36 protein-coding genes (2 of these 36 cut by a window edge) are annotated in these 57671 nt (G+C 71.9%); 18 read left to right on the plus strand and 18 right to left on the minus strand.

Annotated elements, in window-relative coordinates; translation table 11 throughout:
- From AB0K14_RS34155 to AB0K14_RS34165, 3 genes are all read right to left on the minus strand, one after another.
- On the minus strand, positions 1-458 hold the start of the coding sequence (locus AB0K14_RS34155) for a GAF domain-containing protein (protein WP_360457648.1). Its footprint begins 1336 nt before the window's first position; 458 of the gene's 1794 nt are visible here — the first part of the coding sequence; it begins with the start codon at positions 456-458; the stop codon falls past the left edge of the window.
- A 10-nt stretch (positions 459-468) separates the two neighbouring features.
- Entirely contained in the window at positions 469-2358 is a 1890-nt protein-coding gene (locus AB0K14_RS34160) for a GAF domain-containing protein (protein WP_360457651.1), read from the minus strand.
- Between the two features lie 303 nt (positions 2359-2661).
- Complete coding sequence (locus AB0K14_RS34165; RefSeq protein WP_360457654.1) at positions 2662-3648, minus strand: 3-hydroxyacyl-CoA dehydrogenase family protein; 987 nt, start codon at positions 3646-3648, stop codon at positions 2662-2664.
- Positions 3649-3977: 329 nt separating this feature from the next.
- Between AB0K14_RS34165 and AB0K14_RS34170 the strand changes: the two genes are divergently transcribed.
- Positions 3978-4595 (plus strand): hypothetical protein, encoded by a 618-nt coding sequence (locus tag AB0K14_RS34170; protein ID WP_360457657.1) that lies wholly within the window; start codon positions 3978-3980, stop codon positions 4593-4595.
- A 121-nt stretch (positions 4596-4716) separates the two neighbouring features.
- Here AB0K14_RS34170 and AB0K14_RS34175 read toward each other — a convergent pair whose 3' ends face one another.
- The 8 genes from AB0K14_RS34175 to AB0K14_RS34210 all read right to left on the minus strand — a co-directional run bounded on the left by AB0K14_RS34175 (position 4717) and on the right by AB0K14_RS34210 (position 20990).
- On the minus strand, positions 4717-7407 hold the full coding sequence (locus tag AB0K14_RS34175; protein ID WP_360457660.1) for a ricin-type beta-trefoil lectin domain protein: 2691 nt from the start codon (positions 7405-7407) through the stop codon (positions 4717-4719).
- A gap of 926 nt (positions 7408-8333) precedes the next feature.
- A complete protein-coding gene (locus tag AB0K14_RS34180) occupies positions 8334-9341 on the minus strand; it encodes a sugar phosphate isomerase/epimerase family protein (RefSeq protein ID WP_360457663.1) in 1008 nt (335 codons plus the stop codon).
- 13 nt (positions 9342-9354) lie between these two features.
- Positions 9355-10494, minus strand: a complete 1140-nt coding sequence (locus AB0K14_RS34185; protein WP_360457752.1) for a Gfo/Idh/MocA family oxidoreductase — start codon at positions 10492-10494, stop codon at positions 9355-9357.
- A 39-nt stretch (positions 10495-10533) separates the two neighbouring features.
- Positions 10534-11568: a substrate-binding domain-containing protein gene (locus AB0K14_RS34190; RefSeq protein ID WP_360457666.1), complete on the minus strand. Its 1035-nt coding sequence runs from the start codon at positions 11566-11568 to the stop codon at positions 10534-10536.
- A 38-nt stretch (positions 11569-11606) separates the two neighbouring features.
- The gene (locus tag AB0K14_RS34195; RefSeq protein ID WP_360457669.1) at positions 11607-12635 is read right to left on the minus strand and encodes an ABC transporter permease; all 1029 of its coding nucleotides are present in this window, start codon (positions 12633-12635) and stop codon (positions 11607-11609) included.
- A gap of 73 nt (positions 12636-12708) precedes the next feature.
- A complete protein-coding gene (locus AB0K14_RS34200; protein WP_360457672.1) occupies positions 12709-14223 on the minus strand; it encodes a sugar ABC transporter ATP-binding protein in 1515 nt (504 codons plus the stop codon).
- The gene (locus AB0K14_RS34205; protein ID WP_360457675.1) at positions 14220-15506 is read right to left on the minus strand and encodes an ROK family transcriptional regulator; all 1287 of its coding nucleotides are present in this window, start codon (positions 15504-15506) and stop codon (positions 14220-14222) included. Before AB0K14_RS34205 ends, AB0K14_RS34200 begins: the two co-directional genes overlap by 4 nt.
- Before the next feature lie 99 nt (positions 15507-15605).
- Positions 15606-20990 (minus strand): ThuA domain-containing protein, encoded by a 5385-nt coding sequence (locus AB0K14_RS34210; RefSeq protein ID WP_360457678.1) that lies wholly within the window; start codon positions 20988-20990, stop codon positions 15606-15608.
- A gap of 820 nt (positions 20991-21810) precedes the next feature.
- Between AB0K14_RS34210 and AB0K14_RS34215 the strand changes: the two genes are divergently transcribed.
- Positions 21811-22125, plus strand: a complete 315-nt coding sequence (locus tag AB0K14_RS34215; RefSeq protein WP_360457681.1) for a helix-turn-helix transcriptional regulator — start codon at positions 21811-21813, stop codon at positions 22123-22125.
- A gap of 115 nt (positions 22126-22240) precedes the next feature.
- The gene (locus AB0K14_RS34220; RefSeq protein WP_360457684.1) at positions 22241-23593 is read left to right on the plus strand and encodes a PHB depolymerase family esterase; all 1353 of its coding nucleotides are present in this window, start codon (positions 22241-22243) and stop codon (positions 23591-23593) included.
- Between the two features lie 81 nt (positions 23594-23674).
- On the opposite strand, the gene AB0K14_RS34225 is transcribed toward AB0K14_RS34220, so the two are convergent.
- Positions 23675-24592: a TauD/TfdA family dioxygenase gene (locus AB0K14_RS34225; RefSeq protein WP_360457687.1), complete on the minus strand. Its 918-nt coding sequence runs from the start codon at positions 24590-24592 to the stop codon at positions 23675-23677.
- A 266-nt stretch (positions 24593-24858) separates the two neighbouring features.
- Between AB0K14_RS34225 and AB0K14_RS34230 the strand changes: the two genes are divergently transcribed.
- The 8 genes from AB0K14_RS34230 (at position 24859) to AB0K14_RS34265 (ending at position 32201) form a co-directional block, all read left to right on the plus strand.
- On the plus strand, positions 24859-24942 hold the full coding sequence (locus AB0K14_RS34230; protein ID WP_360457754.1) for a putative leader peptide: 84 nt from the start codon (positions 24859-24861) through the stop codon (positions 24940-24942).
- An 82-nt stretch (positions 24943-25024) separates the two neighbouring features.
- Entirely contained in the window at positions 25025-26032 is a 1008-nt protein-coding gene (locus tag AB0K14_RS34235; protein ID WP_360457690.1) for an ABC transporter substrate-binding protein, read from the plus strand.
- Positions 26029-26862, plus strand: coding sequence for an ABC transporter ATP-binding protein (locus AB0K14_RS34240; protein WP_360457692.1), 834 nt, complete (start codon positions 26029-26031; stop codon positions 26860-26862). Before AB0K14_RS34235 ends, AB0K14_RS34240 begins: the two co-directional genes overlap by 4 nt.
- Positions 26859-27716 (plus strand): ABC transporter permease, encoded by an 858-nt coding sequence (locus AB0K14_RS34245; protein ID WP_360457695.1) that lies wholly within the window; start codon positions 26859-26861, stop codon positions 27714-27716. Before AB0K14_RS34240 ends, AB0K14_RS34245 begins: the two co-directional genes overlap by 4 nt.
- Positions 27717-27743: 27 nt before the next feature.
- Positions 27744-29333, plus strand: a complete 1590-nt coding sequence (locus AB0K14_RS34250; protein ID WP_360457697.1) for an FAD-binding protein — start codon at positions 27744-27746, stop codon at positions 29331-29333.
- Positions 29330-29683, plus strand: a complete 354-nt coding sequence (locus tag AB0K14_RS34255) for a 4Fe-4S dicluster domain-containing protein (protein ID WP_360457700.1) — start codon at positions 29330-29332, stop codon at positions 29681-29683. The genes AB0K14_RS34250 and AB0K14_RS34255 overlap by 4 nt, the downstream gene beginning before the upstream one ends.
- Positions 29680-30867, plus strand: coding sequence for an ROK family protein (locus AB0K14_RS34260; protein WP_360457703.1), 1188 nt, complete (start codon positions 29680-29682; stop codon positions 30865-30867). Before AB0K14_RS34255 ends, AB0K14_RS34260 begins: the two co-directional genes overlap by 4 nt.
- 2 nt (positions 30868-30869) lie before the next feature.
- Positions 30870-32201, plus strand: a complete 1332-nt coding sequence (locus AB0K14_RS34265) for an LLM class flavin-dependent oxidoreductase (RefSeq protein ID WP_360457706.1) — start codon at positions 30870-30872, stop codon at positions 32199-32201.
- A 334-nt stretch (positions 32202-32535) separates the two neighbouring features.
- Here AB0K14_RS34265 and AB0K14_RS34270 read toward each other — a convergent pair whose 3' ends face one another.
- From AB0K14_RS34270 to sfnG, 5 genes are all read right to left on the minus strand, one after another.
- Positions 32536-33684: an LLM class flavin-dependent oxidoreductase gene (locus AB0K14_RS34270; protein ID WP_360457710.1), complete on the minus strand. Its 1149-nt coding sequence runs from the start codon at positions 33682-33684 to the stop codon at positions 32536-32538.
- 103 nt (positions 33685-33787) lie between these two features.
- Complete coding sequence (ssuE, locus tag AB0K14_RS34275) at positions 33788-34339, minus strand: NADPH-dependent FMN reductase (protein WP_360457713.1); 552 nt, start codon at positions 34337-34339, stop codon at positions 33788-33790.
- A 12-nt stretch (positions 34340-34351) separates the two neighbouring features.
- Positions 34352-35533 carry an SfnB family sulfur acquisition oxidoreductase gene (locus AB0K14_RS34280; RefSeq protein WP_360457716.1) on the minus strand — a complete coding sequence of 394 codons (1182 nt, stop codon included), beginning with the start codon at positions 35531-35533 and terminating at the stop codon, positions 34352-34354.
- Positions 35521-36738 carry an acyl-CoA dehydrogenase family protein gene (locus AB0K14_RS34285; RefSeq protein ID WP_360457719.1) on the minus strand — a complete coding sequence of 406 codons (1218 nt, stop codon included), beginning with the start codon at positions 36736-36738 and terminating at the stop codon, positions 35521-35523. Before AB0K14_RS34285 ends, AB0K14_RS34280 begins: the two co-directional genes overlap by 13 nt.
- A complete protein-coding gene (gene sfnG, locus AB0K14_RS34290; RefSeq protein WP_360457722.1) occupies positions 36735-37871 on the minus strand; it encodes a dimethylsulfone monooxygenase SfnG in 1137 nt (378 codons plus the stop codon). Before sfnG ends, AB0K14_RS34285 begins: the two co-directional genes overlap by 4 nt.
- Before the next feature lie 371 nt (positions 37872-38242).
- Between sfnG and AB0K14_RS34295 the strand changes: the two genes are divergently transcribed.
- The 7 genes from AB0K14_RS34295 to AB0K14_RS34325 all read left to right on the plus strand — a co-directional run bounded on the left by AB0K14_RS34295 (position 38243) and on the right by AB0K14_RS34325 (position 55174).
- Complete coding sequence (locus tag AB0K14_RS34295; RefSeq protein ID WP_360457725.1) at positions 38243-39076, plus strand: alpha/beta fold hydrolase; 834 nt, start codon at positions 38243-38245, stop codon at positions 39074-39076.
- Between the two features lie 797 nt (positions 39077-39873).
- Positions 39874-41184: an RICIN domain-containing protein gene (locus tag AB0K14_RS34300; protein ID WP_360457728.1), complete on the plus strand. Its 1311-nt coding sequence runs from the start codon at positions 39874-39876 to the stop codon at positions 41182-41184.
- Between the two features lie 54 nt (positions 41185-41238).
- Positions 41239-42747, plus strand: a complete 1509-nt coding sequence (locus AB0K14_RS34305) for an RICIN domain-containing protein (protein ID WP_360457731.1) — start codon at positions 41239-41241, stop codon at positions 42745-42747.
- Between the two features lie 249 nt (positions 42748-42996).
- Complete coding sequence (locus AB0K14_RS34310) at positions 42997-44400, plus strand: hypothetical protein (protein ID WP_360457734.1); 1404 nt, start codon at positions 42997-42999, stop codon at positions 44398-44400.
- Positions 44397-45533: a hypothetical protein gene (locus AB0K14_RS34315; protein WP_360457737.1), complete on the plus strand. Its 1137-nt coding sequence runs from the start codon at positions 44397-44399 to the stop codon at positions 45531-45533. The genes AB0K14_RS34310 and AB0K14_RS34315 overlap by 4 nt, the downstream gene beginning before the upstream one ends.
- A gap of 193 nt (positions 45534-45726) precedes the next feature.
- Entirely contained in the window at positions 45727-54693 is an 8967-nt protein-coding gene (locus AB0K14_RS34320) for a SpvB/TcaC N-terminal domain-containing protein (RefSeq protein ID WP_360457740.1), read from the plus strand.
- A gap of 10 nt (positions 54694-54703) precedes the next feature.
- Positions 54704-55174 (plus strand): DUF4265 domain-containing protein, encoded by a 471-nt coding sequence (locus tag AB0K14_RS34325; protein WP_360457743.1) that lies wholly within the window; start codon positions 54704-54706, stop codon positions 55172-55174.
- 8 nt (positions 55175-55182) lie between these two features.
- Here the strand turns inward: AB0K14_RS34325 and AB0K14_RS34330 are convergent, their stop codons facing one another.
- Positions 55183-57671, minus strand: partial view of a tetratricopeptide repeat protein gene (locus AB0K14_RS34330; protein ID WP_360457746.1) — the 3' portion only. Its footprint extends 94 nt past the window's final position; 2489 of the gene's 2583 nt are visible here — the last part of the coding sequence; its start codon lies beyond the right edge, outside the window; it ends in the stop codon at positions 55183-55185.

Raw genomic sequence — 57671 nt, forward strand, 5'->3', positions numbered from 1 at the left:
GCGGTGTGCCGGAACCGCTCGTCGGTGAAGTAGTCGGCGGTGGCGTAGGGGCGGCCGGTCTGGGCGACCAGCCCGCCCAGGCCCACCCCCATCCTCATCCGGACCCGGGGGAACAGCTCGGACACCGAGCCGTCGGCGACCCGCATGCAGGTGGTCTCGGTGGCCGGGTCGTTGAACGTGAGGTAGGACAGGTCGACGCCCAGGAGCCTGCGCGCCCGGTGCACGATGGACCGCAGCACCTCGTCGGGGTCGCGCAACCGGGCCAGGTCGCCGGCGGTGTCGAACAGGGCGCCGAGCTCGGCCTCCCGCCGCCGGTGGCCGCGCAGGGTGGCGTTGACGCGCAGCGCCAGCTCGACCGCCGGACCGGCCCGGGGTTCGTCCACGGCGACCAGCGCCAGCTCATCGCCGCGGGCGTCCCCGGCGAGCAGCGTCAGCAGGTGGAAGGCGACGTCGTCCACGTGCCGGTCCTCATCGCAGCAGCTCCGGCCGGCTGATCCGGAGCAGCCGCAACGCGATCTGGACCTCCAGCAGCCGGTCGGGCTCGCGCCAGGACTCGCCCATCAGGTGCCCGATCCGGCTCAGCCGCTGGGCGACGGTGTTGGCGTGCAGGTGCAGTTCCTGGGCCGTGTTGGAGATGCTCTGGCCGGTCGCGCAGAAGGCGCCGAGCGTGCGCACCAGGTCCGCGCCGCGCTCCTGGTCGTAGTCGAGCAGGCGGCCGAGCACGGCGTCGATGAACGAACCGAGGTCGCGCTTGCTGCCGAACAGCACACCCACCGCGCCCAGCTCGGCGGCGTCGGCGCCTTCGCCGGCGCGGCCCAGCGCGAGCATGGCCTGCGCGCAGTCCGACGCCTCCCGGTAGGCCTCGGCGACGCGGTCGAAGCCCTCCGTCGACGCCGCGCCCGCGGTGATCGGTCGTGCCGCGGTCGACAGGTCGCGGACCACCGCCCGCGCCCGCCGCCCGGGATCGGTGCCCGGCAGCAGGAACACGACCTCGTCCTTGCGCCACGTCGCCAGACCACCGCAACGGCGGGCCAGCGCCGCAGCGGCGGCGTGGTGGTGGTCGCGTCCCTGGCCGTCGGCCCGGGCCACCACGACGACGTGCCGGGTGTCGAGGTCGACGCCCAGCAGCGAGGCGCGGTGGCGCAGCAGGTCCTCCCGGGGCGGCGAGGGGGAGAGCAGGTCTTCGAGCAGTTCGCCGCGCACCTGGGCCTCGGTCTCGGCCATGCGTTGCCGCGTCACCAGCACCAGGGAGGCCACCAGCGCCGTCGCTTCCAGGGTGCGCCGGTCGATGTCGCCGATCGCGGTGGCGCCGACGAGGATCATGGTGCCCAGGTGGTCCGACTCGGTGATCATCGGCACCGCGCAGGTGGTGCCGCGGACGACCGTGTGCCCGGCGTCGCGCGCGGCACGGGCGACCTCGGCGAGGTCGCGGCCCGCCACGGCGGTGCGGTCACCCGCGCACGTCACCACGGCGCCGTCCCGGTTCACCAGCGCCACCCCGCCTCCGCCGACCGACTGCGCGGCCGCCTCGACCACGTCCTCGACGCCCTTCCCGTCCAGGACCAGGCGGGTGAGGCGTTCGTGCACCGCCGCACTGCGTTCCAGGTCGTCGGCGTGCGAGCGGATGGTCGCGTTGGCCACGCGCAGGTCGTCGGCCGCCGCGCGCGCCTCGCCCAGCAGTCGGCTGTTGTCGATCGCCACCGCCGCGTGCGCGGCCAGCATCGACAGGGCGTTGACGTCCCGCCCGCTGAACGTGCGCTGTTCGCGGTGCGCGGCCAGGAGCACGCCGATCACGTGCCGGCCGAGCACGACCGGCACCCCCAGCAGCGAGCACATCTTCTCAGCGGACACGGTCCGGTCGATCTCCGCGGTGTGGATGATCGACTTGTCCTCGTGGTAGGACAGCACGCTGTAGGGCGCGCCGGTGCGGGCCACCATGCCGCCGACCCCGGCACCGCCGGGCAGCCGCAGCTCCCGCAGCTGCCCGGAGATGTTGCCGGACGCGGCCTTGATGTAGCTGTCGCCGCGGTCCCGGTCGCTGAGGCTGATGTAGGCCAGGTCGCAGTCCACCAGGCGGCGGGCCCGGTCGGAGATGGCCTGCAGGATCGCGTCCAGGTCGTGCAGCGCCGCCAGGTCGTGGGCCGTGTCGTTGAGCAGCTGCAACTCGGCCTGGTGGCGCCGGTGCCCGATGAGGATCTCGCGGACCCGCAACGCCAGCGCGCGTTCCCGTTCCAGCTCCGCCAACCGGTCCGGTGGCGCGCCTTCCGCACGTGCCCGGACCAGCGGGTCGTCGAAGTCGCCGACACCGGTCTCCGAGGCCAGCAGCAGTTCCAGGTAGGACGCGGTCGCCACCGTCACGGTCTTCCTCCCCCAGTCGACGCCGTCGTCGAGTCGGGCTCGGCCGGCGCGGTGCCCAACCGAGTCACGGCGGCTCACGGTAGGCACCTCCCACCCGCACCGTCCATGTGCGCGGACCCGCGGCATCCCGGCCCCGCATGTGCCCCGGCCACACAGTCCCCGGCCACACAGTGCATGGCCACCCGGTCGCCGCCGCAACCCGGAACGCCTGTGACGACCCGCCGCTGTGGGACCGGGACACCGCCGACCGCCCGGGTGCGATCCCGACCGCCCGCCGCGTGTCGTGCGCGTCGCACCCGCCGCCTAGCACCCGGCCCCGGCGTCGCCGGTGGTGTCCGCCGTCCAGCCAGGGCGGCTAATCGCCACCGGCTCCCCGTCCGTCGCGCCGGCCAGGTTGCGCCGGATGCCCGAGTCCAGCCGGCGCGCCACCTCCTCGGCCCGGCCCGGCGGCCACGCCAGCAGCCCGCCGCCGGCCACCTTCCCGCCCCTGCCGCCGGCCAGCAGGTCGTCCAGGACCGGGAACGAGTCCGTGGCCGCCGACAGGTGCGGCGACAGGCTGCGCAGGATCGAGCGGGTCAGGTCCAGCCCGATGTAGTCGGCGTTCTCCATCGGCCCGACCGCCGCCAGGCGCAGGCCGAAGCCCGACCGCACCACCACGTCGATCGTGGCCGGGTCGCACACCCCCGCGTCCAGCAGGTGCAACGCCTCCCGCACCATCGCGAACTGCAACCGGTTGCCGATGAACCCGGGCACGTCCTGGCGCAACCGCACCGTCGTCTTGCCCAGCGCCGTCAACAGCTCGTCGGCCGCCCGGACGTACCCCTCGTCCGTCCGGGCGCCGGGGGCGACCTCGACCAGCGGCACCACGTACGGCGGGTTCCACCAGTGCACACCGACCAGCCGCCCCGGCCGGATCATCGACCCGGCCACCTCGGTGACGGACAGCACGGACGTGTTGGACCAGATCGCGACGTCCGGCGCGGCCACGGCCTCCACGGCGGCCAGCACCGCGTGCTTGACCTCCATCCGCTCCGGCACCGCCTCCACCACGACGTCCGCCTCGCCCACGGCGGTCGCCACGTCGAACACCGCCGTGATCCGCGACCTGACGGCGGCGATCTCCGCACCGGTCAGCCCGCAGACCGACAACGCCTCCGCCACGCGCGCGGCGAACGACGCCATGACCCGGTCGTCGGCGTCGTGGACGTCCACCCGGTGGCCGCCCCGCGCCAAGTCGACCGCGATCCCGTGCCCCATGAGACCCGCACCGACGATTCCGAACCGCGTCATCGAACCGTTCTCCGATCACCAATGGCCGTGATTTCCGACATCGACGGCCCTCGTCCCCCGCACCCCGCCCGGGTAGGCCGGCACCGGGCGGGGCACGGTGGGAAGAACGGTAGGGAGCACCTTTCCGCAGGTCCATGTGTCCCGACCACACACGCTCCCGGTGCGGAACAGGTGCCGTGAACAGCGTCGAACAGCCGATTCGCGCCTGGTTCCACCAGCCCCCGGGTGGAATTCGTCCACTACCGGTCCGTCATGTACCGGTCCGTCATGTACCGGTCCGTCATGTGGGATCGGCCGGCACCGCACGGGCCCCGAACGTCCTGTAGGGCATGACCGACGAACGCGCCGCGTCGAGCGCACGGCACATCGACGTGACAGACCTGCCCGAGGACGTCGTCGCGCTCGTCGACGCCCTCGGCCCCGGCGAGATCGTGTTCATCACGAGGGACGGCGCCCCGATCGCGGCGGTCGCCGGCATCGGCGGCGGAACCGGCGCACGGCACGTGGACGCCGAGCAGGAACCGTCGGTGCACGACGTGACCGTGGTCGCCACCGCGATGAAGCTGTCGGGTTCGGCCCGGGCGTCGCTGTCCGCCGCGCTCGGCGGGGACTACATCGTGCTCGACATGCACTCCGCACCGACCACGGCCGACGTGCTGCTGGTGCCGCCGAGCAGCCCGCAGCTGATCGGGAGCCTCCGGTCGATGTTCCCGAGGGCCCGCGTCATCGTCACCGACGTCGAGGACGACGGCCTCGGTGTCAGCTACCACGGTCCGGTCCGGCGCATGCTCGACGCCGGGGCCGACAGCTACCTCACCTCGACCACCATCCCGCGCCTGGCGCGGCAGCTCGACCACGTCGTCACCCGGCACCGGCAACTCGACGCCGGCACCACCACGAGGGTGGAGATCGAGTCGTCCACCGAAGTGCCCGATCCTCCGCTGTGACCACCGTCGAACCTCGGGGAGCTCTTCCGCGATCGTGCAACGCCGATGCGTCGCGTGGAGGCCCCGACCCGGCTCGTTCGCCGGACCGGGGCCTCCGCACGGCCCCGACCACCGGGTCGGTTCAGCCGCGCAGGCTCCACTGCTGGTTGGCGCCGCTGCCGCAGGACCACAGGATGAGCCTGGTCCCGTTGGCCGTGCCGGCGCCGTAGGCGTCCAGGCACAACCCGGACTGCACGCCGGTGATGGTGCCGTTGGCGTTGATGTTCCACTGCTGGTTGGTGCCGCCGTTGCAGTCCCAGGTCACCACGGCGGTGCCGTTGGTGGTGCCCCGGTTGTAGGCGTCCAGGCACTTGGTGCCGGACACCTGCAGCTGCTTGCCCGCCGTGTGGGTGAAGCGCTGGTTGGTGCCGCCGTGGCAGTCCCACAGCTGGGCTTGGGAACCGTTCGCCGGTGTCGTCCCGGCGATGTCGACGCACCGGCCGGACTGGGCGCCGACGATCGTGCCGTTCTGCTGACCGCCGCCCTGTCGCCGCACGAGCGACTTCGACTCGGCCGACCGGTTCCCCTGCGCGTCCACGACGTAGAGCCGGTAGTCACCGGACGAGGTCGGCACGTCGATGGTCACCGCGGTGCCGCCCGCCCTGGTCATCGTGGGGCCGGCGACGAAATTGGTCGTGCCCGGCGGGGCCAACCAGACCGTCCTGGTCGCATCGCCGGTGCTCCGGATCGGGATGGAGGTGGACCCCGCGGCGAGGAAGGTGCTGGCCGGCAGGGCGTAATCCGGCAGGGAGAGGTTGGCCTGCGGCACGATGTCGCGGTACGCGTCCTCCAGCCCGGAGTTCACGGCGACGCCGTAGGCGGGTGCCGGCCAGACGTAGTCCGGGTAGGCGAGGATGTCCTGGATGGTGCTGTTCGGCAGGTTCTTGTTGGAGACCTTGTTGACCGGTCCGTAGGTCTGCGTGATGCTCAGGTCGTGCTTGCGCCCGAAGTCGTCCGAGTTGATGAGCCAGGTGATGTTCGGGTCCACGCTCAGGACGTTGTCGCGGAAGGTGATGAACGCCGAGCCCTCGTCCGGGTGCAGCCCGTACTTGTGACCGGACGGGACGCCCTGGAGGTAGTTGTTGGTGATCGTGGTTCCCGGCTGGCTGCCCAGCGTGTAGATGGGGGCCGTGTCGCTGAGGCGCTGCACCGTGTCGATGATGTGGTTGTGGCTGATGGTGTTGTTCTTCGCCGTGGTGGTCGGCCGGTTGGGCGCGATCGAGCCTGACGACCCGTCGAAGTTCCACCAGCCCCAGCCGAGCGTGATGCCCGACCACGGGCTCTTCTCGATCCGGTTGCGCTGGATCGTGAGGGTGTCGGCGAAGTACGCCGAGATGGGGCTGTGGCCGTTGAACAGCACGGCGCTGTCGTAGAGGTAGTTGTTCTTGATCTCGATGTTCTTGGGCAGGCCCTCGACCTGGGCGGAGTACTTCTCGCGGTTGGTCGCCGTGTGGTCTCCGACGTAGACGTGCTGGGGGTGGCCCACCGTGATGGCGGAGCCCGCGATGTCGTTGGTGTGGTTCCCGGTCAACTGCGTGCCCTGCACGTCGTTGACCATGTTGATCCCGTCGGCACCGGTGTGCTGGACCCGGTTGCGCTGCAGGACGATCCCGTCGGCGTTCTGGATGTGGATGATGCCGGGGGTCACGTCGACGTTGCGGTAGTAGTAGACGTGGAAGTTGCCCCGCGCGTACGCGGTGTTGCCGAGGTTGCCCTGCTGCGCCTGCTTGAGCACGGAACCGGCCACGGTGAACAGGTTCCAGTCGGAGTGCTGGACCGTGAGCCCGGTGAAGGTGATGTTGCGCGCGTGGCTGGTGGTGGACGTGCCCGCGACCCGCAGCACGGTGGACACGTTGTTCGGCGCGAACACCGACGCGGTCGCCATGTTCTCGGAGGCGGCCTTGTAGTAGTAGACGGTCCGGCTGGTCTTGTCGAAGTAGAACTCGCCCGGCGCGTCCAGGAACTCGTAGGCGTTCATGAACTTCTGGCTGCCGCCGACCTGGGCGTTGCCGTTGAAGGCGCCCTGGGCGATGGCCGCGCCCGGCTGCTGGAACAGCGCCACCCGGCTCGCGCCGTCGGAACTCGTGGTGACCTGGCGGACTCCCACGATGGCCGTGGTCCAGGTCGTCCCGGTCTCGATCTCGATGTCGTCGTGGTTGCCGGCGATCGCGGGCAGGTCGGCCGTGTTGTACCGGGCCCCGTCGCACTGCGAGCCCGATTCCCACGCCCAGGGCGCCTGCCCGGCGGTGATGTTGTACGTGCCGTAGCACCCCTGCGAGCTGATGGTCTTGGACGCCATGAGCGCGCGCTTGTCGTTCACGTACAGCGCCCGCAGCTTGTTGGCGCGATCGAGCGGCGCCTTCCAGATGTTGCCGCTGTGCGGCGTCCAGCCGGTCACCTGGACGCCGCCGTTCAGCACCGGCGTCTCGTTCTGGTACGCGGCGTACACGACGCGGTGGCCGTTCGTGCCCGAGTCGGCCGGCGCGAACTCCACGGTGCTGGTCACCGGGTAGTTCCCGCCGCGCAGGTACACGTAGATGTCGCCGGACATGTTCGCGTTCACCGTGCGGACGACGTCCCGCGCGCGCTGCACCGTCTTGAACGGCGCCGTGATCGTCCCGGCGTTGGCGTCGTTGCCGTCGGGGGCCACGTAGTAGGTTGCCTGGGTGGCGGCCGAGGCCCGACCGAGGTCCGCGAAGGTCGGCAGCAGCGCAGCGGACACGAACACCGCGAGGGCCACCGACAATCTCGCGGCGGTAGTGGCTGGTTTCACCTTCTTTTCCCTTTCGCTTGGTTCCGGGTGGGCGCGTTCACCGCGCACGCCGTCGCGGCGTGGCAGGTGGACGCCCGACCGTGCGGTCGGCGGCGGCTCGTGGTGGTGATCGGTCCGGTCGCGGCGGGGACGCGCACTGCGCGGTCGGCGCGTACGGCGTGGTCGGGCCGCGGCGTGCGGCAACGCCCTCGTCGGGCGGCAGGCCGAAGGCGGCAGGCGGAGGGCGGCAGGCGGAGGGCGGCCGAGACCGGCGGTGCGGAACCGGGTGCCGGCGAACGCGCCGTCGTCGGTCTGCCAGGACGGATCCGGGTGCCGGCGGACGCGCCGTCGATCTGCCGGGACGGGTCCGGATGCCGACGCACGCGCCGCCGGTCTGCCAGAACGGTCCGGGTGCTGGCGGACGCGCCGTCGTCGGCCTGCCAGGACGGTCCAGGTACCGACGCACGCGCCGTCGGTCTGCCAGGACGGGTCCGGGTGCCGGCGGCGTGGCTGACGTCGCGGTCGGTGGCCGTCCTCGTTACCCACCCGCCGACGGGCCCGGCGATCCGGCCCCGCCGGCGGGCCTGGGCACGCGCTCTCCACGATCCCGGCGCAGCGCCGTCCTGCCGAACGCGCGGATCCAGCCCTTCATGAGCACTCCACTTCGCTGTGGCACCTGCGCGGCACCTGCCGGTCGAGCCGGGCAGATGAACCTCTGAAGGATGTGTACTACTCATCGAGCTGGCCGGCCCGCACGCACGTCGAGGTGACCTGGCGTGCGGGCGTCGCTGTTTGCCTTGGTACAGACGGAATCTCGACGACCGACCCGGTAGTCAATAAGAGCAGCAGGGTCACTCGACGTCAAGGATAAGCGGGCTTATTCTTGCGATCGACTGCCAGGTTGGTGAGCGAAAGTGTTTCGTTGGTGCCGATCCGGTGCGGCGGGCTCACCCGCCCGTCGAGAACGCGGCGTCGAACGAGGCCGTCGGCGGGTCGAACGCGTTGCGGCGCACGAACTCCAGGGCCTCGGGCGCGCCGACGAGGCGATCCATCCCGGCGTCCTCCCACTCGACGCTGATCGGGCCGTCGTAGCCGATGCTGTTGAGCATCCGGAAGGAGCGCTCCCACGGCACGTCACCGCGGCCGGTGGAGACGAAGTCCCAGCCACGCCGGGGGTCGGACCACGGCAGGTGCGAGCCGAGCCGGCCGTTGCGCCCGTCCCCGACCTGGCGCCGGGCGTCCTTGCAGTCGACGTGGTAGATCCGGTCGCGGAAGTCCCACAGGAAGCCGACCGGGTCGAGGTCCTGCCACACGAAGTGCGACGGGTCCCAGTTGAGGCCGAACGCGGGACGGCGCCCGATCGCCTCCAGCGTCCGCACGGTGGTCCAGTAGTCGTAGGCGATCTCGGACGGGTGCACCTCGTGCGCGAACCGGACGCCGACCTCGTCGAACACGTCGAGGATCGGGTTCCAGCGGTCGGCGAAGTCGGCGTACCCGGCGTCGATCATCGACGGCGGCACGGGCGGGAACATCGCGACGGTCTTCCAGATCGAGGAACCGGTGAACCCCACCACGGTCGACGCGCCGAGCTTCGCGGCGGCCCTCGCGGTCACCTTCATCTCCTCGGCCGCACGGCGCCGCACGCCTTCGGGGTCGCCGTCACCCCAGATGCGGGAGGACAGGATCCCCTTGTGCCGCTCGTCGATCGGGTCGTCGCACACGGCCTGACCGGTGAGGTGGTTGGAGATCGTCCACACCTTCAGGTCGTGCTTGGCCAGCACGTCGAGCCGATCGCGCACGTAGTCGTCGTCCTCGGCCGCGCGCCAGGGGTCGAGGTGGTCGCCCCAGCAGGCGATCTCCAGGCCGTCGTAGCCCCACTCGGCGGCCAGCCGGGCGACCTCCTCGAACGGCAGGTCGGCCCACTGGCCGGTGAACAACGTGATCGGACGCGCCATTCTCGTTCTCCTCTCAGACGTGTCGCCAGGAGCGGGACGCCGCGCTGGCCTCGACGGCGGCCAGGACGCGCTGCACCTGGAGCCCGTCGGCGAACGACGGGGCGGGGTCGGTGCCGGCGGCCACGGCGCGGACGAAGTCGACGGCCTGGTGCGTGAACGCGTGCTCGTAGCCCAGGCCGTGGCCGGCGGGCCACCAGGCGTCGACGTAGGGGTGCTGCGGCTCGGTGACGACGATGCGGCGGAAACCGGCGACCGCGGCGTCCTCCGCGCCGTCGTAGTAGTGCAGGACGTTCATGTCCTCGAAGTCGAACGCCAGGCTGCCCGCGGAGCCGTTGATCTCGATGCGGATGGCGTTCTTGCGGCCGTTGGCGAACCGGGTGGCCTCGAACGTGCCGAGCGCGCCGCCGGCGAACCGGGCCAGGAACAGCGCGGCGTCGTCCACCGTGACCGGCCCGGTCCGGTCCGCGACGGCGGTGCCGGACAGCCCGGAGTGGTCGGACGCCAGGGGGCGCTCGGACACGAACGTCTCCAGCATCCCGGACACCTCGCTGATGGTGTCGCCGAGGATGAACTGGGTGGCGTCGACGATGTGCGCGCCGATGTCGCCCAGCGCGCCCGATCCGGCCTTCTCCTTCTGCAACCGCCACGACAGCGGTGCGGCCGGGTCGACGATCCAGTCCTGGAGGTACTGGGCGCGCACGTGGTGGACGCGCCCCAGCCGGCCCTGCGCCACGAGGTCGCGGGCGAGGGAGAGCGCGGGCACGCGCCGGTAGGTGAACCCGACCATGGCGCGCACCCCCTCCGCGACGGCACGGGCCGCCGCAGCCGTCATCGCCTCGGCTTCGGCGACGGTGTTGGCCAGCGGCTTCTCGCACAGCACGTGCTTGCCCGCGGCCAGGGCCGCGACGGCGATCTCGGCGTGCGTGTCACCGGGCGTGCAGATGTCGACCACCTGCACGTCGTCCCGGTCCAGCACGGCCTTCCAGTCGGTCTCGACCTCCGCCCAGCCCAATCGCGCGGCGGCGGCCTCGGTGCGGGCCCGGTCCCGGCCGCACACCACGGCCATGACCGGGCGCACCGGCAGGTCGAAGAAGCGCGGCGCGACGCGCCACGCCTGGGAGTGCGCGGCTCCCATGAAGGCGTGGCCGATCATCGCGATACCCAGCGTCGCTGTCGTCAAGGCGGTGATCTCCTAGGACTCGAAGGCGGTGGGCAGGTAGCGGTCGACGTTGTCCTTGGTGACGACCGGGGCGAACAGCTCGATCTGGCGCGGCACCTCGACCTCGACCAGGTCGCCCAGGCTCTTGTTCTGCACGGCCAGCCGCGCCAGGCGGATGCCGTCCGCGCCCTGGGTGGAGGGGTAGACCACGGTCGCCTTGTGCAGGCCGTTGCCGGCCTTGATCTCCCGCATGACGTTGGCCGAGCCCGCACCGCCGACCATGAAGAAGTCGCTGCGGCCGGAGTTCTTGATCGCCGCGGTGACGCCGACGCCCTGGTCGTCGTCGTGGTTCCACAGCGCGTCGATGCGCGGCGCGGCCTGGAGCAGGTTCGCGGCGGCCCGCTCGCCGCTCTCCACGGTGAACTCGGCGGCGACGCGGTTGTTCACCTTCAACCCGCAGTCGCCGAGGGCGTCGGCGAAGCCCTTGCTGCGGTCCTGCGTCAGGGGCAGGGAGTCGATGCCGGCGATCTCGGCCACGACCGCACCGGACTTGCCGGCGAGCTCCTCGCAGATGTAGGTGCCGGCGGACACGCCCATGCCGTAGTTGTCGCCCAGCACGGTCGAGCGCGCGGCGAACGGGCTGCCGAACTCGCGGTCGACGTTGATCACCGTGATGCCGGCCTTCATCGCCTTGAGCGCCACCGGGGTCAGCGCCGCGCCGTCGAACGGCAGCAGCACGATCGCGTCCACCTTGTCGTTGATGAACGTCTCGACCTGGCTGATCTGGAGGTTGACGTCGTTGGTGCCCTCCACCACCTTCAGCTCCACGTCGGAGTACTTCTCCGCCTCCGCCTTGGCGGCGTTGGTGATCGCGGCCATCCAGCCGTGGTCGGCGGCGGGCGCGGAGAAGCCGATGACGACCTTGTCGCCGGGCTCGTCGTTGGCGACCCGGGCGCCGCCCTGGTCGCCGCTGCCGGCCGGGGGCGCCGGGGTGTTGCCCGTGCAGGCGGTGAGGGCGAGGCCGACCGAGAGGGCGGCGACGAGACGGGTTGTTGCCTTGCGTGACATGGGATTGCTCCTCGGGATGGCGGCGTGTGTGTCGGGGTTCAAGCACCGCTGCGGCGGGCCAACCGCTGCTGGAGCAGCACGGCGACCACGATGATCGCGCCCTTCGCGACGGCCTGGGCGGAGATGGAGAGGTTGTTGAGGGTGAACACGTTCGACAGCGTCGTGAAGATCAGGACGCCGAACACGGTGCCCGCGATCGTGCCGCGACCGCCGGACAGCAGGGTGCCGCCGATCACCACCGCCGCGATGGCGTCGAGCTCGTACAGCCCACCGTGGGTGGAGCTGCCGGTGGTGGTGCGGGCGACGAGCATGATCGCGGCGATCCCGCAGCACACGCCGAGCAGCGTGTACAGCAGCACGGTGTGCCGCCGCACGTCGATGCCGGCCAGCCGGGCGGCCTCGGGGTTGCCGCCCACGGCGAAGGTCCGCCGTCCGAACGTGGTGCGGTTGAGCACCACCCACCCCACGACCGCGACCAACGCGAAGATCACCACCAGCACCGGCACGCCGAGCACCGACGCGTCGAAGAACGCGGTGAAGCCCGGCACGTTCACGATCTGGGTCTTGCGGTTGGAGATGATCTCGGCCAGGCCGCGGGCGGCGGCGAGCATCGCCAGCGTCGCGATGAACGCCACGATCCGCCCGTAGGCGATGAGCAGGCCGTTGACCACGCCGCAGCCTGCGCCCACGGCGAGCGCGGCGAACACGATGACGAGCCAGTGGGCGTCGTTGGCCATGGCCTGCGTGGCCAGGGTCGTGGCCCAGACCGAGGACAGCGCGACGATCGCGCCGACGGACAGGTCGATGCCGCCGCCGGTGATCACGAACGTCATGCCGACGCTGACCACGCCGATCACCGACGCCAGGCGCAGGATGGTGAGCACGTTGTCGACGTCGGCGAACCGGTCGCCCGCGGTGGCCACACCGACCACGCACAGCAGCACCAGGGCGACGACGAGACCGGTGTTGCGGCCCGCCGCGGACCCGAGCAGCGCGCTCACGCCGCGATTCGCGCGGTTCACCGTCGGTGGGCCGGCCGTGGTGGTCGCGGCGGTCTTCTCGCTCATGAGCACACCTCGCCGGCGCTCGGCGTGGCAAGGGCACGAAGCAGTGTGTCGGACGTTTCACGCGCGAGCTCGCTCATGCGGCGGTTCCTTCCATGACCAGGTCGAGGACCCGGTGCTCGTCCAGTTCTTGGGCCGGTCCCTCGTGGACGACCCGGCCTTCGCGCACCACCAGCACCCGGTCGGCCAGGCCGAGGACCTCCTCCACCTCGCTGGACACGACCACCACCGCCACGCCCCGGGCGGACAGGTCGCGGATCAGCTCGTAGATCTCGCTGCGCGCACCGACGTCCACGCCCCGGGTCGGCTCGTCGAGCAGCAGCACCCGGCACTCGCGCAGCAGCCACCGCGCCAGCACGACCTTCTGCTGGTTGCCGCCCGACAGGGTGCGCACGGCCCGGTCCACGCCCGTCGGGCGGACGTCCAGCGCCGTGGTCAACTCCCGCGAACGCGCGCGCTCCGCGCCGTTGTCGAGGAAACCGAAGCGGGAGAACGCGGACAGCGTGGACACCGTGATGTTGCGGTACACGGACTGGTCCAGCAGCAGCCCCTGGCTCTTGCGCTCCTCCGGGCACAACCCGACACCCGCCCGCACGGCCGCGCCGACGCTCCCCCGCCGCAGCCGCCTGCCGTCCACCTCGACGGTGCCCGCCGTGGGCTTGCGCGCGCCGTAGACGGCTTCCAGGATCTCCGACCGCCCCGACCCGACGAGACCGGCGAGCCCGACCACCTCGCCCGCGCGGACGGTGAGGTCGACACCGGAGAACCGGCCGCCCGCGGCCAGTCCGCGCACCACAAGCACCTCGGGCGCGGTCGGGTCGAACGGCTCGCGGGGCGGGAAGTCGTACGCCACGTCGCGCCCGGTCATGAGCCTGATCAGGTCGGCGGTGCGGGTCTCGCGGGCGGGCAGGCCGGTGGCCACCGTGCGGCCGTCCTTCAGCACGGTCACCCGGTCGCCGATCTCGCGGATCTCCTCCATCCGATGCGAGATGTAGACGATCGCCACGCCCTGGGCGGTCAGCTCCCGGATGACCCGGAACAGCGTCCGCACCTCGTCCTGGTCCAGCACCGCCGACGGCTCGTCCATGATCAGCAGCCGCCCGTCGCGGGACAGGGCGCGCGCCATGCTCACGATCTGCTGGTTCGCCGCGGACAGCCGGCCGACGTCGCGGTCCGGCGGGATGTCCGGGTGGCCGAGCCGGTCGAGCAGTGCCCTGGTGCGGCGGTGGACCTCGGCGCGGCGGGTGAAGCCGGCCGTGGACAGCTCGTGGCCGAGGAAGACGTTGTCGGCCACGGACAGCCCGGCCACCAGGTCGAGTTCCTGGTAGATGGCGGCCACACCGCTGCGCATCGCGGCGGTCGGGTTGTCGAACGACACCACCTCGCCCTGCCACCGGATCTCGCCGTCGTCCGGGCGGTGCGCCCCGGACAGCACCTTGATCAACGTCGACTTGCCCGCGCCGTTCTGGCCGAGCAGGCAGTGCACCTCGCCGGCGCGCACGTCGAAGTCGACCCCGCCCAGGGCCGTCACGCCGGGGAAGCGCTTCACCACACCCCGGACGGACAGCAGTGGCGCTGTCGTGGTCGTCATACGGTTTCCTCCTGTGCGAGGGGCTTGTCGACCGGCTCGACGAGCACGGGGTCCCGGAAGACGCGGTCGAGGATCTGCGACGCCCCGCCGCGCACGGAGCCGGAGAAGCCGAGGGCCGAGAACGCGACGCGCGTGCTGCCGACGTCCCCGGCGAAGACGTGGCCGCGCAGATCCTGGCGCAGGGAACCGGCGATCCACGGTCGCAACGCGGCGAAGTAGCCGCCGAGGACCAGCAGGTGCGGGTTGAAGACGTTGACCAGGATGCCCGCGCCGACGGTGAGCCACCGGTCGATCTCGGCGATGGCGGCCAGCACCCGGGCGTCGCCCGCCGCGGCCCGGTCGCCGATCCCGGCCAGCCTGCGCTCCAGGTCGGGCAACGGGTCCTGCTCCGGGTCGTGCACCGACGCGCCCGCCGGCTCGGGCTCCGGGGCGGCGGCGAGCAGCGCGTTGAGGCCGACGGCGGCCTCCCAGCAGCCCGTGCGGCCGCACGCGCACGGCGGTCCGTCGTCGCGGACGCGCATGTGCCCGACCTCGCCCGCGAACCCCTGCGCGCCGCGCAGCAGGCGCCCGCCCACCACGATGCCGCTGCCGACGCCGGCCGCGCCGGTGAGCAGGATGAGGTCGCCGCCCCGGTCCAGGCCCTGCGCCTCGACCTCGGCCAGCGCGGCCAGGTTGGCCTCGTTGTCCAGCAGCACCGGGTACGGCGGCTCGCCGAGCAACCTGCTGATCTCGGCGACCACCGGGATGTCGGTCCACCCCAGGTTGGGCGCCTCGCGCACCACCCCGGTGTCGGCCTCGACCAGGCCGGGCACGGCGATGGCGACGCCGACCGGGCGGACCGCGACACCGACCAGCGCCGAGTCCAGCAGCCGCCCCAGCCGGGCCAGCACCAGCGCCGGCTCCATCGCCGCGGTGTCCAGCGCGATCCGCTGCCGGGCCACGACCTGACCGCGCAGGTTGAGCACGAGCACCGACAGGTAGCCGACGTTCACCTCGGCCCCGACCGCGACGACGTGCTCACCGTCGAGCCGGATGATCTGGCCGGGCCGCCCGACGGTGGCCCGCTCGGTCTCCCCCTCCCCCACCAGGCCGCGGTCGACGAGCTCGGCGACCAGGCTGGAGACGGTGGCCTTGTTCAGCCCCGTCTCCCCGGCGAGCCGCGCCCGTGACCGCGGCCCGTGGTCGCGCAGGTGGGACAGCACGACGGAGAGGTTGTGCCGGCGGACCGTGGCCTGGTCCGCGGTCGATCCGCCCGTGCGCGGGCGAGTCGGCCTGTACCTCATGGCACTCCTCGGTTTCGGGCGTGTGGACGTGGGCTGCGACCCCCGGCGGCGGGGTCGGTCGAGCGGGTGGGACCCGGGCGGGCCCCACCCGCTCGACCGTCAGACGTGCTGCCGGCAGCCGTCGTCGCGCCCCGGCTTGGGCGTGTACCGGCCGATGGCCTCGACGTTGCCCGCCACGTCGATCGACCGGTACTCCAGGTACTGCCTGCCGTCGGGCCGGATCCGGATCTCCTCGCCCCGGTGGACCTGCCACTTGCCACCGGAGATGCGGTACTCCGTGCGGGCCACGCCCGAGGTGGCGTCGGTGGCGGTGAGCTCGACCCGGGACGCGGACCTGCCGCGCTTGGCCTTCGTGACCGGCGGTGCGGTGTCCACCTTCACCGTGATCGACTGCTCGGCGGAGGTGTTGCCCGCCGCGTCCGTCGCCCGCACCCCCACCCGGTGGGTGCCGTCGCCCACGGACACCACGCCGGTGTAGGGCCGCCACGGGCCGCCGTCGAGCCGGTGCTCCAGCACCGCGCCGCCGGACGTCTCGTCGGTGGCCGTCGCCGAGACCAGCGCCCGCCGCGTCCACCAACCCTCCGGACCCGGGGCGTTGTCCGTCTTCACGGTGAGCCGCGGTGCGGTGCGGTCGACCTTGACGGTCACCGACTTCTCCTCGGAGACGTTGCCCGCGGCGTCGGTCGCGCGGAACGCGACCACCCGCTCACCGTCGTCGGCGAACGACAGCGGTGTCGTGTACTCCGCCCACTCGCCCGTGCCGATCCGGTACTCGACGCGCACCGGCCCGGTGCCGTCGTCGGTCGCGGACGCGGTGAGGGTCACCGGAGCCGTCCACCACCCGCCCGCACCCGGCGACGCGGGGTCGGCGACCACCGACACCACCGGGGCCGTGCGGTCGGTGACCAGCCGGAAGTGGTTGAACTTGGCGGGCTTCGACGCGGTCTGACCGCCGCCGATGGCGAACAGGCCGATCCGCGCCCCGGCCAGGTTCTCGTTGACCACCGGTTCCAACGACGTCCAGTCCTGCCCGTCCGCGCTGTAGGAGCCGGTGTAGGTCGAGCCGGACTTGGCCAGCCGCAGGTGCCACACGCCCCCGGTGAGGCCGTTGACGCCGGGCTGCGGTTGGCCCACCACGTCGCCGCTCTCGGTCCGCAGCTCCACGCCGCGTTGGACGGGCGTGCCCGCCTCGTTGGTGGCGATGTGGTCGAACTTCACGTAGTTCGCGTCGTCCGCGTAGGCGATCAGCCCGGCCTGCTGGTAGCGCTCGTCGAACGCCGACGCGTCGACCTCCGTCTCGATCACCCAGTCCCCTTCGGGGGCGCGCTGGAGGATGAAGTTGGCCGGGTCGTCGGCCGAGCCGCCGTAGATGTCACCGTCGCTGGTGTCGATGCGCAGGCTGCCGTCGGACACGCCGTAGCGGGTCGGGTCGGGTCGGACCACGGCGTTCCAGCGGCACCCGTCCAGCGCGGTGCCGGCGAAGTCGTCGTCCGGCGCCACCGTCGCCGTGTCGTCCGGGGTGAGGGTGAACCAGTCGAACTCGGCGTCCACCACCGGGCGGTCGCCGCCACCGCCGACGAGCGAGAGCAGGCCGATCTTCGGGTTCACCATGCCCGCCAGCGCCTTGGTCTGCGGCATGTCGGTGAACGCCTGCCCGTCCGCGCTGTAGGACGCGGTCAGGTTCTGCCCGTCGCTGGTGAACCGGACCCACACGGTGTCGGGGTACCCGGCGCCCAGCGGCGCGGTGTTCGACTCGCCGACCTCGTTGGGCTGGCCGGCCTCCTCGCGGATGAACTGGAAGATCCGGTTCGCCGCGTCGTCGGTGTCCGACCGGCCTTGGAGCACCATCTTGGCGTAGTTGTCGTCGTCGCCGTAGATCACCAGACCGGCCTGCTGGTAGGCGCGCCGCACGGGCACGCGCACCTTGGCCGTGGCCTGGAACGGCCCGGACGGCAGGTCTTGGAGCACGATGTTGGGCGTGGTGTTGGTGGTGCCGTAGATGTCGGACGGCGCGGTCGGGAGCACCACGTGGCCGTCGCGCACCGCGAGGTCCTGGTTCTCCCTCACCACGGTGGTCCACCGGCCGCGGTCGAGCGTGGTGCCCAGGAAGTCGTCCGAGCGGCCGGAGAAGCAGGTCACGTCGGGTGCGCGGACGGTGATCGGGATGGTCTTCGTCCCGCTCGCGCCGCGCGCGTCGGTCGCGGTGACCTTGGCGTTGAAGGTGCCCGGTGCGGTGTAGGTGTGGCTGACCGACGGGCCCGTGGCGGTGCCGCCGTCGCCGAACACCCAGGTGTAGGCGATGGGGGTGTCGCCGTCCGGGTCGGTCGCCGAGGCGGTGAAGTCGACCTTCAACGGCGCGGTGCCCGTCGTGGTGGTGGCCGTGGCCTGGACCGCGGGCCGCTGGTTGTGCGTCACGCCGCGACCGGCGAACTCCAGCCAGTTCACGTTGGCCAGGTAGCTGGTCGTCGTGCTGCCCGCCGGCCTGCGGGTGACGAAGTACAGCTCGGACCCGGCGGGCACGTCGTCGGCGATGTCGGCGGTGGCGGTGGTCCAGTTCTGCCAGCCGCCGGTGGCGGCGAAGGTCGCCGTGCCCGCGAGCGGGCCGTCCGGCGCGCCGACGCGGACCTCCAACCGGCCACCCTCGGACCCCGAGGCCACGCGGAACCGCACCTGGTCGATGCCCTGGAGCGTGGCCGGGCGCAGCGAGAACCAGTCGCCGTCGGTGATGAACCCGATGTTCTGGCCGCCGCCGGTGTCGGTGGTGGTCTCCTTCTCCACGCCCGCCGTGTCGTCGCCGACGCCGTCCGCGGTGCGGCCGGTACCGGTGTAGTACTCGGCTTCCTTGTGCTTGGGCTGGAGCACCAGGATCGACTCGCCGGTCAGCGGTGACGCGCCGTCGCCGCCCTTGTCGGTGTACTTCGCGGTGAGGACGCCGAAGATGTTCGCGCCCACGTGGCCCTCGTCGCCGGACATCAGCGCCAGGCCCTCGCAGCCGCGGTACTGCTCGTAGCCGTGGGAGTGCTCGTCGTGGCCCAGGCCGGGCTGCACGACGACGTCCTGGCAGTCGACCGTGCCGTCCTCGGCGTCGGTGACCGTGACGCGGTAGGAGACCTGGTCGCCGAAGTCGATGAAGCCGCCGTCGGCCGGCGCGGTCAGCGTGACCACCGGTGGCGTGTTGCCGACGACGATGCGCACCTGGGCGACCGCGGACCGGCCGCCCTGGTCGGTGACGGTGAGCCGGGCGGTGTAGTCGCCGTTCGCGGTGTAGGTGTGGCTGGGCGCGGCGTCCGTGCTGTCGGTGGTGCCGTTGCCGTCGAAGTCCCACGCGAAGGTCAACTGGTCGCCGTCGGGGTCGCGTGACCCGGCCGAGTCGAACCGCACGGTCAGCGGCGCGTGCCCGGAGGTCTTGTCGGCCTTCGCGACCGCGACCGGGCTCCGGTCGCCGCGCACGTAGTCGATGCGGTAGACGCCGCTGTCGGCGTTGTTGCCGCCGAAGCCGGAGCCCCACTCGATCACGTACAGCGCGCCGTCCGGGCCGAACTGCATGGCGTGCACCCGGTTGAACGCCATGCCGGGCAGCATCCGGCTGATGTCGAACACGCCCGTGCCGTCCGCGGTCAGCTGGAGCGAGAACAGCCTGCCGTCGTTCCAGTCACCCCACATCGCCTTGCCGTCCCAGTACGCGGGCCACTTGCGCGCGGAGGCGAGCTCCGGGTCGTACCGGTAGGTGCCGCCGGCCATCGGCGCGCCGCTGCCACCGATCTCGGGGTTGCCGGTGCTGGTCTTGCCCTGCCAGATCTTCGTGCCGATCGCGGCGGGCAGCTCGGTGATCCCGGTGTTGTTCGGCGAGTTGTTCACCGGGTTGGCGCAGTCGAACTGCTCGCCGGACGCGCCGGTGGCGAAGTCGTAGTCGACGTACGGGGTGTTGTCGCCGACGCAGTAGGGCCAGCCGTAGAACCCCGGGCGGTCCACCACGTTCCACTCGACGCGGCCGTCCGGACCGCGCCGGGGGTTGGTCTGGCCCGCGTCGGGTCCGTAGTCGGCGACCTGGAGCTTGTTGGTCAGCGGGTCCAGGCCGATGCGGAACGGGTTGCGGAAGCCCATGGCGTAGATCTCGGGCCGGGTCTTGGCCGTGCCGGCGGGGAACATGTTGCCCGCCGGGACGGTGTAGGTGCCGTCGGCCTGCGGGGTGATGCGCAGGATCTTGCCGTTGAGGTTGTTGCTGTTGGCCGAGGAGCGCTGGGAGTCCCAGGCGGAACGGCCGGCGGTCTCGTCGAGCGGCGTGTAGCCGTCGGAGGCGAACGGGTTGGTGTTGTCGCCGGTGGTGATGTAGAGGTTGCCGTCGTTGTCGAACTCCAGCGCGCCGCCGGCGTGGCAGCACTGCTCGCGCTGGGTCGTGACGGTCAGCACGACCTTCTCGCTGCCCGGCACGATCGCGTCGCCCTGCAGCGTGAACCGGGAGACCCGGTCGACGGCCTCGGCGCCCGCGGGCGAGTAGTACAGGTAGAGGTGGTTGTTGGTGGCGAAGTCCGGGTCCAGCGCGATGCCGAGGAGGCCGAACTCCTGTCCGGTGTAGACGTTCACGGTGCCCGCGGTGACGACCGCGCCGTCACGCCGGACGATGCGCACCGCGCCGTTGCGGTCGATGTAGAACACGCGGCCGTCGTCGGCGATCGTGAGTTCCATCGGGTTCGCGGTGGTGTCGTCGAGGGTGACCTTCTCGAAGGCGTCGGTCCGGGTGGCCGAGCAGTCGGCGTCCGCGACACCGGCCGCGGTCTGGACGCCCTTGAGCAGGTGGTCGAGGAACGCCGGTTCGGCGTAGGACTCGTCGGTGTGGCCCAGGCCCGTGTACCAGGAGCGCCCGCCGTCGTAGTCCTGGCACCAGGAGATCGGGTGGCTCGACCCCATCGTGCCGCCGCTGTAGCTCGTCTCGTCCAGCTCGGCCAGGACGTGCACGTCCGCGGAGGGGTCGGCGCGGAAGTTGTACCACTCGTCGAAGCGCCGCCACGCCTGCGGGAGGTCCGCGGTCGACGGGTGCGCCGGGTCGGTGACTTTCACGGTGGCGTTCTGCGGTTCGGGGTGCCCGGAGAAGTAGGCGCCCACCAGGTCGCCGTACCAGGCCCAGTCGTACTCGGTGTCGGAGGCGGCGTGCACGCCCGCGTACCCGCCACCGGCCCGGATGTAGCGCTCGAAGGCGGCCTGCTGGGTGTCGTCGAGGACGTCGCCGGTGGTGGAGAGGAAGACCACGGCCTCGTACTGGGCGAGGTTGGTGTCGGTGAACGCGGCGGCGTCCTCGGTGGAGTCCACGGTGAAGCCGTGGTCGGCGCCGAGCTGCTCGATGGCGGCGATGCCCGTGGGGATCGACGGGTGGCGGAAGCCGGCGGTCTTGCTGAAGACGAGGGCCTTGAACGTCTCGTCACCGTGGCCGGGGTGAGCTTGGGCCGGTGCGGCCAACGCGACCAGCGACCCCACCAACGCCGCCACGAACACGACTGTCGACCACCGTCTCCGGCCGTGCCTGGACGAGCTCGTCATTGAGGCCTCCCACCGGATCGGCGCGCCGCGCGGCCGAGCACAGGATTCGTCTGTCGGGTAAACAAACTAATGACGCGTTTTCCAGGGGGTCAAGGCCGCGGCATGTCCACTACTCGCCAATCCCCCACCTGCCCGAAAACCGCGACTAGCGCATTTGGCGGCTTTACTCCGCCGCTTCACCACTGGACACTCCGCGCACGCGTACGCCGCCCGAGCAGCCGCGCAGCCGTCGATCCGCCGTGCGGCGCAACAGTTTCGCGGACGTCGACCGGGCCACCGCCGGAATGCTCGAACGGACTCGTCCATTTCCCGTAACGCCGGGTCGGACGCGGCCATTGCCCGCACTGGATGCCACCCCCGGCGCGATCCGCGAACTGCCGAACCGGTGGTGTAATGGTCCGCCGACCGGCGGATTCACCGACGGGTCGATCCGGACGCCGGTGACCCACCCGGATCCGGGTCCTGCCCCGGCACGACCGGATGAGTATGACTCTGTCCGGCTGCGGCGGGTCGTCCCGACCAGGCCGCCGGCGACCCCGACGCCCCTCCGGCCGGCCGGTCGAGCCCGGAGATTCTCAAGTCCGACCGGCCCTTCTCTTGACTTCAGCGGCGTGTGACCGCTGTCATTGGCGTCGGAGGCGGTCGTGGGGCGTCGGCCGGATCCAGGAGCAGTCGGGCGCAGGACCGCCCGTGGAGAGTCAGACACATCCCGCCCCGGATCCGCCCTCGGACGTCACCCGGTGGGTGCCACGACGCAGTGGAGCAGTCCATGACAGTGAAGACCCGAGGGCTCGCGCCCCGATCGCCCGCGCCACCGCCACGCGACCGCCGGCAGTTCGAGCCGGCGGAACTGACGATGTCGCCCGTCGCGGAGGACGTGGACGACGTCGACTTGGAGCCGACGGACGCGACACGGCACCTGCTGCGGCTCATGCGCACCGGGGCGATCGACGAGGCCATCGCCCGGGAGCTGGGCGTCAGCGTCCGCACCGTGCACCGCCGGATCACGCGCCTGCAGAACCTGCTGGGCGTGCGTTCGCGCTTCCAGCTGGGCGTGATCGCCCGCGAACGGGATTGGGTGTGACCCGGGACCGCGAGCCCACCGTCCCGGATCCCCCGGCCCGCGGGAACGTCGGCGCCCGGCCGGGCCGCCCGGCGACCACCGCGCACCAATGCCCACGTCCACCAGGGAGTACTCGATGAGACGACTGTCGCGCGCCTTGGCGGCCGCGGTGCTGCTGCTGCCGCTCATCGTCGGCACGGCGCTCGTGACGGCCGGTCCGGCATCGGCCGCCACGTTGACCAGGGTCACCGACTTCGGTGCGAACCCCACCAACCTCGCCATGTACGCCTACGTGCCCGACAACGTGGCACCGCAGCCCGCGCTGCTGGTCCTCGTCCACTACTGCGGCGGATCGGCCGGCGCGATCTTCAACGGCAACGGCCGCGACTTCGCCACGGCGGCCGACCGGTACGGCTACGTCGTGGTCGTGCCCGAGGCCACCCGTGATGGACGCTGCTTCGACGTGTCCACCCAGGCCGGGCTGACCCGCAACGGCGGCAGCGACTCCACCGGCATCATGTCGATGGTCTCCTGGGCCCGGCAGCGCTACAACGTCGACCCGGCCCGCATCGTGGTCAGCGGCTTCTCCTCCGGCGCCATGATGACCAACGTCCTGGCCGCCCAGTACCCCGACGTCTTCGCCGCCGGATCCTCCTTCTCCGGCGTGCCGGCCGGGTGCTTCGCCACGACCAACGGCTCGCTGTGGAACAGCCAGTGCGCCGGCGGGAACGTCGTCAAGTCCGCCCAGGAGTGGGGTGACCAGGCCCGTTCGATGTACCGCGGCTACACCGGGCGCTACCCGCGGATGCAACTGTGGCACGGCACCACCGACACGACCCTCGCCTACCCCAACTTCGGCGAGGCGATCGAGCAGTGGACCAACCTGCACGGTCTGAGCCAGACGCCGTCGTCCACCGACCGCCCGCAGACGAACTGGACGCGCACCCGTTACGGCGACACGAGCACCCGGGCCACGGTCGAGGGCATCAGCATCTCGAACACGGGCCACACCCTGCCGCAGGCCGGGATGCTGGCGTACGCGATCTCGTTCCTCGGCCTCGACGCGGGCGGCGGCGGTGGCGCCAAGACCGGCACGCTGCGCGCGGTGAGCGCCGGCAAGTGCCTCGACGTGCCCGGCCAGACCACCACGGCCGGCACCCGGCTCCAGATCTGGGACTGCTGGGGAGGGCCGAACCAGCAGTGGACCGCCACCGCGGCGGGTGAGCTGACGGTGTACTCGGGCAGCACGTCGCGCTGCCTGGACGCCGAAGGCGGTGGATCGACGGCGGGCACGGCCGTGATCATCTGGTCCTGCCACGGCGGGGTCAACCAGAAGTGGCGGCTCAACGCGGACGGCTCGGTGACCGGGACGCAGTCCGGGCTGTGCCTGGAGGTCGCCAACGCGGGTACCGCCAACGGCTCCCCCGTGCGGCTGTGGACGTGCAACGGTCAGAGCAACCAGCGGTGGACCCACGCGGCGACCGGGTAGTCCGACGGCCCACCCCCTGCCGCGGCGACATCGGGCTCCGGCAGCCGCCGTCCCGCCTTCACCAGGCGGGACGGCGGGGCGTCAGAGCGCGGAGAAGTGGGCCGCGTCGCCGACGACCGTGGTGCTGGTGACGCCGTCCACGCTGACCGGGACGTCGCCCGCGACGGTGATGCGGTGCAGCCGGCGACGGGCGTCGTCGTAGTCGGCGACGCCGTAGTGCTGGGTGGCGCGGTTGTCCCAGATCGCCACGTCGCCGTCGGCCCACTGCCAGCGCACGGTGTTCTCCAGCCGGGTCACCCGGTCCTGGAGCAGGCGGTAGATCGCGTGCGACTCGGTGCTCGTCAGCCCGACGATCCGCTTGACGAAGTGGCCGAGCAGCAGCGCCCGCTCACCGGTCTCGGGGTGCACGCGCACCACGGGGTGCTCGGTCTCGTAGCGCTGGGACCGGAACTCGTCGCGGTAGGACTCCTCCTTCACGTCCACCCCGCCGATGCGGGTCGAGTCCACGTGCCCGGCGTAGTCGTAGACGTTGCTGTGCACCGCCCACAGCCGGTCCACCAACGCCTTCAGCGCGGGCGGCAGCTCCTCGTACGCGCGCACCGTGTTGGCCCACACCGTGTTGCCGCCGTAGGGCGGCAGCTCGACCGCGCGCAGGATGCTGATCGCGGGCACCCGGTCGACGAACGTCACGTCGGTGTGCCAGCTGTTGGCCTTGCCGTAGTCGGAGTCGATCGGCAGCACGTTGGCGTGCTCGCGGCCCTTCACGGTCGGGTGGGCCAGGGTCGGCTCGCCGAGCAGCCGGGCGAAGGCGAGCTGGCCCGCGTCGTCCAGGTGCTCCTGGCCGCGGAAGAACACCACCTTGTTGGTCAGCAGCGCGTCCCGGACGGTCGCGACGGCGCCCTCGGACAGGTCGCCGCCCAGCCGGACGCCCTCGACCCGCGCGCCGATGCACGCGCCGAGCCGGTGGACCGTGATCGTGTCGGAAAGCTGTGCGGTCATCGCCGGTGTCCCCTCGTGAGAATTGCGTTCCGACCCAACGATGGGCAGTCGGGCGGAACGGGCACAACATTGCGCGGCGGTGAATTAAGTCGTCCCAGCACGCGGACGCGGTTGACGTCGGCGACCGCCTCGGCCGACGACGCGGCACTTCGTTGCACTGGACAAAAAAGTGGCCGGTGTCCAGCCGCCCGGACGGCCGACTCCATGATGTGGGACGGCCACCGAGCCCGTTGACCCCGCGTGACCTGGGTGTGAGGCTCTGGCCCGTGAGCCAAGCCGTCAACCTCACCTCGCGCCGGCACGTCGATCTCCGACGGCAAGCCGGCGCCCTCTGTCGCGCCGGTCGCTGAACCCGCCTCCTTTTTCTCCCCCCACTCGGGTGTCGAAACCCGGTATTTCGGCTTGCCCGCTTTCCCCAACAAAGGATTCGCCGTGATCAGCACGCGACGGAACTTCCTCGGCCTCACCCTCCTCGGTCTGACGGCGGCCACCGTCGGCTGCTCCACCGCGGGCGCCGGTGGCGGCGCCGAGACCAAGACCCTGCGCTACCAGGGCTGGGCGGGCGACGTGACCCTGCCCGAACTGGCCGCCGACCTCGGCTACCTCGGCGACGTGCGGCTGGAGTGGGTCGGCAACACCACCAGCGGCCCGCAGGACATCCAGTCGGCGGCCACCGGCCAGGTCGACTTCGGCGGCGCGTTCAACGGCGCGGTGGTCAAGCTCAAGGCCGCCGGCGCCCCGATCAAGTCGGTGATCGGCTACTACGGCTCCGACGAGGCGGCCTTCAGCGGCTTCTACGTGCTGGAGGACAGCCCGATCTCCTCCGCGCGCGACCTGATCGGCAAGAAGGTCGGCATGAACACCCTGGGCGCGCACCACGAGGCGATGCTCGGCATCTACCTCAAGCGCAACGGCCTGTCCCCCGACGAGATCAAGAAGGTGGAGCCGATCGCGGTGCCGCCGGTCAACATCGAGCAGTCCGTGCGGCAGGACCAGATCGAGGTCGGCGTGCTGGGCGGCATCCTGCGCGACAAGGCGTTGGAGAAGGGCGGCCTGCGCAAGCTGTTCTCCGACTTCGACCTGCTGGGCGCGTTCACCGCGGGCACGTACGTGTTCCTCGAGAAGTTCCTCAAGGACAACCCGAACACCGTGCGGACCTTCGTCAGCGGCGTGGCGCAGGCGATCGAGTGGAGCCGCACGACGCCGCGCGAGGAGGTCGTGGCGCGCAAGGTCGACATCCTCACCAAGCGCGGGCGCAACGAGGACCCGGCCGCGTTGCGGTACTGGAAGTCCACCGGTGTCGCCGAGAAGGGCGGCCGGATCGTGGACGAGGAGCTGGAGCTGTGGGTCGACTGGCTCGCCGAACGCGGCGAGATCACCAAGGACCAGGTCAAGCTCACCGACCTCTACACCAACGAGTTCAACGGGGTGACGGCATGAGCGGCGGTACGGGCACCCACATCAGCTTCCGCGACGTGACCAAGCGGTTCGTGGTCCGCGACCGCGCGTCCCGGCGGCGCACCGAGTTCACCGCCGTGCAGGGCGTGGACCTGGACGTGGAGCGTGGCGAGTTCCTGGTCCTGGTCGGACCGAGCGGCTGCGGCAAGTCCACGTTGCTGGACCTGCTGGGCGGGCTGACCGAGCCGAGCGAGGGCCGGGTGCTGCTGGACGGCGCCCCGATCACCGGCCCGGGCCTGGACCGCGGCGTGGTGTTCCAGCAGTACGCGCTGCTGCCGTGGCGCACCGCGCTGGGCAACGTCGAGTTCGGGCTGGAAGCGGCCGGTGTGCCGCGCCGGGAGCGGCGCGGGCGGGCCCGTGAATTCCTGGACCTGGTGGGGCTGACCGGCTTCGAGGACCGGCACCCGCACCAGCTGTCGGGCGGGATGCGGCAGCGCGTCGCGATCGCCCGCAGCCTGGCCTACGACCCGACCGTGCTGCTGATGGACGAGCCGTTCGCGGCCTTGGACGCGCAGACCCGCGAGTCGTTGCAGGACGAGCTGCTGCGCATCTGGCGGCGCACCGGCAAGACGGTCGTGTTCATCACGCACTCCATCGACGAGGCGGTGTACCTGGGGCAGCGGGTCGCGGTGCTGACCTCGCGGCCCGGCCGGGTCAAGGAGGTGGTCCCGATCGAGCTCGGTGACCGCACCGGCCAGGTCGACCTGCGTTCCAGCACGGAGTTCGCGCGTTATCGGCACCGGATCTGGGAGCTGCTGCACGACGAGGTCTCCCGCGCTCAGCAACAGGAGAAGGAGGTGGCGGCGGTATGACCGCGCTGTTGGAGTCACGACCGGCCGTGGACGAGGAGCGGCCCGTCGGCGGGGACCGGGTGCGCGGGCCGTCGGCCCTGCGCCGGGTCGTCGACGTGCTGGTGACGTCGGTCGGCAAGGTCGCGGCGATCGTGCTGCTGCTGGCGGTGTGGGAGACCGCGCCCCGGCTCGGCCTGGTCGACGCCACGTTCCTGCCGCCGTTCTCCACGGTGGTCGACGCGTGGTGGCAGTTGGCCGCCGGCGGCCAACTGCTGGACAACACCGGGGCGAGCCTGGCCCGTTCGCTGTCCGGGTTCGGCCTCGCGGTGGCGGTGGCCGTGCCGCTCGGCCTGCTGATCGGCTGGTACAAGCCGGTCGCGACGCTGCTCGGGCCGCTGCTGGAGGTCTTCCGCAACACCGCGGCGCTGGCGTTGCTGCCGGTGTTCGTGCTGCTGCTCGGCATCGGCGAGACGTCGAAGATCGCCATCGTGTTCTACGCCTGCACCTGGCCGATCCTGCTCAACACGATCAGCGCCGTGCGCGGTGTCGACCCGACGCTGCTGCGGCTGGCCCGGTCGGTGGACCTCTCCGGGTTCCGGCTCTTCCAGAAGGTGATCCTGCCCGCCGCCGTGCCGACGGTGTTCACCGGCATCCGGTTGGCCGGCGCGGTGTCGATCCTGGTGCTGGTGGCCGCGGAGATGGTGGGCGCCAAGGCCGGGCTCGGCTACCTGATCAACGCGTCGCAGTTCAACTTCGCCATCCCCCAGATGTACGCGGGCATCATCACCATCTCGGCCATCGGTGTGGTGTTCAACCAGTTGCTGGTCGCCCTGGAACGCCGGTTCACGTCCTGGCGGGTCCCCGTCGGTTCCTGATCACCCCGAGCAGTGGAGGAGCATCGCATGACGCTCGAACTCGACGCGGACGTGCTGGTCGTCGGCGGTGGTCCCGCCGCGACGTGGGCCGCGCTCAAGGCGGCCGAGGACGGCGCCGCGGTGGTGCTGGCCGACAAGGGGTACTGCGGCACCAGCGGCGCGACGGCGTCCGGCGGCACCGGCGTGTGGTACGTGCCGCCGGAGCCCGAGGCGCGGGAACGGGCCATGGCCAGTCGGGAGTCGCTGGGCGGCCACCTGGCCGACCGGCGCTGGATGGCCAGGGTGCTGGACGAGACCTACGACCGGGTCAACGAGCTGGCCGAGGTGGCCCGCTACCCGTTCCCGGTCGGCCCGGACGGCCGGCCGCTGCGCAACGGCCTCCAAGGACCCGAGTACATGCGCCGGCAGCGCATCCGGGTGCGCCGGGCGGGGGTGCGGATCCTCGACCACAGCCCCGTCACCGAGCTGCTCACGACGGACGACGGCGCGGTGGCCGGTGCGGCGGGCTACCAGCGGCAGGCCGACCAGGGGTTCCGGGTGCGGGCCGGTGCGGTGGTGCTCGCGACCGGCGGCTGCGCGTTCCTCAGCAAGGCGTTGGGGTGCAACGTCAACACCGGTGACGGCGCGCTGTTCGCCGCGGAGGTCGGTGCGGAGCTGTCCGGCATGGAGTTCTCCAACGCCTACGGGATCGCGCCCGAGCACACGTCGGTCACCAAGACCGCGTTCTACAACTACGCCACGTTCTACCGGGCGGACGGCTCGGTGCTCGACGGCGCGGGCTCCCAGCGCGGCCGGTCGGTGATCGCGCGGACGTTGCTGGCCTCGGAGAAGGTGTTCTGCAAGCTCGACCGCGCCGACGAGGCGGCCAGGAAGGCCATGCGGCTGGCCCAGCCGAACTTCTTCCTGACCTTCGACCGGCTGGGCATCGACCCGTTCACCCAGCCGTTCGCGGTGACCCTGCTGGCCGAGGGCACGGTGCGCGGCACTGGCGGCATCAGGATCGTCGACGACGGGTGCGCGACCACCGTGCCGGGCCTGTACGCGGCCGGTGACGCGGCGACCAGGGAGTTGATCTGCGGCGGGTTCACCGGCGGCGGCAGCCACAACGCGGCGTGGGCGATGTCGTCCGGGTCGTGGTCGGGGCGGGCGGCGGCCCGGTTCGCCCGCGCGCTCGGCCCGACCGCCGTTCGGCGCCGGGTCCGCGCCGCCGGTGGTGCGGGGCTGCGCCCGACCGGCACGACGTCGTCGCTGTCATCGGCGTCGTCGGTCTCGGCGGCGGAGGTGGTGGGTGCCGTGCAGGCCGAGGTCCTGCCGTACGACAAGAACTACCTGCGGCACGGTGACGTGCTGCGCGCGGCGTTGACGCAGCTCGACGGCACGTGGTCGGCGGTGCGCTCCGGTCTGCGCGCCGAGGGCCCGGACGCGGTGCGGGCGCGCCAGGCCGCGGCGATGGTCGCGCACGCACGGTGGATGTACACCTCGGCGCTGGTGCGCAACGAGAGCCGGGGCATGGCCAAGCGGCTCGACTTCCCCGACCTGGACCCCGCCCAGCACTTCCGGATCACCTCCGGTGGCCTGGACGAGGTGTGGGCCCGCCCGCAGGAGGTGGCGGCGTGATCGAGCTGGTGTCCGCCGGGCAGTGCATCACCTGCGACAAGTGCATCGCCGTGTGCCCCACCAACGTGTTCGACCGCGGCGCGGACGGCGTGCCGGTGATCAGCAGGCAGCAGGACTGCCAGACCTGCTTCCAGTGCGAGGCGAACTGCCCGACCGACGCGTTGTTCGTGGCGCCCCACACCCACCCGCTGCCGGCGGAGTCCTCCGCGCACGACGAGGAGCACCTGCGGCGGACGGGGCTGCTCGGCAGCTACCGCCGCGACATCGGGTGGGGTCGCGGGCGCACGCCGGGAGCGGCACGGGCGGTGGGCCCCGCGCTGTCCCCGTCCGGCCCGCCGCTGATCTCGTGAACCCCGGCGTCGCGGGTCGCGGCACGGCCGCCGCGGCGGTGCTGGGCGCCGTGCTGCGGCACGGACCGGTCGCGCGCACCACCATCGCCCGGCTGACCGGCCTGAGCCCGGCGGCGGTGACCCGCAACTGCGCGGCGCTCGCCGGTCTGGGCCTGCTCACCGAGGTGGCCGGGTCCCTGCCGTACCGGGGCATGGGCCGCCCGCACTCGCCGGTGGACGTGGAGACCGGCCGCCACCTGGTGGCCGGGATCCACATCGCCCACGAGTACTGCACGCTGGCGTTGCTGGACCTGCGCGGCCGCGTCCGGGCCAGGCTGCGCGTGCCGCACCGCGACCCGGACGACCACCGGGAGGTGCTGGCGACCGCCGCCGACCGCCTGGTGCGGTTGCACGCCGAGCACCTGCCGGGACACGTGCCGCTCGGCCTGGGCGTGGCCGCCGGCGGTTGGGTGGACACCGAGGCGGGCGTGCTGGTCGAGCACGCCTCGCTGGGCTGGCGGGACGTGCCCGTGGGCGACCTGCTCGCGGCGCGGACCGGGCTGCCGGTGCTGGTGGACAGCCACGCGCGGGCGTTGGCGCGGGCGGAGCAGCTGTTCGGCGCCGCGGGTCACCACGGGTCGCTGGTGCACCTGTTCGTCGGCAACGTGGTGGACGCGGCGATCATCACCGGCGGCGGCACGCACCGGGGTGCGCGGTCGGCCGCGGGCGGTGTCGCGCACCTGGCGCTGGGCGACCCGGCGATCGAGTGCCCGTGCGGCCGCAACGGCTGCCTGGAAGCCACCGTGTCCGACCTCGCCTGGGCGAGGCGCGCCCACGAGGCGGGCGTGATCCCCCGGCCGTCGATCGCGGACCTCGGCGACGCCGCCGTGGCCGGGAACGCCGCGGCCACCGCGCTGCTCGTCGAGCGCGCCAGGACCGTGGGCCGCGCCGCGGCGCTGTTGTTCGACATCGTCAACCCCGACGTCGTCGTGGTCACCGAGCTCGGCGTCATCCGGCTGCGCGAGTGCGCGGACGCGTTGCGCGCCGAGGTGGCCGCGACCTCGCGCGTGTGCCCGTCGCCATCCGCCGTGCTGCCGAGCAGCTTCGGTCTGGACGTCCTCGGCGTGGCGGCCGGGTCCGTGCAGCTGGACGCGATCTACGCCGACCCGCTCGACATCCGCAACCCGATCCGATTGGGAGTCTGAAGTTGTCCGCACGCAAGCTCCACCTCAACGCGTTCCTCATGGGCGTCGGCCACCACGAAGCCGCCTGGCGGCACCCCCGCACCGACCCCGGTGCCCTCGACGAGGTCGCGCACTTCCAGCACCTGGCGCGGGTCGCCGAGCGCGGGACGTTCGACTCGGTGTTCCTCGCCGACGGTGTGCAGATCTGGGGCGACGTGCGGCACACCGCGGCCAACCGGTTCGAGCCGATCACGCTGCTGACCGCGATCTCGCAGGCCACCGAGCGCATCGGGCTGATCGCGACCGCGTCGACCGGGTTCAGCGAGCCGTACAACCTGGCGCGGCTGTTCTCCTCGCTCGACCACATCAGCGGCGGTCGGGCCGGGTGGAACATCGTGACCACGGCGGGCGACCGGTCGGCGCAGAACTTCAACCGCGAGGTCAACACCGAGCACGCCGAGCGCTACCGGCGTGCCGACGAGTTCCTCGACGTGGTCACCGCGCTGTGGGACTCGTGGGAGGACGACGCGCTGGTCGTGGACCAGGAGTCCGGTGTGTTCGCCGAGGACGCCAAGGTGCACGAGATCAACCACAAGGGCAGGTTCTTCTCGGTGCGCGGGCCGCTGAACGCGGTGCGCAGCCCGCAGGGGCACCCGCTGCTGGTGCAGGCGGGGTCGAGCGAGGACGGCAGGGAGTTCGCGTCGGCGTGGGCGGAGGCGGTGTTCACCGCCCACCAGGCGCACGGTGACGCGACCGCGTTCTACGCCGACCTCAAGCGCCGGGTCACGGCCCGGGGACGTGACGCCGACGGCGTCAAGGTGCTGCCCGGGATCGTCCCGGTGCTCGGCGGCACGGAGGCCGAGGCGCGGGCGCTGGCCGACGAGCTGGACGGGTTGATCATCCCGGTGCGGGCGGTCCGGCAGCTGACCGAGCTGATCGGCGTCGACCTGACCGACCACCCGCTGGACGAGCGGCTGCCGGAGTTCCCGCCGGTCAGCCACGTCAACGGCGCGAAGAGCCGGTTCGAGCTGGTGCGCGACCTGGCGCAGCGGGAGCGGCTGACGTTGCGCCGGCTGCTCGGCCGCCTCGGCGGCGGGCGGGGGCACCAGGTCGTCGCCGGCACGCCCGAGCAGATCGCCGACCACATCGAGCTGTGGTTCACCACGGGCGCGGCGGACGGCTTCAACGTGATGGCACCCCTGCTGCCGTCCGGCCTGGAGGACTTCGTGGACCACGTCGTGCCGCTGCTGCGGGCCCGCGGCCTGTTCCGCACCGAGTACACCGGCCGCACGCTGCGCGAGCACTACGGCCTGCCCCGCCCGGCGGGCCGGTACGCCGAGGCCGCGTTGGTCTGACCGGTCCGCGGGTCCGCGTCCCCGACGCGGACCGAGGGCGACCGAGCGGGGCACCGCGGCCGTGCGGCTGGACGGGACGGACATCTGCTGCCTGAGCCGCGGTGCGCTGGTTCTTGGTGATGAGGGGACGCAGCCCGGCTTCCCGGACGTCGAGCGAGACTTCGAGGTCGCCGGGGTGCTCCCGCAGCGCCGTGCCCAGTGCGGCGCCGCCGCAGCGAGGACGTGGCGAGGACGTGGCGAGGACGTGGCGAGGACGTGACCGTCCGCGCGCCCGCCGCCGAGGTCGTGCGCCGGGTGACCGGCGCCCTCGCCGCGATCCCGCCCGGTGGCGGGGTCAGCGCGTCGACGCGAACGGGATGCCGCGCACGGTTTCGGCGGGCACGTCGACGGGGTGCCGCCACAACCCCTTGTCCCGCAGCAGGGGCAGCACGCCTTCGCCGAACCAGTAGGCCTCCTCCAGGTGCGGGTGTCCCGACAGGACGAACTCGGTCACGCCCGCCGCGTGGTACTCCTCGATGCGCTCGGCGACCTCCGTGTGGCTGCCGACCAGGGCGGTGCCCGCGCCGCCGCGCACCAGGCCGACGCCGGCCCACAGGTTCGGGTACACCTCCAGGCCGTCCCCGCTGCCGCCGTGCAGGGCGATCATCCGCCGCTGCCCCTCCGAACCGCTGCGGGCGAGGCCTTCCTGCACGCGGGCGATGGTGGCCGGGTCGAGCGCGTCGAGCAGCCTCTTCGCCTCGGCCCACGCCTGGTCGGCGCGGTCGCGGCTGATCACGTGCAGCCGCACGCCGAACCGGGGCTCCCGGCCCAGTGCGGCCGCCTCGCGCCGGATCCAGTCGATCTTCTCCGCGACCTGGGCGGGCGGCTCGCCCCAGGTGAGGTAGACGTCGGCGTGCCGGGCGGCCACCCGGCCGGCGGCGGGCGAGGAACCGCCGAAGTAGACCTCCGGCACCGGGTCGGGGGTGCGGGCCAGCTCGGCGTCCGCGACGGCGAGGTGCTCGCCGTCGAAGTCGACCCGCTCGCCGCGCCACAACGCCCGCACGACGGTCAGGAACTCGTCGGTGCGCGCGTACCTGGCCTCCTTGTCCAGGAAGTCCCCGTAGGCCCGCTGCTCGTGGTCCTCCCCGCCGGTCACCACGTTGAGCAGCAGCCGGCTGCCGGAGTGGCGCTGGAAGGTGGCCGCCATCTGCGCCGCCAGCGTGGGGCTGACCAGGCCGGGGCGGAAGGCGACGAGGAACTTCAACCGCTCGGTGGTCGCGACCAGCATCGCGGTGGTGAGCCAGGCGTCCTCGCACCACGCGCCCGTGGGGGTGAGCGCGCCGGCGAAACCCAGCTGCTCGGCGGTGCGGGCGATCTGCCCCAGGTAGGCCAGGGTCGCGGGCCGGTCGCCACCGGCCACCGTCGTGGCGACCCCGTGACCACCGCCGACGAGGTAGCGGCTGTCGCCGTAGGTGGGCAGGAACCAGTGGAACGTCAGTGACATGGAGTCCTCGTCAGGCATCGGGTGTCGGACGTCGGGTGTCGGGCCGGTGCTCCTCGCCGACGTCGGTGTCGGGACGTCGGGTGTCGGGCCGGGTGTCGGACCGTCAGGGCGCGGCCAGCAGGGGACGGCGGGAGTGCAGTGCGGCGGAGAAGCCGTCCACCACGTCGTGCAGCGGCCGCTGCGCCTCGGCGGCGAGCGCGGGTGCGTCACCGGTGGTGGTGATGTGCTTGTCCAGCACGAACCACCCCTGCACGACGTGGTGCGCCCCCAGCGAGGACAGGACCGGCCGCAACGCGTAGTCGACGGCCAGGACGTGCGCCGGGCTGCCCCCGGTGAGCACCGGCAGCACCACCTTGTCGGCCAGCGCGAACTGCGGCAGCAGGTCCAGCAGCGCCTTCAGCACCCCGCTGTAGGCCGCCTTGTAGACCGGTGAGGCCACCAGCACGCCGTCCGCCTCCGCCAGCGCCGCGACGACCTCGGCGATGGCCGGGTCGCCCGCGTCGGCGCTCAGCAGCGCCTCGGCGGGCAGGTCCCGGACGCGGACCGTGCGCACGGCGTGGCCGTCACCGCGCAGCCGGTCGGCGACGTGCTCGGCGAGGGCCGCGGTGCGCGAGGTCGGGGAAGGGCTCCCGGACAGCACCAGGATCGAGGACATCGTCCACCTCCGTCAGATCAGGCCGTGGCGCGGCGGCGGTGTGCCGTCGAGCGCGTAGCGGCCGATGTGCTGGACCTTCCAGCGCACCGGGTCGTGCAGGGTGTGCGTGCGGGCGTTGCGCCAGTGCCGGTGCAGGTTCAGCCCGTCCAGCACCGAGCGCGTGCCCGACACCTCGAACAGCGCGCTGCTCGTCTCCAGCGCCACCGGTTCGGCGAACGCCTTCGCCGCGGCCACCGCGATCGACGCGGCCGCCGCGCTCCGGTCGTCCAACGCGGCCCCGGCCGAGTCCAGCGCCGCGCCCGCGGCGACGAGCAACGCCTCGGCGGCCCGGACCCGCACCTCCAGCTCGCCGAAGCGCTGGACGGTCAGCGGGTCGTCGGCGGCGCGCTCCACGCCCGCCTCGAACCACGGCCTGCTTTTGGTGCGCACGAAGTCCGCCGCCTCCGACAGGGCCGAGCGGGCCAGGCCGACCTCGATCGCGGCGTGCAGCGCCTGCGCCCGCGCGCCGTGCAGCTGCGGGCCGGTGAACGTCAGGTGGTGCGGCACGACGTGCTCGGCGGGCACCCGCACCTGCCGCAGGTGGACCGTGCCGCTGGCGGTGGTCCGCTGGCCCATGCCCTCCCAGTCGTCCACCACCTCCACGCCCGGCGCGTCGGCCGGCACGTACGCCACCACCACCCGGTCGTCGCCGTCCTTGGCCAGCACCGGGATCCAGTGCGCGAACAACGCTCCGGTGCAGTAGTGCTTGGTGCCGTCGAGCACGAAGCCGCCGTCGGGGTGGGGCAGCAACCGGGTCCGGTAGTCCTGCACGTGCCTGGTGCCCGCCTCGGACTGGGCGTTGCCGAAGCGCCTGCCCGCGAGCACCTCGCCGAAGAAGAACGCCTGCTGCCCGGCGCTGCCCCGCTGCCGCAGCACGTTGACGTAGACGAAGTGGTTCTGCGGCACCTGGGCGATGTTCGGGTCGCCCACCGCGAGCAGCCGGAACACCTCCAGCACCGTCGTCCACGACAGGTCCGGCCCGCCGTGCTCGGCGGGGACGGTGATGCCGAGCAGGCCCGACGCCGACAGCTCGTCCAGCTCCGCCCGCGGCAGCCGGCGCAGCGCGTCGCGCTCGGCGGCGCCCTTGGCGAAGCGCCCGGACAGCTCGGCGGCTGTCCGGACGGCTTCCGCGTCGTCGGCGATCACGTGTACCACGTGGGCTCCGGCACCTCTCCCAGCAGCGCGTAGCGCCCGACCTCGGCGCGCTTGTAGGCGATCGGGTCGTGCAGGCTGTGGGTGCGCAGGTTGCGCCAGAAGACGTCGAGCCCGACCGAGGCGGCGGTCGCCCGCGCGCCGGTGACCTCGAAGATGCGCGTGCCGATCTCCAGACCGGTGTCGACGGCGCGTTGCTTGGCCGCCGCGATGACCACCGCCGCCTCGCCCCGTTCGCGCGCGGTGACCTCGTCGGGGTGGGAGTTGATCCGCTCGATCAGCCCCGCGGCCCGCTCGGCCAGCGCCTCCGCCGCCCACAGCTTGGCCTGGAGGTCGCCGTAGGTCTCCAGGACGTGGAACTCCTCGGTGGCCGAGTCCTTGTTGTCGCCGCCGTAGGGCCAGGGCCGGGTCTTGTCCCTGGTGTAGGAGGTGGCGGTGGTCAGCGCGCCCTGGGCGATGCCGAGGTAGAAGTTGGTGAACACCAACTGGATCAGCGGCACGTTGAGGGTGTTGTAGGTGCGGGGCTGGAACTCCTTGTCGACGTAACCGGCGGCCTGCGCCCACGGCACCCGCACGCCGTTGATCTCCACGCTGCCGCTCTCGGTGAGGCGCTGGCCCACGTTGTCCCAGTCGTCGTTGAAGACGATGGCGTCCTGGTGCGACGGCACGATGGCGAAGATGTGCTTGTCGGTGCCCTCCAGCACCCCTTCCAGCACGGTGACGTCGGAGACCTTGCCACCGGTGGAGAACGACTTGCGGCCGGTGAACTCGATCTCGTCGCCGTGGTCGGTGATGACGAGGTCGTTGTCGCGCGGGTTGACCGCGCCGCCGAAGAACCACCGCTCGCGGGTGGCCTGCTCCTCCACGGCCGCCACCTGCTCGGGGGTGGCGACCAGCCGGGCCGCCCAGAACCACAGGTAGTGGTAGCCGATGAGCTGCCCGATCGACCCGTCGCCCGCGGCGACCTCGCGGATCACCCGGTAGGCGGTGGTCCAGTCCTGCCCGCCGCCGCCGTGCTCGACCGGGCCGAGGAGGGTGACCAGGCCGGAGTCCTTGAGCAGGGCGACTTCCGCGTGCGGGGTGGCCCCAGCGCGGTCGCGCGCCACCGCGTCGGTGGCCAGCAGGGTGGCGACCTCGCGCGCGCGGGAGATCCACTCGTCGGAGGTGCTGGGCGCGGTGGTCCAGGTGTGCTGGGCGGACGTGGTCACGGGCGGGCTCCGATCGGTTCGGGGGTGGCGGCGGAGGGGTCGAGGGACGCTTCGAGCTCGCGGACGATCGGCAGCACGTGCTTGCCGAAGTAGGCGACTTCTTCCTTGTAGTGCAGGAAACCGAGCAGCAGCAGGTCCACGCCGCGCCGCTTGTACTCCACGATCCGGTGGGCGATCTGCTCGGGCGTGCCGATGAGCTTGGAGCGGAACCCGTCGTTGTACTGCACCAGGTCGTCGAACGCCGAGTCCGACCACATGCCCTTCTTGTCACCGGTGGAGCTGCCGGCCTGCCGCACGGCGTCGCGGAACCCGTGCACCGCTTCGGTGTCGGCCTTGGCGACGATCTCGCGCAGCGTCTCCCGCGCCTCGGCTTCGGTGTCGCGGGCGATGAGGAAGCCGTTGAGCCCGAACTTCACCGTGCGGCCGTGGACGGCGGCGGTGCTGTTGACCTCCTGGATCTGCTCGGTGATGCCGTCGAAGTCCTTACCGTTGCTGAAGTACCAGTCCGACACCCGTCCGGCCATCGCCCGTGCGGCGGTGGAGTTGCCGCCCTGGAAGACCTCCGGGTGCACGCGTCCGGGCACCTCCAGGGGTTTCGGCATGAGGTCGTAGCCGTGCAGCCGGTAGAAGTCGCCGGTGAACTCGGCCGGTTCCTCGGTCCAGCTCTTGCGCAGCACGCGGATGAACTCCTCGGCCCGGCGGTAGCGCTCGTCGTGCTCCAGCCACGGTTCACCCAGAGCGGTGAACTCGGCCTTGAACCACCCGCTGACCACGTTCACCGCGGCACGACCACCAGAGAGGTGGTCCGCCGTGGCGACGAACTTGGCCAGCACCGCCGGGTGCCACAGGCCCGGGTGCACCGCCGCGATCACCTTCAACCGCTGCGTGGCCAGCAGCAGCGCGAGGCTGAAGCTGGTCGACTCGTGCTGGTAGGCCGCGCCGTAGCCGGCCATGTAGCGGACCTGGCTGAGGGCGTACTCGAAGCCGTTGTCCTCCGCGAGCACGGCCAGCTCGCGGTTGTAGTCGTAGGACCAATCGGTGCGTTGCTCGATCTTGCTGACGACGAGGCCACCGCTGACGTTCGGCACCCAGTAGGCGAACTTCAGCGGCTCCCGCTCCCGGTTCTCGGGCACGGTGGAACTCCAAGCTGTGGGTTGGGCGAGCGGCGGAACTGTCCGGACAGGACAGGGCGTGGACGGTGTCGTGGCCTAACGGGGGCAACAGCCCTGGGCGCCCACGCGGACGAAGTCCACGTGGCGGCGCCTGGTCAACACGGTCGGTCGCTGCACGCCACCACTCCAACAGCACAGGGCTACCGGGTCAACGCGGAACGTCCGCCTCCCACATGATGAACGCACTGGTGGAGGTCAGCCGAAGTTCACTTGACCGGGCGAACGGCGCTCGGCCGTGCCCACCCGGAGTGGGTGCCGCCGACCCGCCGTACCGTTCGACGGGCCCGCACCCGCACACCCGTACCGCCACGGACCCCTCCGGGAGACGCAACATGACCGACGACCTCACCGCGGCCGAGGCCCGACCGGAAGCCGGGCTCGTCGCCCCACCGCGGACCGCCACGCTCGTCGTCGACGACGGCACCGAGATCGTCCACCACCACTGGGACCCCGCCCCCGGCACCGACCCGGACCCCGTCCCGGTGGTGCTCCTGCACGGCTTCGCCGCCGACACCCTGGTCGAGTGGGCCGGTCGCGGCGCGGTCGCCGCCCTCACCGCCGCCGGGCGCGGCGTCGTGGGCGTCGACGCCAGAGGCCACGGCATGTCCGGGAAGTCCATCGACACCACCCGTTACGGCGAACGACGCATGGCGCGCGACCTGCGCGCCGTCCTCGCCACCCTCGACGTCCCGGCCGTGGACCTGGTCGGCTACTCGATGGGCGCCGTCATCGCCCTGCTCACCGCGGTCGAGGAACGCGCCGTGCGCCGGCTGGTCGTCGGCGGCGTCGGCGCGGGGGTCGTCGAGCTCGGCGGCGTCGACACCCGGGTGCTGCCCAACGACGTCCTCGCCGAGGCGCTCCTCGCCGCGGACCCCCGCACCGTGCCACCCGAGGTCGCGGCGATGCGCGCGTTCGCCGAGACGTCGGCGGCCGACCTGCCCTCCCTGGCCGCACAGGCCCGCGCGGTGCACCAAGGCGCCATCGACCTCGCCGCCATCACCGCCCCGACCCTCGTCATCGCCGGCCACGACGACCCGCTCGCCGAACGCCCGCACGTGCTGGCCGACGCCATCCCCGGCGCCCGGCTCCTCCTGGTGCCCGGCGACCACGGCAGCACAGGCGGCAACCCCGACTTCCACGCCGCGATCATCGACTTCCTCGGCTGACGCCTCAGCCGGATCCCTCGGCCCGATCCCTCGGCCGGAGCCGTCACGACGGCCGGGGCGAAGGCGATAAACGCCGCAAAGATGTGCTCAGCTTCGAATACAGTCGAAGAAATCCGATAACCGGCGATCTCATTCGACCACCGCCGCGAGGTGCGCCCGAAGGACGCCCTCGGTCGGCCGTGATCGGTGAACGCGTCGACGGCCGGGGACGAAGGCGGTGCCGAGCGGCGACCGCGGCGTGCCCGACGGACATCGACAGGGCCGCCACCAGCCCTTTCTCCCGGTTTCGGACACCGTTGACCTGCGGCACGGCACGGCGGTGCGACCCACCCCGACGGTGGAGCGGCCCGCGGAGTGGCAGGAAGTGGCCGACCATTGCGCTCTTGACACCTTAAGGACTTTGCTCGCACACTATGACGGCTTTTGATGTTAGCGCAAACATTATGGGCAATTCCCGATGAGCCGTCGGCGTTCCACCGACCCCGGCCGATTCCCCGGCCCGGTCGACCGTCCGGCAGTCGTCGAACATTCCCGAGGAGATCAACGATGAACTCTTCACCCTCCCGCCGCGATCGCGTGACCACACCAGCCGCGAACGCCGCCACGAACCACTCCGGGCGCCCGGACCGGGCCGGTCCGCGGGACGGCCACGCCGCCGACTAGCGAGTGCCACCTGTCCGTCCAGATCGGACAGCGCACCTGTCGACGTGAGCCATGTTCACGCTCACACCACACGGCTTCGACGTCGGTCGCAGCTGCGCAGCGCGGACCCGTCCCACCGACCTAGGAGATCATCCGTGAACGGACTGCCGAAGGTCAGCCGCTGGCTGGCCCGGCTCGGCCTCGTGGCGCTCACCGTCGCCGGCACCGCGGTGGCGGTCGTGTCACCCGCCCAAGCCGCCCCCGGCTACGTCTACACGACGTTCAAGGGCGACGCCGCCGCCGACCAGGAGCTCTGGGTCTACTCGTCGGCCAACGGCACGAACTTCGGCGTGCTGGCCGACACCGACTACCGCGGCCCCTCCGGCGTGCTGCGGGACCCCAGCGTCATCCAGCACAACGGGCTCTACTACATCGCCCACACCGTCCAGTCGTGGACCACGAACTCGACGCACTTCAACATCGCCTCCAGCCCCGACCTGGTCAACTGGACGCACGTGGCGAGCGTCGGCTCCGGCGTCGCCGACACGCGGTTCACCTGGGCGCCCGAGTTCTACGTCGAGGGCGGCACCGTCCGGATCATCGTGAGCATCGCCCAGACGACGTGCTCCAACTGCTTCCGGCCCTACCTCTTCACCGCCCAGAACAGCTCCCTGACCTCCTGGAGCGGGCCGGTGCAGATGGGTGGCCTCGGCTACAACTACATCGACACCTACGTGGTGAAGTCGGGCAGCACCTACCACGCCTTCACCAAGAACGAGACCACCAAGTACATCGAGCACTGGACCAGCACGAGCCTCACCGGCGGGTGGGGCAACCGCGGTCGGCTGTGGAGCTCGGGCTACGAGGGACCGGCCGTGCTGCGGATGAGCGACGGCTCCTGGCGGATCTGGGTCGACAAGTACACCAACGGCGGCATCTGGACGGCCACCAGCTCGAACCTGGACTCCTGGTCCGGCCTTAGCCAGATCATGTGCCCCGGTTGCCGCCACGGCACGATCCTGCCGGTGGCCGACGTGCCCGGTTCCGCGCCGGCGCACCGCGTGACCAACCGCAACAGCGGCAAGGTGATGGACGTCGTGTCGGCCTCCACCGCGAACAACGCCGAGATCAAGCAGTGGACCTGGAACGGCGGCGCCAACCAGAAGTGGCGGTTCCAGGACGCCGGCGGCGGCTACTCCCGCGTCGTCAACCAGAACAGCGGCCTGTGCCTGGACGTGGCCAACGGCTCCACCGCCGACGGCGCCAACATCATCCAGTACACCTGCGGCGCCGGCACCAACCAGCAGTGGCAGTGGCAGGCCACCGGTGCCCACTTCCGGCTCGTCGCACGGCACAGCGGCAAGTGCCTCGACGTCGTCAACTCCGGCACCGGCGACGGCGCCGACATCCAGCAGTACACCTGCGGCAGCGGCACCAACCAGCAGTGGAGCCGCGACCAGGTCTGAGCCTGACCGGCAAGCGCTTCCCTCCCCGACCCCGATCGAGCGATTGGACATCTCATGACACTGATCATGGCGTCTGGTGGTCATCCATCAGGACCACCGCGGCGCACCCGGCCGTTGCGCCGGGCGCTGGTCGCCCTCGCGGTGACCGCGCTCACCGCGGCGGGACTCGCCGTCTCCACGCCACCGGCCAGTGCCGCCACCAGTCAGTTCCGCGGCATGAACTGGGCCGTGATGGGTGACAACTTCAGCACCGGCACGCTCGTCGTGCAGGGCCTGAGCCAGTCCGACAGCAACGCGACGGTGCGGGCCAAGGCCAACGCCCTCTACGACGACATGGCCGCCACCCTGGGCGTCAACACCGTCCGCCTGCCCATCAACACCCACACCGTGGCCAACACGACCTGGTGGAACGCCTACCGCGGCGCCATCGACGCCGCCACCGAACGCGGCTTCAAGGTCATCCTCGCCTACTGGGAGGACGGCGCCGCCTCCGGCGGCCGGATCACCAACCTCGCCGCCTGGAACACGATGTGGTCCAGCGTGACCAACACCTACGGCTCGAACGCCAACGTCTACTTCGAGCCGATGAACGAGCCGCACGGCTACAGCTCGGCGGACTGGCGCAACGTCGCGGCCAACTGGCTCTCCTACCACACCTCCGCGGTGCCCGGCCGGGTGCTCATCGGCGGCACCGGCTTCAGCCAGGACCTGCGCGACGTCTGCAACGACAGCCGCTTCAACTCGACGCTGCTGTCCTTCCACCACTACGCCTTCTTCTACGGCGCGATGACCTACGACCAGTTCCGCAGCCACATCCAGACGCGCCTGGGCAACTGCGCCTCCCGCGCGGTCGCCACCGAGTTCGGCGCCCCGATGTCCACCGGCCTGAACTACGCCGACGCCAACAGCACCGACAACTTCGTGCGCTACATCCGTGCCATCGCACAGGTCATGCGTGACAACAACATGGGCGGCACCTACTGGCCCGCGCTCGGTGGCAAGTACAAGGACAACCTCGGTTACGACTGGTACTCGATGTACGCCCTCAGCGGCAGCGGCACCGATCTCAACCTGACCATCCGCAACACCTCCGGCGCCGACCGGCTCCGGTACGCGTGGGGTGACGGCACCACCAACCCGCCGCCGACCTCCTACCGCGTCGACGTGCGCCACAGCGGCAAGACCATGGGTCTGGCCCAGGCGACCGCCGACAACGGCGCCCGCGCCGGCCAGTACACCTACGGCGGCAACGCGTGGCAGCAGTGGCAGTTCCAGGACGCCGGCAGCGGCTACTGGCGCATCGTCAGCAGGCACAGCGGCAAGTGCCTCGACGTGGTGACCGCCTCGACGGCCGACGGCGCCGACATCGTCCAGTACACCTGCGGCAGCGGCACCAACCAGCAGTTCCAGATGGTCGCCAACGGCAGCTACTTCCAGCTCCGGGCGCGGCACAGCGGCAAGTGCGTGGACGTGCCGGCCGCGTCCACCGCGGACGGCGTGGTCCTCAAGCAGTACACCTGCAACACGGGTACCAACCAGCAGTGGTCGCGCACGGCCGTCTGACGGTCGTCCCGACGTGACCGCGGACCCGCGGCACGACCTTCGCGCCCCCGGTGCCGAGCCCCTGCTCGGCACCGGGGGCGCGGGCCGCTGCCGAAATGCCCGGGCGGATCCGGGCGGCCGGTTGCTAGAGTTCGCCGGCCGGCCGCGGGACTTCGGTGCGACTTCCGGAACCCGCCTGTGAAGCGATGATTCGCTGATCGTGCCCCCACTCCCCGGCCGGCCCCGACACCACTCCCGGAGCGTGGACGCATGGACGCCCTCACCGCCGACGACATGTTGATGTTCATCAACGCGGCGACGACGTCCACCTCGCAACGCGAGTTCCACGGCGGGGCCGAGGACCAGCGGCTGTCGCTGGACTTCCTGCACGACTACGTGATCGGCAACTACCGGGACCTGTACGCGGCCGCGCTCGCGCTGGACATCAACGACCACAACGCCGCGCTGATCGTCCGCAAGCTGCTGGAGACCACCGGTGACGCGACCACCGACCAGCGGCGGGTCGAGGGCGGGCTGATCGCCCGGCGGCTGCGGGTGCTGCCGCCGCAGCGCGTGTACGACCTGTTCCGCGCGTTGCGCCGGGCACGGGTGAACAACCGGCGCACCCGCGCGATCATCCGCGAGTGGGTCGCGGGTCGACCCGACCCGGCGTTCGACGCGGTGAAGTACCGCACCGGGCTGAAGCTCGCCCTGCGGCACGCGCACGTCGCGCCGCACGGCGAACTGGGCCCGTTCCTGTTCACGCCCGGCGACCACCGCCGGTACGACACCCCGCTGCTGGAGACCTGGCGGCGCGCGCACTACGAGCAGGCGTCGGTGTACGGGCTGCCGTACACGGTGGCCGAGGGGTTCGCCGCCAAGCACGGGATCGACCGGTCGACGTTCCTCAAGCGCATCGAGCCCCGGATGACCAGGCTGGAACGGCTCCGGGTGCAGCAGTCCGCGCGTCGGGACAAGGCCGCGGTGGCGGTCGACCTCGGGTCGGTGCCGCTGACGCGCCTGGCCTCCTACGTCCTGGCCCTGCCGGTGCCCGAGCGGGTCGAACGGCGGGCTGAGCTGACCGGCGCGCTGCGCGCGGCGGCGGTCCGTGCCGCCGGGCGGGCCGCGGGCGGGTGGGGTCGGGTCGCGGCGGTGCTGGACGACAGCTTCTCGGCGTCCGGGTCCGCGCAGAAGCGCCGTCGGCCGTTGGCGGTCGCGCTGGCCTGCCACTACCTGCTGGCGGAGTTGGCGGCCGAGTACGTACCGCTGTGGACGTCGGGGCGCACCGACGCCCTGCTGGCCCGCCCGTACGGGATGACGCCGCTGGGCGAGCGGGTGCTCGACGCGCTGGAGCACGCGCCGGACCGGCTGCTGATCGTGTCCGACGGCTGGGACAACGCGCCGTACGGGCTCGCGTCGGAGGTGCTGCGGGTGTGGCGGGCGAGGCTCGACCCGGCGCGCCGGGTGGTCGCGGTGCACCTCAACCCGGTGTACGACGCGGTCGACTTCGACGTGAAGCGGCTCGCGCGGGCGGTGCCGACCGTCGGCGTGCGCGACGCGGAGGACGTGCCCGCCCTGGTCGAGTTCGCCCGGTTCACCGAGGGCACGACCGGGTTCGCCGGCCTGCGGGCGCACTTCGACGATCGCGTGGCCAGGTTCCTGGAGGAGGGGTGACGGTGGAGCTCGACCTGACCGGGCTGACCACGCGTGCGGCGCAGGTGTGGGGCGGTGTCCGGCTCGTGCCGCTGACGCGCGACGAGCCGATCACCGGGCTGCGGCTGCACGCCCGCGCCTACGGGGACGAGCCGGGCCTGGTCGAGGTGGGCCGCCGCACGCACTACGTGTCCTACATCCCGCACGGTTTCGTGGCGACGTGGACCGACGACGACACCCCGGTCGCGGCGTACGGCACGCAGATGGAGCGGGGCGCCGCCGACGAGGCGCCCGCGCACGGCATGAGGTTGCGCTTCCACCGCCGGATGGCGCGCCGGGTCGAGCGCAACCGCCTGCGCTTCCTGCCCCTGCACGTGGCGGTCGAGGGGTACCTGGCGCTGCACTTCGGCGGCCCGGAGGTCGTGTGGGAGGAGTGGTCGCAGCGCGCCATCCGCCGGGGCCTGTCGCCGCGCGTGGAGGAGGCGTACTCGGGCGCCGAGGTCGCGGGCCTGGCGGACGCGCTGAAGCACTTCGAGGTGCACCCGGGCCAGTGCGGTGTGCTGGTGTACGTGGCCGACGCGTTGGCCGCGGCGTTCGTCGTGCCCCACCCGGACGACTACCGTGCGCTGCACACCACCCTCGTGCAGGACATGTACGGCGAACTGGTCCATCACTACGCGACCCTCACGACGCCCGCGCCGCGGTTCGACGTGCGGCTGCCCGACGACGTGGCGTCGTTGGCCGACCTGCGTGCGGCGGCGGTCCGGGAGCAGGCGGAGTGGGCCCGCTTCCACGACACGACGATGGCGGACGGGCTGCTGGGCGAGAGCTACGCGATGAGCCGCGTGTACCGGATGGGCGACTACACGCTGTCACGCTTCCTGCCGACGTTCCGCCTCAAGCAGGAGAACCACATCGGCGAGCTGATCACCGACCGTGATGGCCGCACGGCGTACCTGAAGACCTTCCGCCTCTCGGAGGGCCAGACCCGCCGAGGCCACCTGCTGACCACCCTGGCGGCCCACGACTGGCACCTCGCGACCACCGCGACCGCGCTGGGCCTCACCGAGCAGCAGTTGGGCCTGCGCCTCCAGGGGGCCGGCTTCGGCGCGCTGCTCCGCGAGGACGTCCTGGCCCGCTACCGCGCGGGGTGACCGCCGGACCACGACGACCCGGCTCCGCGGGCACGACCACTCACACGAGGTGTTCCCCACATCGGGGTGGTCGATCTTAGGCCACCACGGTGCCGCGGATGGGCCATCCCGGTGAAGCGGTGCAACGGGACGCCGCACGGCCGCGATGCAACGTCTGCTCGCTCTGCGCACCGCCACCCCCAGGAGTGGATCAATGAGCCGGATCTTCGCTGGCCACCTGCCCTTCAGTCGGAGAACGAAACTGCTGAAGGGCCTGGCGCTGGGCGCCATGGTCGCCTTGGCGGTCGCCGGGGTCTCGGCGTCACAGCCCGGGACCACGAGCCGGTCCACCGCCGTCGGCACCGGCACCGGCACCGGCCAGGAGGCCGCGCTGACCGGGCAGTGCGACGTCAGCTCCGCGCAGGCCCGCCCGGTGTCCGCGGCGCGTGCCGCCGACCTGCCGGGGCACCAGACGATCGTGCGACCCGGCGGGAAGGCGCCCGCGGTGGTGGAGCACGACGGGGCCAAGCTGGAGATCCGCCCGAGCGCGGTCAAGTTACCCATCGGCGTCGGGATCACCCCGCTGGGCGCGGGCCGCGTGCCGGACCTGGACCCGGGCATGACCAACGTGACCACCGGGCCGCGGCGCGGCTACGAGTTCACGCCGACCCCGCACACGTTCTCCGACGACATCACCGTCAGCCTGCCGTACGACCCGACGCTGCTCAGCGCGGACTTCACCGCCAACGACGTGTTCACGTTCTTCTACGACGAACTCGGCGGGTGCTGGAAGCCACTGCCGCGGGTGTCGGTGGACGAGACCAACCACGTGATCGTCTCGACGACGAACCACTTCACCACCATGGTCAACGCCACCGTGACGGTCCCCGAGCACGCCGAGGGCACGTCCTTCAACCCCAACCAGATCAAGGACATCGAGGCGGCCGACCCGGGCGCCGGGGTGAACCTGATCCTGCCGCCGGGCGCGAACAACCAGGGCGACAACCGGCTCAGCTACCCGATCGAGGTGCCCAGGGGTCGCGAGGGCCTGGAGCCCAAGCTGGACGTGCGCTACAACTCCGCGGGCGGCAACGGCTGGCTGGGCGTCGGCTGGGACGTCGGCACACCCGCCATCACGATCGACACCCGCTGGGGCGTGCCGCGCTACGACGCCGGTCTGGAGACCGAGACCTACCTGCTCAACGGCGAACAGCTCACGCCGGTCGCCAACCGCGGCGAGCTCCAGTCGCGCGTGGCGGAGAAGGTGTTCCACGCCAGGGTCGAGGGCAAGTTCGACCGGATCGTGCGGCACGGCGACAACCCGCGGAACTACCGCTGGGAGATCACCGACAAGACCGGTACCCGCTGGTTCTACGGCGCCGGCGAGGGCGCGTCCGCACCCGACGCGAACACCACCCTGGCCGACGGCGCCGGCAACGTCTACGTGTGGGCGCTGCGCGAGGTGCGCGACGCCAACGACAACCTCATGCGGTACCACCACACCCTGGTCGAGGACGGCGGGATCGAGGGCGGCGCCGAGCCCGGCCGCAACCTCTACCCGGACCGGATCACCTACACCGGCCACGGTGACGCCGAGGGCCGCTACGCGGTCACGTTCCTGCGCGACCGCCAGCTCGGCGAGTCGCCGCGGCAGGACAAGACGATCGACGCGCGGGGCGGGTTCAAGCGGGTGGCGGCCGACCTGCTGCGCCAGGTCGACGTCACGCTCGACGGCGAGCTGATCCGCCGGTACCGGTTCGACTACACCACCGGCGCGTTCTTCAAGACCCTGCTGCGCTCGGTGTCCCAGCTCGGCGCCGACGGCGCGCCGTTCAACTCCCACCAGTTCGAGTACTTCGACGACATCCGCGACGCGCAGGGCCAGTACCAGGCGTTCGACTCCGTCGGCTGGACCTCGCCCGACGACGATCTCGGCAACGACCTGCTGAACCTCACCCCGGACGAGGCGGGCAAGGCCAGCGCGCTCAACGCGAACACCAGCGTCGGTGGCGGCGGCCACGTCTACGTCGGCGTCGGCACGTCGCCCAGCAAGTCCGGCTCGGTCGGCGTCAAGGTCGGCTTCAACCACGCCGAGGACAACGGGCTGCTCGCGCTCATCGACGTGGACGGCGACTCCCTGCCGGACAAGGTCTTCACCGACGGCGGGACGGTGAAGTACCGCAGGAATCTGTCCGGCCCGACCGGTCAGCCCCGGTTCGCCGAGTCGGCGACGCCGCTCAACCTGCCCGGCATCCAGGGCGAGAGCAGCAACTCCCTCACCCTCGGCATCGAGGGCTACGCCGGCGCCGTCGCCGCCCAGCTCGACTACGTCAACACGTTCTCCAAGACCACGCAGTACTTCAGCGACGTCAACGGCGACGGCATCAGCGACCTGGTGAACGGCACGGCCGTGCTGTTCGGCCGGGTCGGACCGAACGGCACGCCGGTGTACGGCGTCAGCGGTGACACCCCCGTGCCGGTCGGCGCGGGTCAGGTCGACACCACCGGTCTGCTGCCCGACTACGCCGCCGACCAGGAGCGCATGGTCGACTCGTTCCCGCTGCTGGACAGCCTCCGGCGGTGGGTCGCCCCGTTCGACGGCCGGGTGCGGATCGACGGCGCGGTGAAGCTCGCCGACGAGACCGCGGCACGACGGGCGGACTCGAACACCGCCGACGGCGTGCGCGTGGCGATCCAGCACGAGGACGCCGAGCTGTGGTCCCGGCGGATCGAGGCGAGCGACAACGCCGAGCACGCGCCGTCCGGCGTCGACTCGATCACGGTCACCCGCGGTCAGCGGCTCTACTTCCGCGTGCAGTCCGCGTTCGACGGCGGCCTGGACCAGGTGTCCTGGGACCCGACGATCAGCTACCTCGACGTACCGGACACGACGGACGTCAACGGGCTGCCGCAGCACCGGTTCCAGGCGTCGCGCGACTTCACGCTCGGCGGGCGCGCGTCGCAGGTGAAGGTGCCGCTCACCGGCACCATGCACCTGTCCGGTGACCTGCTCAAGCGCGCCGCCACGACCGACGACGTCACGGTGGTCGTCACCCGTGACGGCACGCCGGTGTTCGAGCAGACCCTGGCCGCCGGGTCGACCGGCACCATCCCGGTGGACCTCGACGTCCCGGTGCAGCAGGGGCAGGTGCTGAAGTGGCGGGTGCGGGTGGACTCGCCGATCGACGTCGACCAGGTCGAGTGGACCCCGCGGGCCTACTACACGGCGGCCGAGGGCGTGGACCGGGTCACCGGGCCGAACGGCGAGTTCCTCATCGACGTGCACCCGCCGTACGACCTCGACATCTACCCGGTCGACGGCCTCGTCGGACCCCAGGGCTTCCTGGACGTGCCGCAGGACGACCAGCTCACCGTCACCCCGAGCCTGTCGTTCGCGTTCGGCGCCGAGCAGCCGACCGCGCGCGTCGCGTTCACCGTCAAACGGCGTGGTGAGCTGCTCGCCAAGCGGTTCTTCGAGGTGGTCGACGGGCAGGTGACCGCCCCGGCTGCGTTCACCGTCGACGCGGGCGCGGACGACGAGCTGTTCTTCGACTTCAGCACCACCGACCCGAAGCTGCGCGGGTTCCTGACCGGGCAGTCGGTCTCCGTCACGTTCGGCCAGGGAGGCTCGGCGACGCCGCAGAGCGTGTTCCGCGGCCCCGCCGAGGAGGGCGCGTTCAGCCAGCCGTACCGCGGCTGGGCGGCCATCGGCTACAACGGCAACCGGGCCAGGGCCGACCAACCGGTCGTCCAGGGCGACCTCGTGATCGACGAGAACTTCGGCGACCAGCTGCCGGACAGCGTCGACCCGCAGGCGCAGAAGGACGAGTTCGCGGCGAACCCCCGCATCGACCCGCCGAAGGTGGCGCCGTTCTCGCCGTCGCCGAAGTCGAAGCGCTGGGGCGCGGGCGAGCACAGCTGGGTGGCCAAGTCCGGCGTGAGCAGCTCCCGGCTGGGCATCGAGTCGATCAGCCTGCCGAAGCCGTCGGACTTCGCGGACGCCTCGGCGGTGCCGCGACTGTCCCGGTCCGAGCAGATCTCCCTCACCGGCGGCGTCGGTGGCGGCGTCGGCTCCATCGGCGGCAGCATCGCGACAGGTGACAGCAGCGGCGAGGTCGACTTCATCGACATGAACGGCGACCAGTTCCCGGACGTGGTCGGCTCGGGCGGCATCCAGTACTCCGACATGGTCGGCGGTCTGGGCGCCACCAAGGGCTCGCTGCCCGACGGCGCCGTGCGGCGCAGCGAGAACGTCTCCGGCAACGCCAGCGCGGGCAGTGCGGCGCGCACGATCGGCACCGGGCGCGGCCACGCGACCCCGCCGGGACACGCCGCCGCGAACACCTCGCAGTCCGGCAACGACATGCCGCCGCTGGGTGTCGGCGCGAACCTGGGCGGCAGCACCTCCGACAGCAGGTTCGACCTGCTGGACGTCAACGGTGACGACCTGCCGGACCGGGTGTACGCCGACGGCCGGGTGGCGTTGAACCTGGGCTACCGGTTCGGCCAGCCCGAGCCGTGGCGCAACCCCGCCCCGCTCAACGACGGCAGCGGTGAGAACGCCGGCGTGAACATCGGGTTCAACACCGACTTCTACGGGTTCGCCGGTGGGGCCTCGTACAGCGAGGGCAGCAGCTCCACCTCCAGCACGCTGATGGACATGAACGGCGACGGGCTGCTCGACCGGGTCCGCGCGGGCACGCCGATCAAGGTCGCGCTCAACACCGGCAACGGGTTCGAGGCCGAGACCCCGTTCCACGGCAGCCTGGCCGGCATCAACGGCGACCAGAACGCCAAGCTCGGCGGCGGTGTCTACTTCACGTTCGGCATCTGCTTCACCGCGGTGTGCGTCGTCATCAACCCGGGCGCCGACATCTCCACCGGGTCGAGCCGCACCGAGCAGTCCCTGCGCGACATCGACGGCGACGGCAACGCCGACCACCTCGCGTCCACCGAGGACGACGAGCTGTCGGTCGCCCGCAACCGCACCGGCCGCACCAACCTGCTGCGCGGCGTGACCCGCCCGATGGGCGCGCGGATGGCGTTCGACTACAGCCGCGACGGCAACACCTACGGTCAGCCGCAGTCGCGCTGGGTGCTGAACCGGGTCTCGGTGCACGACGGGCAGCCCGGTGACGGGCAGGACGACCAGCTGGTCACCTACGAGTACCAGAACGGCTCCTTCGACCGGCTGGAGCGGGACTTCTACGGCTACGCCACGGTGGTCGAGCGGCACCGCGACCCCGGCGCGGGCGACGCCGTGTACCGCAACGTGATCCGCGAGTTCCACAACGACAGCCACTACACCCGCGGCCTGCAACGCCGTGAGCTGACCACCGACGCGGCCGGCAACCCGTTCGTGGAGACCCAGCACAGCTACGCGCTGCGGGACGTGCTCACCCCGGGTGCCCAGGCCGACGCCAAGAGCACCACGGCGACGATCTTCCCCACGTTGGCCCGGACCGACCGCCGGTTCTTCGAGGGGCAGCCGAACCCGGGCAAGTCGACGTTCATCGAGATGGACTACGACGCGTCCGGCAACATGACCCGGCGGTTCGACGCCGCCGACACCGGGCCGGGCGACGACGTCGACACGAGGGTGCGGTACACGGTCGAGGACGCCGCCTGCGCCCCCGGTCACATCATCGGCACCCCGAAGGTCATCGACGTGTCCGGCAACGGCACGCCCATGCGGCACCGCGAGTCCGTCGTGGACTGCGCGACGGGTGACGTCCGCCAGGTGCGGGCGCGGCTGGCCGGCGGCGCCGAGGCCGTCACCGACATGGAGTACCTGCCCAACGGCAACCTCCGGTCGGTGATCAAGCCGCCCAACGCGACCGGCCAGCGCTACCGGCTCGACTACACCTACGACCAGGTGGTCGGGGTGCACCTCGAAAGCGTCACCGACAGCTTCGGCCTGCAAACCCGGTCCACGCACAACCTGAAGTTCGGCCTGGTGGAGACCACGACCGACGTCAACAACCAGGTCGTGCGCAACACCTACGACACCCTCGGCCGGGTGGACACCGTCACCGGTCCGCACGAGGCGCCGGAGAACCGGGTCACGATCGACTTCGAGTACCACCCCGAGGCGCCGGTGCCGTACGCGGTCACCCGGCACGTCGACCGGGAGGCGGGCGGCGCGGTCCGGGCCGACACCATCGACACGATCGCCTTCGCCGACGGGCTCAAGCGGGTCATCCAGACCAAGAAGGACGCCGCGGTGCACGTCGCACCGGACCAGCCGGCGCAGGACGTGATGACCGTGTCCGGCCGGACGGTCTTCGACTTCGTCGGACGCGTGGTGGAGACGCGCTTCCCGGTGACCGAGCCGAAGGGACCGGCCAACACCACGTTCAACCCGGCGGTCGACCCGGTCACCCCGACCAGGCTGTCCTACGACGTCCAGGACCGCGCCGTCAGGACCGTGCTGCCGGACGGCACCGAGACCACCAACAGGTACGGGTTCGGTCCCGACCGGGCCGGTGCCACCCAGTTCGAGCTGGTGGCCACCGACGCGAACGGCAAGTCCAAGCACACCTACAGCGACGTCCGCGAGCTGACCACGGCGGTCAAGGAGTTCAACGCCGCAGGCGGCCAGCCGGTCATCTGGACCAGCTACGCCCACGACCCGCTCGCGCAGCTCACCTCGGCCACCGACGACCACGGCAACGTCACCGCGTCGGCGTACGACGACTTCGGCCGGCGCACGGTGGTGGACAGCCCCGACTCCGGGCGCACGGAGACCGTGTACGACCTGACCGACAACCCGGTCCGCCGGGTCACCGCCAAGCTCGCCGCCACCGGTCAGGCGGTCGAGTACGACTACGACCAGAACCGGCTGGTCAAGATCCGGTACCCGGTCTTCGCCGCCAACAACGTCACGTACACCTACGGCGGACCCGGCGCACCGAACAACGGCGCGGGCCGGATCACCGCGATCACCGACGGCGCGGGCTCCGCCGCCCGGGAGTACGGGCCGCTGGGCGAGATCACCAGCGAGTCCCGCACCGTCTCGGTCCAGGGCAACCAGACCCGCTCCTACACCACGCGGTACCGCTACGACACGTGGAACCGGATGCTGGCGTTGACCTACCCGGACGGTGAGGAGCTCACCTACCGGTACAACAGCGGTGGCCAGGTCGAGGCCGCGACCGGCGTCAAGGCCGGCTCCACCTACGAGTACCTGACCCGGTTGGACTACGACAAGTTCGAGCAGCGCGTGCTCCAGGAGATCGGGAACGGCACGCGGACCCAGTACACCTACGACTCGGTCAACCGCAGGCTCGCCAACATGCGCGCCGAGCTCAACGACCAGCACGGCAGCCACGTCTTCCAGAACCAGGACTACTCCTACGACGCGGTCGGGAACGTCACCACGATCGCCAACGACGTGGTGGCGCCGAGCGGACCGGAGGTCGGCCGCCAGGTCGGCGGTCCGAGCACGCAGACGTTCGGCTACGACGACCTGTACCGGCTCACCCACGCCGAGGGCACGTACCAGCCGCGGACCCCGCGGACCGACCGGTACTCCGTGGACCTGGCGTACGACACCATCCACAACATCACCAACAAGAACCAGCGGCACGAGATGGTGAGCGACGGCAACGCCGTCGTGCAGAAGAAGACCACGTACAACTACGGCTACACCTACGGCGGCGACCAGCCGCACGCGCCGACCGGCATCGGGCCGTTCACCGTCGGCTACGACGCCAACGGCAACCAGATCAGCAAGTCGGAGCAGCCCAGGCCGCGCCGCCAGCTCATCTGGGACGAGGAGAACCGGCTGGCGTGCACGCACGAGAACGTGCAGTCGCACACCCTGCCGCAGACCCCGGCGTCGTGCGACAACGCGGGCGGCACGGCGAACCGTGCGCGGCACCGCTACGACGACGAGGGCAACCGCGTCATCAAGGACGGCGCGAACTTCCACGTCTACCCCAACCAGAACTACTCCACCCGCGGCAACCACGAGTTCAAGCACGTCTACGTGGGGCCGACCAAGCTGATCACCAAGGCGGTCGAGCCGGACCACCGGTTCGAGGACCGCCAGTACTACTCGCACGGCGACCACCTGAGCTCGACCAGCTTCGTCACCGACAACGCCGGCGGGCTCACCGAGCACGCCCAGTACTTCGCCGCCGGCGAGTCCTGGGTCAGCGAGCACCCCGCACAGCCGGTGCCGCACCAGTACACCGGCAAGGAGATCGATCCCGAAACCGGCCTGTACTACTTCGGCGCCCGGTACTACGACCCGCGCACGCAGCTCTGGCAGAGCCCGGACCCCGCCCTGGACTCCTACCTGGACGGTGCGCCGAACGGCGGGGTCTACGCCCCGGCGAACCTCGGGCTGTACACCTACGGCCAGCACAACCCCATCCGGCTCGTGGACCCGGACGGGCGGTGGGTCAACATCGCGATCGGTGCCGGTGTGGGCCTGCTGATCGGGGTCGGGGTCGAGGGCGTCCGCCAGGCGGTCAAGGGTGAGTTCAACGGTGGCCGCCTCGCCGGCGCCGCCGCCGCGGGCGTGATCTCCGGTGCCGTCGCCGGTGCGACCATGGGCCTGACCCTCGCCGCACAGGGCACCGCCGCGGTGGGTGCGGGCGTGGTCGCCGGTGCGACCTCCCGGGCGATCAGCGGTGAGGAGCAGACCGTCGGGGCGGTCGCGACCGACGCGGTCATCTCCGGCGTCACCTTCGGTGTCGTCAAGGGTGGCGGCGCCATCATCCGCTCGGTCCGCGGTACACCACCCGCGGCCGCTCCCCCGGCGACCACACCGACCGTCCGCCCCGCCACGCAGCAACCGACCGGCGGCGCCGGCACGGTCTTGCGGGACGGTCAGGGCGCCACCGCGGCCGAGGTCGCGGCCAGCGCCGGCGGACCGACCGGTGGTTCCCGAGCCGGCCAGCAAGCGGTCCGCGACGCCCTGATAGACGAGGCGGACCAGGCTGGCGGGATCTACCGCTGCTGGCGCTGCGGCCAGACCACGACCAACCCGTCCAACGTCCACTTGGGACACCGCAACGTGCCGACCTCGCAGGGCGGGAACCTGTCCAGGGCCAACGTGTGCCTGGAGGGCGCGGCGTGCAACCTCAGCGCGGGCAACAGGGGCGCGCCGAGACCCGGCATGTCGTGCGCGGAGCGGGGAAGTTGTGGCGCCCCGTACGGACGAACAGACTAGGATCGGGCGCGTGGCGACCGTACGACTGCTGGTCCAGATCGGCCCTTCCGGCCGGCCGGTGCACGAGGACGTGCCGGCCGTCCGGGAGGGCGCCGGGTGGCGACTGTCCGCGTCGCCCGGGCTGGCCATGGGCGCCGCCGCGGGCGACCTGCTGCGCGTCGGGCCGGACCACTCCTTCGAGGTGGTCGAGCGGGGCCGCAACATCGCGGTGCACGTGAGCGCACCCGCGTCCGCCGACGCCGACCTCGCCCGGCTCAAGGCCGAGCTGGAATCACTGGGCGGCTGGTCCGACGGGGTCGGCTGGACCCGGGACAAGTCCAGTTCCCTGACCGTGTTCACCATCCCGTTCAAGGCGGGCTTCGCCTCCGTCGAGGCCGCCCTGACCCGCTACCGGTCCGCCGTCCCCGCCGGTGAGTGGTACTACGTCAACGTCTACGACCCGGCCGACGACACCACCCCGCTCAACTGGTGGCTCGACTAGCGGGCGGTTCAGGAGGCGCGGTCGTCGCCGGTGGTGAGGTGGCCGCTGGTGGTGAGGTGGCCGCGCAGGTCGTCGGCTTCCGGCAGGTCGAGCTCGGTGTACAGGGCGACGGCCTGCTGGTGGTGCCGGCGGGCCTGGGCGGTGTCACCGAGGGCGCGGTGCGCGTGGCCGAGTCCGGCGTGGGCGTTGGCCTGGGTGTCCCGCGCACCGATCTCGACAGCGATGGCGAGCGCCTCCCGGTAGTGGCCAGCGGCGTCACCCGGTCGGCCGGCGGTGCGGGCGGCGTCGCCGAGGCCGTTGAGCACCCAGGCCTCGGCGTGCCGGTTGCCGATCCTGCGGGCGATGGCGAGGGCCTCTCGGTAGCGGTCGACGGCCTGAGCGGGCCTGCCGAGGCGGTTCTGGAGGGCGCCGAGGTGGTGCAGCGCTCCGGCTTCGCCGTCGAGGTTGCCGATCCGGCGGTATCGGGCCAGCGCCTCGTGCAGGTGGTCAGAGGCCGATTCGTAGCGACCGAGTCGCGCCTCGATGACGCCGAGGTGGTTGAGTGCGATGGCTTCGGCATCGCGGTTGCCGGTCCGGCGTGACAGGGTCAGCGCCCGCTGGTGGTGCTCTGCGGCCGCGTCGTAGTGACCCAGATGTCCTTCGGCCACGCCGAGGTTGTTCAGCGTGTTGACCTCGACGGTCCTGTTGCCGGACTGCCGCGCGACGATCAGGGCATGGGCGCAGTGCTCGGCGGCTGCCCGGTAGCGGCCCGAGCGTCCTTCGATCACGCCGAGGTTGGCGTGCGCACGGGCTTGGCCGACCAGGTCGCCGGTCTGCCTGAACAGGAGCAGGGCGTGCTGGAAGTGTTCGGTGGCCGTCGGGTGGTGACCCAGCTGTGCGTGGGCCCCACCGAGACCGATCAGCACGTGGGCCTCCGCGTCCACGTCATCCGCTTGTCGGGCGGCGTCCCGGGCGTGGCCGTGGATCGCCAGCGCCTCGGTGGGGTGGTCGCAGGAGAGGTAGCGGAACAGCGTGGTCGACAGCCGGGTGGCGTGCGTGGTCCAGCCGTGGGCGGCGGTGTGCGCGGCGACGGCGACGAGGGTCGGGCGTTCGGTGTCCAGCCACGCCAACGCGGTGGCCGGATCGTCCAGGGCCGGGACTCCGATCGCCGGAGGTCCGGCCGCGTGGCGGTGGACCCGGGCGGGGAAGCGGCGGTCCATCGCGGCCGTGGCGGTGGCCAGGTAGTGGTCGAACAACCGGGTCTGGGCGGCGCGGCGTTCGGGTGGGCGATCCTCGTCGACGGCCTGGGACGCGGCGAAGTCGCGGACCAGGTCATGGTAGGAGTACCGGCCTGGACCGCTCTGTTGCAGCAGGTGGTCGGCGCACAAATCGTCCAGGAGTAATCGGACGGTCGCGGCGTCCGCGTCGGCCAGTGCCGCCGCCGCGTCGGTGTCGAAGTCCTGACCGGGGTGCAGCGCCAGCAGGCGCAGCACTCGTCGCCGGTCGGCGGGCAGGTGCCGGTAGGACAGGTCGAGCGCGAGTTCGACCCCCGTGTCCAGACGCCGGTCGCGGTGGCGTTCGTCGAGCCGGTCGGCGTGGTCGGTGAGGGTCCAGCCGGGTGTGGCGCGGATGTGCGCGGTGACCAGGCCGAGAGCGAGCGGCAGGTGGCCGCAGCGCCGTGCGATCCGCGCCGCCGCGTCCGGGTCCGGGCCGATCGGCACTCCGGGCGTGGCCTCGGCGAGGAACCGTTCGCCCTCGTCGGGAGCGAAGACGTCCACCACGAGGTGCGTCGCCGAGCGGAGGCCGGTGAGACGCCGCCTGCTGGTCACCACCACGGGACATCCGGGGACGTCCGGGAGCAGGGGGCGGACCTGGTCGGCGGAGGCGGCGTTGTCGAGCACCACCAGGGTCCGGGTGCCCGCGAGCCGGTTGCGGTAGGCGGCGGTGCGGGCGCGCAGGTCGCGAGGGATCAGGTGGCCGGACGTCCCGAGCAACCGCAGGAACCCGTCCAGCACCGCGGCCGGGTCGACCGGGGGTTGGGCCGGGTCGGGGTGCGGGCCGCGCAGGTTGACGAACAGCACCCGGTCGAACGGGTCCCGGCGGGCGACCAGGTGCCCGGCGTGGACGGCGAGCCCGGTCTTGCCGACCCCCGCCATGCCTTCGATCGCGGTGACCACCACGGGTGCGGGCCGCCGGGCGCCGGGCGACAGCGCCTCCACCAGCCGGTCGAGTTCGGCGGTGCGACCGGTGAACCCGGCCAGGTCCCGCGGCAACTCGTCCTGGACCCGGACCTGCGCCGCCGCGTGCGTCTCGCCGAGGGCCACCCGCAACGCCTGTCGCCACTGCGCGACGTAACCCACGTCCGGGTGCAACGCCTGCACGACCGCCACGACCAGGTCGGTGTTGATCCTCCGCCTGCCCGCTCGGAAGCAGTCGACGACGGTCCCCCTCCTGGCCAGTTCGCCGGCCGGGAGACCGGCCTCCGTCCACGCGGCGTTGATCCGGCTCGTGATGACCT

The organism is Actinosynnema sp. NPDC050801, assembly GCF_040673975.1.
GTDB lineage: Bacteria > Actinomycetota > Actinomycetes > Mycobacteriales > Pseudonocardiaceae > Actinosynnema.

What these genes read in the sequence shown, in the direction of transcription:
- AB0K14_RS34165 (WP_360457654.1), bottom strand. Translation starts at nt 3,648, where the DNA reads ATGACGCGGTTCGGAATCGTCGGTGCGGGTCTCATGGGGCACGGGATC.
- AB0K14_RS34170 (WP_360457657.1), top strand. Translation starts at nt 3,978, where the DNA reads ATGACCGACGAACGCGCCGCGTCGAGCGCACGGCACATCGACGTGACA.
- AB0K14_RS34180 (WP_360457663.1), bottom strand. Translation starts at nt 9,341, where the DNA reads ATGGCGCGTCCGATCACGTTGTTCACCGGCCAGTGGGCCGACCTGCCG.
- AB0K14_RS34185 (WP_360457752.1), bottom strand. Translation starts at nt 10,494, where the DNA reads ATGATCGGCCACGCCTTCATGGGAGCCGCGCACTCCCAGGCGTGGCGC.
- AB0K14_RS34190 (WP_360457666.1), bottom strand. Translation starts at nt 11,568, where the DNA reads ATGTCACGCAAGGCAACAACCCGTCTCGTCGCCGCCCTCTCGGTCGGC.
- AB0K14_RS34195 (WP_360457669.1), bottom strand. Translation starts at nt 12,635, where the DNA reads ATGAGCGAGAAGACCGCCGCGACCACCACGGCCGGCCCACCGACGGTG.
- AB0K14_RS34200 (WP_360457672.1), bottom strand. Translation starts at nt 14,223, where the DNA reads ATGACGACCACGACAGCGCCACTGCTGTCCGTCCGGGGTGTGGTGAAG.
- AB0K14_RS34205 (WP_360457675.1), bottom strand. Translation starts at nt 15,506, where the DNA reads ATGAGGTACAGGCCGACTCGCCCGCGCACGGGCGGATCGACCGCGGAC.
- AB0K14_RS34215 (WP_360457681.1), top strand. Translation starts at nt 21,811, where the DNA reads ATGACAGTGAAGACCCGAGGGCTCGCGCCCCGATCGCCCGCGCCACCG.
- AB0K14_RS34220 (WP_360457684.1), top strand. Translation starts at nt 22,241, where the DNA reads ATGAGACGACTGTCGCGCGCCTTGGCGGCCGCGGTGCTGCTGCTGCCG.
- AB0K14_RS34225 (WP_360457687.1), bottom strand. Translation starts at nt 24,592, where the DNA reads ATGACCGCACAGCTTTCCGACACGATCACGGTCCACCGGCTCGGCGCG.
- AB0K14_RS34240 (WP_360457692.1), top strand. Translation starts at nt 26,029, where the DNA reads ATGAGCGGCGGTACGGGCACCCACATCAGCTTCCGCGACGTGACCAAG.
- AB0K14_RS34245 (WP_360457695.1), top strand. Translation starts at nt 26,859, where the DNA reads ATGACCGCGCTGTTGGAGTCACGACCGGCCGTGGACGAGGAGCGGCCC.
- AB0K14_RS34250 (WP_360457697.1), top strand. Translation starts at nt 27,744, where the DNA reads ATGACGCTCGAACTCGACGCGGACGTGCTGGTCGTCGGCGGTGGTCCC.
- AB0K14_RS34270 (WP_360457710.1), bottom strand. Translation starts at nt 33,684, where the DNA reads ATGTCACTGACGTTCCACTGGTTCCTGCCCACCTACGGCGACAGCCGC.
- ssuE (WP_360457713.1), bottom strand. Translation starts at nt 34,339, where the DNA reads ATGTCCTCGATCCTGGTGCTGTCCGGGAGCCCTTCCCCGACCTCGCGC.
- AB0K14_RS34295 (WP_360457725.1), top strand. Translation starts at nt 38,243, where the DNA reads ATGACCGACGACCTCACCGCGGCCGAGGCCCGACCGGAAGCCGGGCTC.
- AB0K14_RS34305 (WP_360457731.1), top strand. Translation starts at nt 41,239, where the DNA reads ATGACACTGATCATGGCGTCTGGTGGTCATCCATCAGGACCACCGCGG.
- AB0K14_RS34310 (WP_360457734.1), top strand. Translation starts at nt 42,997, where the DNA reads ATGGACGCCCTCACCGCCGACGACATGTTGATGTTCATCAACGCGGCG.
- AB0K14_RS34320 (WP_360457740.1), top strand. Translation starts at nt 45,727, where the DNA reads ATGAGCCGGATCTTCGCTGGCCACCTGCCCTTCAGTCGGAGAACGAAA.